At 72.0% G+C, this 57671-nt stretch carries 47 protein-coding genes, 1 tRNA gene and 1 pseudogene; 26 read left to right on the plus strand and 23 right to left on the minus strand.

Annotation, left to right across the window (positions count from 1 at the left end; all coding sequences use genetic code 11):
* Nucleotides 1–217, plus strand: a 217-nt coding sequence (locus MXD95_RS18125; protein WP_285223671.1) for a TCP-1/cpn60 chaperonin family protein, incomplete at its 5' end; no start/stop codon positions are given.
* An 865-nt stretch (nt 218–1082) separates the two neighbouring features.
* On the opposite strand, the gene MXD95_RS18130 is transcribed toward MXD95_RS18125, so the two are convergent.
* The 10 genes and pseudogenes from MXD95_RS18130 to MXD95_RS18170 all read right to left on the minus strand — a co-directional run bounded on the left by MXD95_RS18130 (nt 1083) and on the right by MXD95_RS18170 (nt 12135).
* Nucleotides 1083–2741: a DNA repair helicase XPB gene (locus tag MXD95_RS18130; protein ID WP_250641845.1), complete on the minus strand. Its 1659-nt coding sequence runs from the start codon at nt 2739–2741 to the stop codon at nt 1083–1085.
* A 27-nt stretch (nt 2742–2768) separates the two neighbouring features.
* Nucleotides 2769–3035, minus strand: a pseudogene (locus MXD95_RS29360) (hypothetical protein); the annotation flags it as partial.
* Nucleotides 2936–5548, minus strand: coding sequence for a helicase-associated domain-containing protein (locus MXD95_RS18135; protein ID WP_250641846.1), 2613 nt, complete (start codon nt 5546–5548; stop codon nt 2936–2938). The gene MXD95_RS18135 and the pseudogene MXD95_RS29360, both read right to left, overlap by 100 nt.
* Before the next feature lie 45 nt (nt 5549–5593).
* Nucleotides 5594–6106 carry a hypothetical protein gene (locus MXD95_RS18140; RefSeq protein WP_250641847.1) on the minus strand — a complete coding sequence of 171 codons (513 nt, stop codon included), beginning with the start codon at nt 6104–6106 and terminating at the stop codon, nt 5594–5596.
* Nucleotides 6107–6632: 526 nt separating this feature from the next.
* Nucleotides 6633–6800 (minus strand): hypothetical protein, encoded by a 168-nt coding sequence (locus MXD95_RS18145; protein ID WP_250641848.1) that lies wholly within the window; start codon nt 6798–6800, stop codon nt 6633–6635.
* Between the two features lie 1758 nt (nt 6801–8558).
* On the minus strand, nt 8559–8996 hold the full coding sequence (locus MXD95_RS18150) for a DUF3180 domain-containing protein (protein WP_250641849.1): 438 nt from the start codon (nt 8994–8996) through the stop codon (nt 8559–8561).
* Nucleotides 8993–9541 (minus strand): 2-amino-4-hydroxy-6-hydroxymethyldihydropteridine diphosphokinase, encoded by a 549-nt coding sequence (gene folK, locus MXD95_RS18155; protein ID WP_250641850.1) that lies wholly within the window; start codon nt 9539–9541, stop codon nt 8993–8995. Before folK ends, MXD95_RS18150 begins: the two co-directional genes overlap by 4 nt.
* A gap of 76 nt (nt 9542–9617) precedes the next feature.
* On the minus strand, nt 9618–10118 hold the full coding sequence (gene folB / locus MXD95_RS18160) for a dihydroneopterin aldolase (RefSeq protein WP_250641851.1): 501 nt from the start codon (nt 10116–10118) through the stop codon (nt 9618–9620).
* Nucleotides 10115–11248 carry a dihydropteroate synthase gene (folP, locus tag MXD95_RS18165; protein ID WP_250641852.1) on the minus strand — a complete coding sequence of 378 codons (1134 nt, stop codon included), beginning with the start codon at nt 11246–11248 and terminating at the stop codon, nt 10115–10117. The genes folB and folP overlap by 4 nt, the downstream gene beginning before the upstream one ends.
* Nucleotides 11245–12135 (minus strand): GNAT family N-acetyltransferase, encoded by an 891-nt coding sequence (locus MXD95_RS18170; RefSeq protein ID WP_250641853.1) that lies wholly within the window; start codon nt 12133–12135, stop codon nt 11245–11247. The genes folP and MXD95_RS18170 overlap by 4 nt, the downstream gene beginning before the upstream one ends.
* A 933-nt stretch (nt 12136–13068) precedes the next feature.
* Here MXD95_RS18170 and MXD95_RS18175 point away from each other — a divergent pair.
* On the plus strand, nt 13069–14493 hold the full coding sequence (locus MXD95_RS18175; RefSeq protein ID WP_250641854.1) for an NsdA family TPR-like regulatory protein: 1425 nt from the start codon (nt 13069–13071) through the stop codon (nt 14491–14493).
* 192 nt (nt 14494–14685) lie between these two features.
* Here MXD95_RS18175 and MXD95_RS18180 read toward each other — a convergent pair whose 3' ends face one another.
* Nucleotides 14686–15408: a phosphatase PAP2 family protein gene (locus MXD95_RS18180; protein WP_250641855.1), complete on the minus strand. Its 723-nt coding sequence runs from the start codon at nt 15406–15408 to the stop codon at nt 14686–14688.
* Nucleotides 15409–15815: 407 nt separating this feature from the next.
* Between MXD95_RS18180 and MXD95_RS28990 the strand changes: the two genes are divergently transcribed.
* Nucleotides 15816–19106, plus strand: coding sequence for a nucleotide-binding protein (locus MXD95_RS28990; protein ID WP_250641856.1), 3291 nt, complete (start codon nt 15816–15818; stop codon nt 19104–19106).
* A 129-nt stretch (nt 19107–19235) separates the two neighbouring features.
* Here MXD95_RS28990 and MXD95_RS18190 read toward each other — a convergent pair whose 3' ends face one another.
* Together MXD95_RS18190 and MXD95_RS18195 are read right to left on the minus strand one after the other, a co-directional pair.
* A complete protein-coding gene (locus MXD95_RS18190) occupies nt 19236–20426 on the minus strand; it encodes a geranylgeranyl reductase family protein (RefSeq protein WP_250641891.1) in 1191 nt (396 codons plus the stop codon).
* Between the two features lie 91 nt (nt 20427–20517).
* Nucleotides 20518–21639 (minus strand): DUF5926 family protein, encoded by a 1122-nt coding sequence (locus MXD95_RS18195; RefSeq protein ID WP_250641857.1) that lies wholly within the window; start codon nt 21637–21639, stop codon nt 20518–20520.
* Nucleotides 21640–22209: 570 nt separating this feature from the next.
* On the opposite strand from MXD95_RS18195, the gene MXD95_RS18200 reads away from it, so the two are divergent.
* Together MXD95_RS18200 and MXD95_RS18205 are read left to right on the plus strand one after the other, a co-directional pair.
* On the plus strand, nt 22210–23172 hold the full coding sequence (locus tag MXD95_RS18200) for an NAD(P)/FAD-dependent oxidoreductase (RefSeq protein WP_250641858.1): 963 nt from the start codon (nt 22210–22212) through the stop codon (nt 23170–23172).
* 49 nt (nt 23173–23221) lie between these two features.
* Nucleotides 23222–23929, plus strand: coding sequence for an ATP-binding protein (locus MXD95_RS18205; protein WP_250641859.1), 708 nt, complete (start codon nt 23222–23224; stop codon nt 23927–23929).
* Between the two features lie 51 nt (nt 23930–23980).
* Here MXD95_RS18205 and MXD95_RS29715 read toward each other — a convergent pair whose 3' ends face one another.
* Together MXD95_RS29715 and MXD95_RS29720 are read right to left on the minus strand one after the other, a co-directional pair.
* Entirely contained in the window at nt 23981–24703 is a 723-nt protein-coding gene (locus tag MXD95_RS29715) for an ATP-binding cassette domain-containing protein (protein ID WP_480024035.1), read from the minus strand.
* Nucleotides 24610–25188 carry an ATP-binding cassette domain-containing protein gene (locus MXD95_RS29720; protein WP_518455882.1) on the minus strand — a complete coding sequence of 193 codons (579 nt, stop codon included), beginning with the start codon at nt 25186–25188 and terminating at the stop codon, nt 24610–24612. The genes MXD95_RS29715 and MXD95_RS29720 overlap by 94 nt, the downstream gene beginning before the upstream one ends.
* Before the next feature lie 113 nt (nt 25189–25301).
* On the opposite strand from MXD95_RS29720, the gene MXD95_RS18215 reads away from it, so the two are divergent.
* The 3 genes from MXD95_RS18215 to MXD95_RS18225 all read left to right on the plus strand — a co-directional run bounded on the left by MXD95_RS18215 (nt 25302) and on the right by MXD95_RS18225 (nt 27953).
* Complete coding sequence (locus tag MXD95_RS18215; RefSeq protein WP_250641860.1) at nt 25302–26150, plus strand: ABC transporter permease; 849 nt, start codon at nt 25302–25304, stop codon at nt 26148–26150.
* A complete protein-coding gene (locus MXD95_RS18220) occupies nt 26147–26827 on the plus strand; it encodes an ABC transporter permease (RefSeq protein ID WP_250641861.1) in 681 nt (226 codons plus the stop codon). Before MXD95_RS18215 ends, MXD95_RS18220 begins: the two co-directional genes overlap by 4 nt.
* 121 nt (nt 26828–26948) lie before the next feature.
* Nucleotides 26949–27953, plus strand: coding sequence for an ABC transporter substrate-binding protein (locus tag MXD95_RS18225; protein ID WP_250641862.1), 1005 nt, complete (start codon nt 26949–26951; stop codon nt 27951–27953).
* A gap of 348 nt (nt 27954–28301) precedes the next feature.
* Here the strand turns inward: MXD95_RS18225 and MXD95_RS18230 are convergent, their stop codons facing one another.
* Complete coding sequence (locus MXD95_RS18230) at nt 28302–29381, minus strand: DUF3027 domain-containing protein (protein WP_250641863.1); 1080 nt, start codon at nt 29379–29381, stop codon at nt 28302–28304.
* A gap of 105 nt (nt 29382–29486) precedes the next feature.
* Here MXD95_RS18230 and MXD95_RS18235 point away from each other — a divergent pair, with 105 nt between their 5' ends.
* The 5 genes from MXD95_RS18235 to MXD95_RS18255 all read left to right on the plus strand — a co-directional run bounded on the left by MXD95_RS18235 (nt 29487) and on the right by MXD95_RS18255 (nt 35427).
* A complete protein-coding gene (locus tag MXD95_RS18235; RefSeq protein WP_250641864.1) occupies nt 29487–31178 on the plus strand; it encodes an MFS transporter in 1692 nt (563 codons plus the stop codon).
* A 729-nt stretch (nt 31179–31907) separates the two neighbouring features.
* Complete coding sequence (gene mqnB, locus MXD95_RS18240; protein ID WP_250641865.1) at nt 31908–32915, plus strand: futalosine hydrolase; 1008 nt, start codon at nt 31908–31910, stop codon at nt 32913–32915.
* Between the two features lie 84 nt (nt 32916–32999).
* Entirely contained in the window at nt 33000–33890 is an 891-nt protein-coding gene (locus MXD95_RS18245) for a 1,4-dihydroxy-6-naphtoate synthase (RefSeq protein WP_250641866.1), read from the plus strand.
* Between the two features lie 136 nt (nt 33891–34026).
* The gene (locus MXD95_RS18250) at nt 34027–34905 is read left to right on the plus strand and encodes an Fpg/Nei family DNA glycosylase (RefSeq protein WP_250641867.1); all 879 of its coding nucleotides are present in this window, start codon (nt 34027–34029) and stop codon (nt 34903–34905) included.
* A 171-nt stretch (nt 34906–35076) separates the two neighbouring features.
* On the plus strand, nt 35077–35427 hold the full coding sequence (locus MXD95_RS18255) for a rhodanese-like domain-containing protein (RefSeq protein WP_250641868.1): 351 nt from the start codon (nt 35077–35079) through the stop codon (nt 35425–35427).
* 347 nt (nt 35428–35774) lie between these two features.
* Here the strand turns inward: MXD95_RS18255 and MXD95_RS18260 are convergent, their stop codons facing one another.
* Entirely contained in the window at nt 35775–36080 is a 306-nt protein-coding gene (locus MXD95_RS18260) for a hypothetical protein (protein WP_250641869.1), read from the minus strand.
* A 251-nt stretch (nt 36081–36331) separates the two neighbouring features.
* Between MXD95_RS18260 and MXD95_RS18265 the strand changes: the two genes are divergently transcribed.
* Complete coding sequence (locus MXD95_RS18265) at nt 36332–36727, plus strand: cold-shock protein (protein ID WP_250641870.1); 396 nt, start codon at nt 36332–36334, stop codon at nt 36725–36727.
* 54 nt (nt 36728–36781) lie between these two features.
* On the opposite strand, the gene MXD95_RS18270 is transcribed toward MXD95_RS18265, so the two are convergent.
* Entirely contained in the window at nt 36782–36988 is a 207-nt protein-coding gene (locus MXD95_RS18270) for a hypothetical protein (protein WP_250641871.1), read from the minus strand.
* 268 nt (nt 36989–37256) lie between these two features.
* On the opposite strand from MXD95_RS18270, the gene MXD95_RS18275 reads away from it, so the two are divergent.
* Nucleotides 37257–39338, plus strand: a complete 2082-nt coding sequence (locus MXD95_RS18275; RefSeq protein WP_250641872.1) for a serine/threonine-protein kinase — start codon at nt 37257–37259, stop codon at nt 39336–39338.
* Between the two features lie 82 nt (nt 39339–39420).
* Here MXD95_RS18275 and MXD95_RS18280 read toward each other — a convergent pair whose 3' ends face one another.
* Nucleotides 39421–40242, minus strand: coding sequence for a TetR/AcrR family transcriptional regulator (locus MXD95_RS18280; protein ID WP_250641873.1), 822 nt, complete (start codon nt 40240–40242; stop codon nt 39421–39423).
* Between the two features lie 462 nt (nt 40243–40704).
* Between MXD95_RS18280 and MXD95_RS18285 the strand changes: the two genes are divergently transcribed.
* Nucleotides 40705–41454, plus strand: coding sequence for an HNH endonuclease family protein (locus tag MXD95_RS18285; protein ID WP_374122069.1), 750 nt, complete (start codon nt 40705–40707; stop codon nt 41452–41454).
* Between the two features lie 456 nt (nt 41455–41910).
* Here MXD95_RS18285 and MXD95_RS18290 read toward each other — a convergent pair.
* Nucleotides 41911–41993: transfer RNA gene (locus MXD95_RS18290), tRNA-Leu, on the minus strand.
* Nucleotides 41994–42164: 171 nt separating this feature from the next.
* Here MXD95_RS18290 and MXD95_RS18295 point away from each other — a divergent pair.
* From MXD95_RS18295 to MXD95_RS18330, 8 genes are all read left to right on the plus strand, one after another.
* Complete coding sequence (locus MXD95_RS18295) at nt 42165–43652, plus strand: FhaA domain-containing protein (RefSeq protein ID WP_250641874.1); 1488 nt, start codon at nt 42165–42167, stop codon at nt 43650–43652.
* A gap of 6 nt (nt 43653–43658) precedes the next feature.
* Nucleotides 43659–44156, plus strand: a complete 498-nt coding sequence (locus MXD95_RS18300) for an FHA domain-containing protein FhaB/FipA (RefSeq protein ID WP_250641875.1) — start codon at nt 43659–43661, stop codon at nt 44154–44156.
* Nucleotides 44153–45571, plus strand: a complete 1419-nt coding sequence (locus MXD95_RS18305; RefSeq protein ID WP_250641876.1) for a PP2C family protein-serine/threonine phosphatase — start codon at nt 44153–44155, stop codon at nt 45569–45571. Before MXD95_RS18300 ends, MXD95_RS18305 begins: the two co-directional genes overlap by 4 nt.
* A gap of 133 nt (nt 45572–45704) precedes the next feature.
* Nucleotides 45705–47201, plus strand: coding sequence for an FtsW/RodA/SpoVE family cell cycle protein (locus MXD95_RS18310; RefSeq protein WP_250641877.1), 1497 nt, complete (start codon nt 45705–45707; stop codon nt 47199–47201).
* Nucleotides 47198–48643, plus strand: a complete 1446-nt coding sequence (locus tag MXD95_RS18315; RefSeq protein WP_250641878.1) for a peptidoglycan D,D-transpeptidase FtsI family protein — start codon at nt 47198–47200, stop codon at nt 48641–48643. Before MXD95_RS18310 ends, MXD95_RS18315 begins: the two co-directional genes overlap by 4 nt.
* Complete coding sequence (locus MXD95_RS18320; RefSeq protein ID WP_250641879.1) at nt 48640–50448, plus strand: serine/threonine-protein kinase; 1809 nt, start codon at nt 48640–48642, stop codon at nt 50446–50448. Before MXD95_RS18315 ends, MXD95_RS18320 begins: the two co-directional genes overlap by 4 nt.
* Entirely contained in the window at nt 50445–52574 is a 2130-nt protein-coding gene (pknB, locus tag MXD95_RS18325; RefSeq protein ID WP_250641880.1) for a Stk1 family PASTA domain-containing Ser/Thr kinase, read from the plus strand. Before MXD95_RS18320 ends, pknB begins: the two co-directional genes overlap by 4 nt.
* 20 nt (nt 52575–52594) lie before the next feature.
* Nucleotides 52595–53272 carry an aminodeoxychorismate/anthranilate synthase component II gene (locus tag MXD95_RS18330; RefSeq protein WP_250641881.1) on the plus strand — a complete coding sequence of 226 codons (678 nt, stop codon included), beginning with the start codon at nt 52595–52597 and terminating at the stop codon, nt 53270–53272.
* Between the two features lie 30 nt (nt 53273–53302).
* Here MXD95_RS18330 and MXD95_RS18335 read toward each other — a convergent pair whose 3' ends face one another.
* Nucleotides 53303–54007: a DUF881 domain-containing protein gene (locus tag MXD95_RS18335; RefSeq protein ID WP_250641882.1), complete on the minus strand. Its 705-nt coding sequence runs from the start codon at nt 54005–54007 to the stop codon at nt 53303–53305.
* Between the two features lie 339 nt (nt 54008–54346).
* On the opposite strand from MXD95_RS18335, the gene MXD95_RS18340 reads away from it, so the two are divergent.
* Complete coding sequence (locus tag MXD95_RS18340; RefSeq protein WP_250641883.1) at nt 54347–54607, plus strand: cell division protein CrgA; 261 nt, start codon at nt 54347–54349, stop codon at nt 54605–54607.
* A 132-nt stretch (nt 54608–54739) separates the two neighbouring features.
* Nucleotides 54740–55153: a RidA family protein gene (locus MXD95_RS18345; protein WP_250641884.1), complete on the plus strand. Its 414-nt coding sequence runs from the start codon at nt 54740–54742 to the stop codon at nt 55151–55153.
* A gap of 25 nt (nt 55154–55178) precedes the next feature.
* Here MXD95_RS18345 and MXD95_RS18350 read toward each other — a convergent pair whose 3' ends face one another.
* Complete coding sequence (locus tag MXD95_RS18350; protein WP_250641885.1) at nt 55179–55538, minus strand: hypothetical protein; 360 nt, start codon at nt 55536–55538, stop codon at nt 55179–55181.
* A gap of 115 nt (nt 55539–55653) precedes the next feature.
* The gene (locus tag MXD95_RS18355; protein ID WP_250641886.1) at nt 55654–57558 is read right to left on the minus strand and encodes a glycoside hydrolase family 15 protein; all 1905 of its coding nucleotides are present in this window, start codon (nt 57556–57558) and stop codon (nt 55654–55656) included.
* Nucleotides 57559–57671 lie beyond the last annotated feature (113 nt).

The raw sequence follows: 57671 nt of genomic DNA on the forward strand, positions 1-57671 counted from the left end.
CCTCCCCACCGGCCACGGCCTCAACGCCGCCACCGGCGAGTACGTCGACCTCATCGCCACCGGCATCATCGACCCGGCCAAGGTCACCCGCTCGGCGCTGCAGAACGCCGCCTCCATCGCCGGGCTGTTCCTGACCACCGAGGCCGTCATCGCCGACAAGCCGGAGAAGAACCCGGCTCCCGCCGTTCCCGGCGGCGGCGGCGACATGGACTTCTGAGTCCGGGACGCCTCACTCACCGCTGAGGGGCAGGGCGGAACACCACCTGCCCCTCAGCGGTACAGCCCGAATCATGACGTCGAAAGGCGGCCCCGCACTTGGGCGGGGCCGCCTTTCGACGTTCCTGGCCGATCAGTCCGTGCTGCCCGGTCGCCAGGTTTAATTGCGCAGAAGCTACAGGTTTGCTACCTCCGCACTGAACTATGGACGAAAGACCCCCCAAGTGGGGTAAACAGTCCGTATCCAGCATGGATCACGCCGGACGCGATCAGGAAGTCCGAGAACACGCGGTGAACGGCCCCCAGCACCTCGATCAAGAACTCATGGTGGGGGCGGCCGACGCCGGTGCGCGGCTCCGGACGTCATCGACGCCATAGCGGCAGCGGTGGCCTGCCGCCGGATGTCGTCGGCCAGGTGCCAGACCGACATCGGGGCAGGTAAAGGGGCCTTCCACAGGCAATGGCCCGCCTCCGTGGACGGGAGGTTCCACGAAGGCGGGCCACCTCGGCCTGGGAGTGGACGAGCACTCGGGACGGAGCGCGCGCCAGGAGACACCCCCAAAGGCGACCTTGTGCCATGAATGCCCCGGCCGCCTGCGACGGAGGTCAAGTTACCATCGGGTAGTGCGGCCCACAAGAGTTTTATGTCACTTCTTTTCGACAATTTAGGGGTCGCTGATCGTTTAAAGTCGACGAATTACGCGACCCGGACAATTAGCGCGTCGGAGTTTCATCGAGGGGTGGCCCAACCGATAGTCGATGTGTCCCACGCAACTACACGGCCCGTGGATGCCGTCCGCCGGTGAGTGTTCCGGCCGGCCCCGCCCCGCCGACCGCCGACCCGGCCACCGGGCAGCACGGGCGCCCTACTCGGGGCTACCGGCCTCGTCGGGGATGTCATCGGCGTCGACGATCGTGTAGGCGTAGCCCTGCTCGGCGAGGAAACGCTGCCGGTGCGCGGCGTACTCCTGGTCGACGGTGTCGCGGGAGACGACGGTGTAGAAATGCGCGGAACGGCCGTCGGCCTTGGGACGCAGCACCCGGCCGAGGCGCTGCGCCTCCTCCTGACGGGAACCGAAGGTGCCCGAGACCTGCACGGCCACGCCGGCTTCGGGGAGGTCGATGGAGACGTTGGCAACCTTGGAGACCACCAGGGTCGTGATCTCCCCGGTGCGGAACGCCTCGAACAGGCGCTCCCGCTCCCGGGTGCGGGTGGAGCCCTGGATCACGGGCGCGTCCAGCATCTGGCCAAGCTCGTCGAGCTGGTCGAGGTACGCGCCGATCACCAGCACCCGGTCGCCGGCGTGCCGCTCGACCAGACGCCGCACCACGGCCCGTTTGCTGCGGGCCGTGGCGCACATCCGGTAGCGTTCCTCGGGCTCGGCGACGGCGTAGGCCATCCGCTCGTCGTCGGTGAGGGTGACCCGCACCTCGGTGCACTCGGCCGGGGCGATCCAGCCCTGCGACTCGATCTCCCGCCAGGGTGCGTCATAGCGTTTCGGGCCGATCAGGGAGAACACGTCGCCTTCCCGGCCGTCCTCCCGGACCAGAGTGGCGGTGAGGCCTAGCCGGCGCCGGGACTGGATGTCGGCGGTCATCCGGAAGACGGGCGCCGGCAGCAGGTGCACCTCGTCATAGATGATCAGCCCCCAGTCACGAGCCCCGAACAGGTCCAGGTGCAGGTACTCGCCCTTGCGACGAGCCGTCATCACCTGGTACGTGGCGATGGTGACCGGGCGGATCTCCTTGCGCTCGCCGGAGTACTCGCCGATTTCGTCCTCGGTCAGCGAGGTACGGCGCAGCAGCTCATGCCGCCACTGCCGGCCGGCCACCGTGTTCGTCACCAGGATGAGGGTCGTCGCTCCCGCCTGGGCCATCGCCGCGGCGCCGACGATGGTCTTGCCGGCGCCGGCGGGCAGCACGACCACTCCGGACCCGCCCTCCCAGAATCCGGCAACCGCGCCCTGCTGGTAGTCGCGCAGATTCCAGCCGTCCTCGACCAGGGCGATCGCGTGCCTCTCGCCGTCGACGTACCCGGCGAGGTCCTCGGCCGGCCAGCCGAGTTTGAGCAGCGCCTGCTTGAGCCGGCCGCGCTCGGAGGGATGCACGACGATGGTGTCCTCGTCGAGGCGCTCGCCGAGCATCGGCACGATCCGTTTGGCCCTGGCCACCTCGACCAGCACCGCCCGGTCGAACGCGCGCAGCACCAGGCCGTGCACCGGGTCGTTCTCCAGCCGCAGCCGGCCGTAGCGGTCCATCGTGTCGGCGACGTCGACCAGCAGGGCGTGCGGAACCGCATAGCGGGAGTGCCGGACGAGCGCGTCGACGACCTGCTCGGCGTCATGCCCGGCGGCGCGGGCGTTCCACAGCGCAAGCGGCGTGATCCGGTAGGTGTGCACGTGCTCCGGGGACCGCTCCAGCTCGGCGAACGGAGCGACCGCCGCACGCGCCTCCGCGGCACCTGGATGGTCGACCTCCAACAGGAGTGTCTTGTCCGACTGGACGATCAGAGGGCCGTCCGCCACTCGCCACCACCCTCTCGCACCGCTGCCTCACCCTGTCGCCTCGACGTACCGCCCCGAGCTGTGAGCTCGAACCGTGAGCTCGAGCTCACAGCGCGAAACTGTCAGCGCGAACTCACGGCGCGAACCCCGAGAGGCTCGAGGCGCATCAGCCATCACCGTGCTTCGACGGTACAGGCGACCTCCGACAAACCGCGTCAGCGCACCTCGTCCGCACCCGGTGGGTCGGTCGGAGCCGGGACCGCCCACTGCGCGGCAAGCGAGGACACCGCCGGTGAGGTCGCAGCCGGTGAGATCGCAGCCGGTGAGATCGCAGCCGGTGCGGTGGCCCCACCGTGGTCACCCAGTTCGGCGACGCCCGTGACACGGTGCAGCGCGAAGCGACGTGGCTGTTCCGTGAGCTCGTCCCAGGCCGTCAGCCAGCCGCCATCCAGCGTCGTCGGGCGCACGATCCGGTCCCGAGGCGTGCCCTGCTGATCGACGTACCCGAGCAGGATCCGCTGCCGGAGCCGGACAGCATCCTGCAACATCGTCAGAATGAGCGGGGCGGACCGGGTGAGCCCGAACCCGGCGATGTCCATGGTCCTGGCCGCCTGTACCGTACGCGCGCTCTCGTCCCCCCGGCGCACCAGACGCAGAACGTCGCGGGCCGCGGCGAGCCGACCGTCGACGACGTCACCGGAGGCGGGCCGGGCGCGGGCCGGGGTCCGGTGCGTGGGCGGGCGGCTGAGCAGCACCCTGCCGTCGGGGGCCTCGGCGACCGGCGCGTACCCAGCGCCCCGCAGCCCGGCCAGAAGCTCGTTCACCGGCAGCGACGAGATGACGATCGTCGGCGCGATCCGACGCAGCCCCAGAGCCTGCGTCGCCCGGCTGGCGACCACCTCGGTGAGCAGAGCGGAGTCGTCACAACGCAGGTAGCTCGCCGCCGGCCCGGACCTCATCCGGCCGTGCCGACGGGCGGTGTCGTCGATCAGATAGGTCAGCGCCTGCGGAATGCCGGTGCGCCCCCAGTGGGCGAGATCATCGTGAATGTCCTCAGCGGTCAGCCCCGAGTCGAACGCCCGGCGTAGTGAATCCTCAGTGAACCGATACACGGTGGCCGCCCCGACGGACTCGATGTCCGCCATCCGCGCGATCCGGGCGGCCGCCCGGGGCACCAGCGGTCCGGGCGCGACGGCGGTCAGGTCGGCCTGCAGGAGCAGCTCGTCCACCGGTTCGGGCAGCAGGGGGGCCAAGGCGTCCGCGAGCCGCTCACACAGGCCGGCGTCGCCGGCGGCAGGCCTGCCGGGCAGGTGTCCGGACCGCGCCGGATCCTGGTGTTCGATCTCGAGCTGGTCGATGATCACCCGGCCGACGGTGCTGGGCGCATGCCGTCCGGTGAGGCCGAGCAGCTCGGCCTCGGCCACCGTGCTGTCGACCATCCGGTCCAGGAACGTACCGGTGCGCCGGGGCGCCCGCCAGGCCAGCAGTGCGCGCAGCGACGCGCTACTTGGTGCCAACCCCGGCGGTGACGCCCCCAGCGCGCGCAGCACGTCGGCACGCAGTTCCCGGGCGATGCCTCGGCGCACGTCCGACGAGAGCGCGGCGATCTGGCGCCCCCGCTCATCCCGTTCACCGATCAGCCAGGCAGCGACCGGCGACCGCAGCCAGCTTTCGACGAGCAGCGCCCACCGGGCTTCCAGCGGCTCGGTGCACCAGCGGTCATACGCCGCCGTCGGCATGAACTGGACGTCGTTGCCGGTGGTGGCGTCGACGAGCCCGGCCGCCCAGGCAAGTTCGACGACGAAGGCGGCGACCCGCTCGTCGCTGTCGAGCAGGCGCGCGGTGGCCCGCAGGTCACGCACGCTCAACCCGCCGGTCCGCAGCGGGGTGAGCGGTGCCTCGCCCCAGGCCTCGACCAGGGTGCTGACCCAGCGGACCACCGTCCGCGCGGCGAGGGCAGCGGCCCCATCCGCGCTGGCGACGCCGATCTCGGTTCCCTCGGCCCTGGGCGGGAGGGGATGCAGCGGCCCGGCCGGTGTCTGCCCGCGCACCGCCAGGCCGACCTCGCGGGGAAGCTCGACGGTCTCGCCGTCGATCCCGATGATCAGGCCACGGGCCAGCAGCTCCTCGATCGGGGTCCGGGCCTTTTCCACGGGCAGAACGCGGTTCGCCGCGGTGGTGCTGCCCAGGGACGATTCGGCCGCCAACCGGTTCAGCAGTTCGCTGGCCCGGGGCGAGCAACGTTCGATCCAACCTCGGACTCGGGCCGGGTCGTCGAACAGCTCACCGATCGCATTGATCGGGTCCGTGCCCGCGGCGGCCGCAGTGCCCGCACGGTCCGCGGGGCCGCCGAGGGCTTCGAGCAGACGGGTGAGCTGCCCCTGCCGGTAGCTCGAGAGGCACTGCCGGATCGGCCGGCCCAGGCCCAGGGGTCGCCCACCGACCAGATCGACGGCCATGCCGACAACCCGCAGCGCGGTGTCATCCCCCCAGGCCAGGCCGAGTTCGCGCAGCCGGCGCACGGCGGGGGCGACCTGAGCGCCCCCGGCGAACGCGGTCAGCGCGGCGAGGGACACACCGGCGGGCAGGACGGTGAGCGCCTGGAGCACCTCGTGGACGAAGGTGTCGAGCCGGTCCACGACGCGGGTGACGCTGACCCGCACGTCCATGCGCGCCGCCAGGACGGCGAAGTCCGGCGGCGGCGGAGTGGCCAGATCTGGCCTGAGCAGGAAAAGCCGCATGACCATGTCATCCGGCTGCGCGCGAAGCCAGTCCGCCAGGGTCGCGGAACCGTTCTGCGCCTTGTCGACCGGCCTCGTCACTCTCAAGACGGTAGCTGGCGCCCGGCACACGCGGCGAAGCGCCGTCGCGACCTACCCCCGCCGCGCCGTTCTCCGGGCACGCCCGGCTGCGTCCCGGTGCGGCCGGGCCGCGGCCGGCGAGTGAACCGCCGACGAGGTGATCGTCAGCTCAGGTCGCCTCGCCGCCGAGCCCGCGCCCATTCCAAGGCTCAGGCGAGCGGATCCGATCTGGTCGAGAACCCAGCCGGAGCAGGTCTCCCACCGGAGCACGGCAATCGACGGATCGGGACCGCCGGGAACCCGCAGCACCGCGAAGGCCCAGTCCGGCGCGCCGGTGGAGGTGCGAATGCCCGTCACCCGCAGTTCGCCGGACGGGAGCAGCGGGCTGTCCAGCAGGGCAGCGGTGATCGCCTCCGCCTCCGCCACCGTGGCCGGACGGCCCGGCCCGTCGGCGAGCTCCACGCCGCCGGTCGTGGTGCGCGGTGTGCCCACCGGAGCTGGCCCCGCCCCGCCCCGGACGGGGACGCCGAGGGGCGCGTCGCCTGTCACCGCAAGCTCGGCGGCGGCCGCGGGTCTCGGACGCACGTGGCCTCCCTGGATGCCTCTGGCAGGTCGGGGCGCGCGTTCGGTCGGCCACTCGGACGCAGGGTGTGCACCGGAGGTGAGGAGCACGCGGGACGAGGCCGACGGAATGCGACAGACCTGCCAATACAGATTGGACACGCCGGAGCCGCCATCATGCAAGGGTTCCGCACCGCCCAAACGGACTATTTTCGGCCTGGCCCGCACAGCGGACGAGGACTCACCGGAAGCCCTCGGGTCGGACCAACCTGTGGGTTACCCCGATATTGCGTGGATGGCTCGCGCGATCGACCATAAGTCGACAATTGCCACAACAGGCGGCAACGGACGCAGCGGTGGCCTTCCCGCCTTATCCCGGGTTGCGCGGAACCGGTCCGGCCGCTGCCCGCGCGGTCATGCTGCCGTCCGGCCTCCGACGAGGCCGCCCGCGCGCGGAAACATGGCCACTCCTGGCCTTTGGCCGCGGATGCCATGGGGCTCTCCACCAGCCGGACGCCCGATCGGGCAGCCGGCTCGGGCGGACGGCTGCTCAGGGCCGGTCAACACGGTTCACGACAAAGGCGAGATGGTTCGCCCGTCCCCAGTCGGCGATCCGGGCCATCGCCCCGGCGTTACCGGGCAGCGCGAGCGTCCGTCCCAAAGAGACGCCGACGACGAGGACGACGGCCACCACCGCGGCCCGCATCACCAGAAGCATCGTGCGGCGCCTGGACTCCGCCGGCCCGACCCCACCCGCGCCGGTGCGACCGGGACCGGGACCGAGCAGAGGGAACCGCGCACCGCCGGACTCTGGACGGCCCGTCCGCGCGGCTTCGGCCCGCCTTTGTCCTGGCTGCCCCGGCTCACCATGACCGGATGCCGAGGTCTGTGGCCCAGGCCGTGCCGGCCGACCCGCATCGCCGATGTTCACCCCACGGCCCTCGGATCCGGAACGTCGGGTTTCGCGGCGCTCGGATCCGGGGCGTTCGACGCTGCCCGGACTTCCGCCCGGTCGGCCACGGCCCGGCGGTGCGGGGAACCGAGCATCGCGGGGGGATCGTGATCCCGCGCGTGGGGGGCCGGCGTGCGGCGGCGCGCTGGCGTCCCCACGGACGGCGGGAACAACTCCCGTGAAGCTGACCTGATCGAGCAACGGCTGCGCGGACGCGGCGGGTTCCCCGGACCCGGACCCGGACGCGTCCGGGCGCCGGGGCTGTGCGGCCGGTGGGATCGGCTGCTTGCTGGTAGCGCTGACCTTGTCCAGAAGTCCGGTAAGGCCAGGCCCCTCACCGGGCGTGCTCCGCCGAGAATCCCGGAGCCGCTTCGGAGCCACCGTGTGGTTTTCCACCCGAACAGGCGCGGGCAGCAGAGGAATGCCTCGTGCGCCCGCCGGGTTGGGCTGACTGGAAATCGTCAAGAAACGGGCGGCCCCGGAAATATCGGTCGGATCCTGTCCCTCTCGCCTGCCCACACTGGCGACGCCGATGGAGCCGACGGGGGCAGCCGGGGCGGCGGACCGGGACGGCGACTCGGGAGACCCGGCTGACGGGGCAGGTGCGGGCTCCTGCGACCGGTCGAACGGAATGACCTCTGCTCCGCCCGCGGTCGGGCTGCCGAATGCCACCGCGCGGAAGGCCTGCCGCCGCCCCTGCGCCTGCGAGCGCCCCGTCCCGCTGGACCGGCCCGTGCGCTCGGGCCGGGCCGGGCGGACGGGCCGGGCCGAGCGCGAGCGCACGGGGGGCACCTCCCGGCCAGGAGATGCCCGGGACGGCGCCGGCCCGGTCTCCATCTCCGCCGGATCCCATCCACCGGCCGCGTCGAACCGCCCATCCTGACCAGACCTGGCCGCTGGTCCCATCCGGCCAGCCTCCCCGGGAGCACGCCGGCCTGGATCGGAGCGCCCCCGGCCGGACCGCGCGGCGTCGCCCCGACGGGCGGGGCCGGCGTCGGAGTGCGGATCCAGGTCAGACGGGTAGTCGTGCGTCGCGAAGTGCGCGGGATCGCTGCCCCGGCGACCCATCGGACCACCTGAACGGGCAAGGGAACCGCCTGGGCGGGCTGCCGGGACTCCCGGCAGCACAGCGCGGTCGTCCGATCGCTCAGAGGGTATGCGCACCCGCCCGCCCGAGCCAGGCGGACGATCATCCGCCGCGCCGCGGTCCCGGTCCTCAGCGACCACCGCCCGCACCTTCCGCCTCCACGGCCCGACTCCGACCGATCTGTGCACGCCGCGCCGGCAACCATCGCGACGACGGGTTGACAGAGACCCTCATGACACCGATCGCCATCATCCGCCGTGATACACCTCAGACTAACTCCACTATCCACAAACTGGACAACCTGCGGCTTCTCCGAGCTGCCTGCAATCCGTGTCGCGACGCAATCGCGACGCGCGCAAACAGGCAGACCGGCCCGCCTCTAGATACCGATCGCAACCGCACGGACACGCCAACAGGCGGTTTCCGGCCGACTGGCCCTACTTCTTTCGGACCCGGCAGACCCGCTCGAGGACCAGTCCGCCAGCGAGGAGCACGACGGCGGCGGCCAGGCCCAGGCCAGCGGTGATCGCGTCACTCCCCGCGGAACCAAACTCGTCCGTACGCGGAATGGTGTAGCCGAGCGCCCCGGCCCAGCCGCCGGCAAGCGCGGCTCCGGTCATCGAGCTGGCCTTGGCGAAGGCGGCCAGTCGGGCGACGGTGAGGGGCAGGATCGGCCGGGTTCCCGGTCGTCTCTCCAGTCGATGACGGGTGTGCCCGGCGACCTGCAGCTCCAGCGCGCCGATGACGACCACCGACAGCGGCGCGGTCCGCGGTAGCGCGGGAATCGACCGGTACGCCCACCACAGCAGCAGGTAGGCGAGCGCCCCGAACCCGACGGCCACCAGAGCGAGGTCTCGACCCCGGGTCGGGTTCACGAGGATGTCCGCGCCGGGTCGGCGCCACGCAGTCCGTCGGGGAGCCGCCGCAGTCCGGCGAGCTCCCCCTCCCGGGTCATGCGGGCAACGAGTTCAGCCACCGGACCATGCCCCGGCAGGACGGCGTCCGGCTCGACGTCCAGCCAGGGCACACAGACGAAGGCCCGCAGATGCGCGCGTGGATGCGGGATGAGGATCTCTGGATCTTCGCTGCGCACCGCGCCGAGCGCGATGATGTCGACGTCAAGTGTGCGGGGACCCCAGCGCACCTCGCGGACCCGGCGGGCTTCCTGTTCCGTCGCCCTGGCGGCGCCGAGCAGGTCGTACGGTCCGACCGGGGCCACGAGCACGACCGCGTTGAGGTAGTCGTCCTGAGCCGGCCCGCCGACCGGAACGGTCTCGTACACCGGCGAGCAGGCGAGCACGCCCAGCAGCCGGTCGAGCCGATCGACCGCCTCGCGGAGCAACGCCCAGCGGTCACCGAGATTGGAACCGAGGGCCAGCACCGCATGGCTGGGCCCGGCCGGCAGACTGGGCCCAGCCATGCGGTGCTCGGGCGCCGCACCTTCACCGTCAGGCGTCATCGATCATTCACCGTCGCAAACGCAATCGGATGTTCCTTCACCCGGACCGCTCGGGAGTCCCGCGGCGGCCGAGGTCGCAGTGGCCCGCGGCCGAGACGACGGGCAGCCGGTCCCGGGCGACGGTCACGGCCACATCGCCAAAGACGAGCGGGATCGGCGCCGCCGGTTTGTGCACGGTGACCTCGGCGCGGATCACTCGCGGCGGTCGCAGGCAGGCGTCGACGAGCCGGAGCGCGAGCGTCTCGATCAGGTTCGCCGGTGGACCGGCGACGATGGCGGCGAGCTCCTCGGCCAGCTCGCCGTAGTGAACGGTCAGGGTGACGTCGTCGTCGCGCGCCGCGGCGGTCATGTCCAACCAGATCACCGCGTCCACGATGAACTCCTGCCCGAGCTCCCGCTCGGCGGGTAGGACGCCGTGCTGGCCGCGGACCCGCAGGCCACGCAGTGTGATCCGGTCTGGGTACGAACCGGCCGGATCCGAGGCTTTCGCCGTCGAAGATCCAGCCGCTGGGGACGCCGCTATCGGGGATGCGGTCATCGCGAGGACCACCGTACCTTCTGGCCGCCGAGCGACCGTCGCCGGGAGCGCACCGGATCCGTGGGCGCGTCGGCCGGCCTGGCGGGCGCGGCGACGGAATCGGCCGAACCGGCCACGCCGTTGGTGCCCGCCACGCCGTTGGTACCGGGGACGGCCGTGCTGCCGGAGCTGTTGGGCGCGCGGGCGCCGGAGGCAGCGCGGGTGCTGGATCCGGCGGTGTCCGCCGCGGCGCCTGCGGCCGACGCCGCGGTGTCGAAGGCGGCGGGTTCGGCTCGGGCGGGGTGCGGTGCGCCGCGCTTCCAGGCACGCACCACCCGGACGGCATCCGCAGCCGGGCGGACGGCGTGCACCCGCACGCCCCATACCCCGGCGGCGGCCAGCAGCGTGGTGGTGGCCTGCGTGGCGTCGTCGCGTGCGTCGCTCGGGCGCGGGCCGTCCTCGCCATCGGCGAGCACCGCACCGAGGAACGACTTGCGGGACGTGCCGACAAGCAGCGGACGGCCGAAAGCCGCGAACGCGTCGAGCCGCCCGAGCAGCGCCCAGCTGTGCGCGGAGGTCTTGGCGAACCCGATGCCGGGGTCGAGGATCACCCGTTCCCTGGCGATCCCGGCGGCGATGACGGCCTCGAGCCGGGCGTCGAGCTCCGCCACCACCTCGGTGACGACGTCGCCGTAGACAGCCCGTTCGGTCATGGTGGCGCTTGGTCCGCGGGCGTGCATGAGCACGTAGTACACGCCGCGATCGGCCACGAGGTCCAGCAGATCCGGGTCCTGGCCGCCGGAGACGTCGTTGACCAGCACGGCGCCGGCGTCGACCGCGGCGGCGGCCACCGACACCCGGGTCGTGTCGACGCTGACCCGCACTCCTGCCGAGGCAAGCTCGGCGACGACCGGTAGCACCCGACGCATCTCCTCGGACGCGAGCACCCGGGACGCACCGGGCCGGGTCGACTCACCGCCCACGTCGACGAGATCGGCGCCTTCGGCGACCATCCGCAGCCCGGCCCGCACCGCGTCGAGAGGGTCGCGGAAGGTGCCGCCGTCGGAGAACGAGTCAGGCGTCACGTTGACCACGCCCATGACCCGGGTGAGTTCACTCGGCCGGAAGAGTTCCTCCACGCCCGCGGTCATGCGGTCCGCTCCACGCCCGGGTCGGCCGCCGGGCCGCGCCGGTAGGAGTAGCGGTAAACCGGTCGGAAGCCGAGCTCGGCGTACAGCCGCCTGGCCACGGTGCTGACCTCCTCCACCTGCAGATAGGCCTGGGTGATGTCCCGGGCGGCCGCCCAGCTCGCGAGCGAGGCGACGATCCGGCGGGCCGCACCCTGTCCGCGCGCCGCGGGCAGGGTCGCCATGCTGTAGATGCCCAGCCAGCGGCCATCCGCGACACCTCGGCCGACGGCCACCGGCACGCCGTCGATGGACGCCGTCACGTAGGTCGTGGGCAGCGAGAGGTCCCTGAGGACCGCCAGGGTGCCATCCCGCTGGGCGCCGAAGGTGGCCAGCACCTGCCCGGCGACCCGCAGCCAGTCGTCATCGGGAACGCCGCAGGACGCCACGCCCAGCGCGGATCGCGACAGGGACCCGTCGGCCCAGATGAGGGCGTCCACCGACGCGGCGCAGACATCGGTCGGGCCCGTGTCGTCGTAGCCGGCGGCGTCGAGCGCGGCCGGCAGTCCGGCGGGGCGGCTGACCGGGGTCAGCTGGAACATGGGCGGCAGCCCGGCCTCGGCATAGAAGCCGGCGACTGCCGCGAGCGCGGCGGGCAGGTCCGACACGTCGCCGTGGGCCCAGACCGAGTTGCCGCGCCGGGACGCTCCCGCCGAGGCCCGCAGGGTCCAGCCGCCAAGCTCGGCGGCATGCAACGGCGGCCAGGCCCGATGGGCGATCAGCTCGAGCTCGCGGGCGAGCGCGGCCTCAGCGCCGATGAGGCCGTCGCGGGGAGCGACGAGCGGATCAGCGAGACCGGACTGCGCACCAGCACCGGAGCTCCGGTCGCCGGAGGCGCCCTTATCGGACATGCGCCACCCCGACCAGACGGGAGGCCCGGGACGGTCCGGGCGGACCGGCCGCCGCGAGCGGTCCGGGCACCGTGGACCGGCCGCCAGGCCGGCGCCCTCGGCGCGTCAGGCAGGTCAGGAGGAACCGCTGGGCCGGGTCAGCCACCATGCCGAGGCTACCGATCCGGGCGACGGGATGACCGGCGATCTCGCACCTGTGGACAACCGCCGCGCCCACCTCCGGGCAGCTATGACCCAATGACATAGTTTCAGGTTTATTGCTGGCTGGTTCCCGTTTTGTCCCAGAGCGTGGGCTGTATCGGGGCCGGGCCGGCGCGCCACCGACGGACACCGGTGGCACATTCCCGCGCCATCCGCACAAGCCTTCCGTCGCCTGGACCCCTCAGGCCGCGAGTTCGTTCGTCCGTGTGCCCCACGACCGGATCAACCACGGTGCGCCGACCGGCGATCCCTGACCCACCAGTCAAGATCAGCCCAGGAAACCCGCGAGAAACACCACGTAGAGCCACGATGGCGAGCGACTTTCGCCTGACACGTAATCACCCTTCGACGCAGGACGGCTTCTACTATCGAGCGAGGATCCGGTAGTGCGGGGACGGGCCGGAGAAGTCCGGCTCATCCGTGCGAACCACCGACGGCAGCGTCGCTGCCGGTGGTTCGCCATCCGGACGACGGTGATGCCCGTCACCGATCGGGTGATGATCGCTCTACCGGACATGCGGATGTTCTGCCGGCGACCGGGCCTCGGACGCCGGCACGGCATCCGAGCGGTCTGGGCCGTCGCCATCGTCGCCGACGGACCGGAGGGTCTGCCGCAATGCGTGGTCTTACCGTGCGCCAGTTTCGCGTCACCCCTCGCAGCAGGCCGGCCCTCCCGCTACGTTGTCGGCACGGTCACTGACCGTGGTTGTATCGGAAGGAAGGACGCGCGGCATGCCGCAGTCGAGCGGATCCTCGCCGGAGCCTGATCCCCGGGGCGAGGGCTCCGAGAACGGGATCCCGGGTCCGGCCGGCCGAGCCGGCGCTCCCGCGGCCCGACCGGCATTCGGCGAGTCGGTCCTCATCCCACCGGCACGCACGCCGCCGGACGATCGTCCGGAGGACTACCCCATGGAGCCACCGCCCCCACCTCCCCCGTCCTGCGCGGCGCCCGCCCGGCACCCGTACGCGGTCGCCTTCGCCGGATTCGCCTCCCGCTCCGCGCTCGCCGTTCCCGCGCTGCTCCCCGCGATCGGAGGGTCGGACGTCGGGGACGTAGCCAGCCCGCCGGTGCGCGGTGCCCCTGTGCCCCTGCTGACCGAGCGACGCCACGCCTACCGGTATGCCGGTGCGACGATGATGACCGCCATCCTGGCCGAGGGTCAGATCATGGAGGTCTCCGACGTCCTCGCCGCCAGCCCGATCCAACTGGCGCTGGAGCGCGCCGAGGAGATGCTCGGCGATCTGCTCGCCGCGCACGAGCGGACGCCGCCCGCGCACATCCTGGCCCAGACCGAACGCCTGCGCCGCGGGCTCGAGCGGCTGACCCGCCGTTCCATGCCCGGGGGCGACGCCCGCCGCCGCGACCTGTTCACCGGGCGGGTGGCGGTCCTCGGCGCCGACGCGGCGTTCAAGCTCGGCGACATCACCACCGCTCGATCCCTGGCCACGCTGGGTTTCCAGGCCGGTCAGGAGCTTGGCGAGGGCGCGCTGTGCGGCTCGGCTCGGGAAGTCGCCGCCGCGGGCGAGTTCCACGCCGGCCGCCCGGACGAGGCCTTGCGGCTGGCCCGCGACGGCCTGGGACGCGTCGCCGACGGCCCGGTGCGGGCCCGACTGGTCTGCCAGTCGGCGCGGGCCCTGGCCGGCATCGGCGACGTTCGCGGCGCGGCGCAGGCGCTGGACGAGGCCTACGACCTGGCTGATCTCATTCCGCCCGACCAGTGGGGACGACCGGGGCCGGCGTTCGAGACCTTCCATCCCGTGGAGGTGCCGTACAACGCGACGACGGCGCTGTGTCTGCTCGGACGGCCACGGGCAGCCGAGCAGCACGCGGAACTGGCGCTGCCGAAGCTCGACGCGATGGAGGCTCCGGGCTTCCGCTCGGTGATCCGACTCGACCTCGCCGTGGCCCTCGCCCGGCAGGGCCGGCTCGAGCTCGAGCGGGTGTGCGCGCTCGCCGCCGAGGCGATCCAGATCTCCTGGGGACGGACCGTCACGTCCGTCTCGCGTCGAGCGGATCAGCTGCTGGCGGCCACCCGACCGCACAGCGAGGTCCGCGAGGTCCGCGACCTGGCGCTGATGGTCCGGGAATGGCAGCGTTCCGCCGCCGACCAGCGGCCGGCACCGGGCGCGGTCACGGCGCCGAGCCTGATGCTCTGACCCAAATCCGCCAGTACCAAGGGTGCGATTGATCGTGTAGGTGCCGGGCGGGAACCCGGCCGGGGCGTAGCCGGACACCCGCAACCACACGCTGGCCCGGGTGATCTCGGACGCGGGCTGGCGGGACCCGCGGACCATGCTGGCTGGTGAAGCAGGAAACCCCCCGGCCAGGAGGAAGGGAACCCCCGCCGTTCACGACGGGGACGACGGGGACGACGGGGACGACGTCAAGGGAAGCCGGAAACAGGCGGCGAGACCAAGGGCCCACGCCGCGCCGAGCAGGTAGCCGGCCACGACATCCGACAGGTAGTGGACGCCCAGCCCCACCCGGGCGAATCCGGTGAGCGCGACCACCGCCGCGCACCCGCACCACAGGGCCGGACGCGCCGCCCGCCCGGTCAGCACGCGGATCGCGACCAGCAGCACGACTGCCGCGACCAGAACCCCGAACGCGTGGCCGGAGGGAAAGCTGAACCCGGCGGCACGGACGCCCGGATCACTGTCCGGTGGCCGTGGTCGGCGGACAATCTCCTTGCCCATCCGGACAAGGAGACCACCCCCCTCCACCGCCACCAGCACGAAGGTGACAAGCCGCCGGGCGGTATCCGGATCGCCGACTCCAGCCCCCCGCACTCCCCGCGCGCGCCACCACAGCCAGGTGGCCGCAACAACCGCGAGCACCCGCCACACGTTCGGCGCGCACACCGCGCTCACCACCACCAGGAAATGCTCCCAGCCGCTGTGCCGGGTGGTCATCCGAACCACAGTGGTGACGACGTCGGCGTCGCCGCGGGTCAGGGGAGACCACGACACCTGGACCGCGATCGCCAGCGGCAGCGGCGCGAGGGCGAACAGGCCGGCCACAAGGGCCGCCCGGACCCGCGCGGGGCCGCCGGTTCGCGCCGCTGTCACCATCGTGGCGTTCCTGCCTTCCCGGGTTCCTGTCCGTGTGCGGGTCTCCTGCCCACCTTCGGCGCTGCCCACCTCGGAGCACCCGGCCGGCCCAGCCCGCGGTAGGCCGCCGATTCCAGGCCATCCGGTCCGTGCGGCCCGGCCAAACGCGTGTCATTCTGGTCAAAATCGTTGGCCAGCCGGCGAACCACGGCCCAGTGCCGAGCGGTCCCGGTCCATCGTGTTCACTGCGAGGGATCGACCACTCGCGCCCGGTCGCCAGATCGCTCCGGCCGTACGGCTCACGCCGACCGATGGGAGGGCACCCCGTGAACAGCGTGGAGGGACCTGCCCCGTCGGACGGCCTGTCGCCGGATCGTCGACAGAGCTCCGCCCGAGTGCCGGACGTCGGCCTGGGACGGAGGCCGCAGGTGAACGGCGACGGCCGCGACCTCGGCGGCATTCGGGTGAGCGATGTCGGTGACGAGCGCCCGCAGCTGCCCGGTCGCCGGCCAGCCGACCATCCATCCGGCCCGACGCGGACCTCGGCAGACCCGCGTTTCGCCTGGTTCATCGACCCACCGCCGCACGAGGGCATGCAGGCCGGGCCGGCCGCCCCGCGCCACCAGCCCACTCACCACGCGGTCGGCCACAGCCAGGTCGGCGGCGGACCGGCCGGTAGCCAGGCGGGCCAGGGCGCGAGCGCTGCCGTTCTCGCCGGTCAGGGCTGGTCGGTAGGGGGCGCCATCCAACCAGGGGGCGCGAACACGGGCGCCCGAGCCAGCTGGCCATCGACCCCCACACCGCGGGAGGACGGCATGGAACTGCCCGCGGGCATGGCGCTGCCGGCGGGCATGAGACCACCGCCGGTCCTGGCATCTCCCCCGGCTATCGCGCCACCACCAGCCATGGCCTCACCGGTGACCGCGGCTCCGACCTCCGCGCCAGCCCCGCCGCCGGCATGGGAGGTCGGTGTCGGCCCGGACGCGAACGGCACGTATCCGGCCTGGGCCTCGCCGGATACGTTCCCGGCCGCGTCGGTCGACCCCCGGCTGCCACCCGCGCCGTCCGCGCCACCCCCGCCGTCCGCGCCCTCGCCCATCGCACGGGACTCCTGGTATCCGGACTCGGCTTCGCCGACAGGGACGGTCCCCGGAGCGCATCCCCTCGCGCCAGCGATCAACCGCTCCACTGGTCCGGGGGTCGTGCCACCGGCGTACAACAACTACCGCCCGTCCACCGTGTACCCCGCACCGCCGCCAGCGCCCACCGGGGAACCGGCCCCCGGCGATCCCGGTACCCGTCTGATCCGAGCACGCCCCGCCAGCGGCCGGGTGCCCTCGTGGTTGCGGGATCCCGAGCCGCGTACTCCCGAGCCGGGTGCTCCCGGCTCCCCCGGCCCGCCCCCGGCGGGCAGCTCAGCAGACTCTGCCGACTCACGCCCAGATCGCCGCCGCCGGATCGTGCCACGGGGCATGCTCAGCCCCGGTCCGACCCAGGTGCCCAGACCCGGTCACACGTCCCCGCCGCCCACACCACCCCAGCCACCACCGCATGACGTGCCGTACCCGCACGACCGGCCGTATCCGGACGGCAGGCCCCATCCGGACGACAAGGCGATTCACGTCAACGAACCGTTCCAGGTCAGAACCCTCCTGGACGGACCTTTCCAGGACAGATCGCTCCCGGCCAATGCTCCGTTCCAGGAGGACGCGCCGTTCCAGGACGAAGCGCCGTTCCAGGATGGCGGGCCGTTCGACGGTGGCCAGCGGGATGGATCGGTCGAGCAGTCGTTCTCGAGCAACGGATTGCCGTCACGCAGCGCGGTGCGCTCGGGCGACGGACCATACCCGGGAGATGGGGGGTACCCCGGCAGCCGGACGTACCCAGGCGCCCCGAGCGGTGGCGGTACGCAGCCGGGACCAGCCGGTCAGCTCTACCCCGGCTATCTGCCACAGCCGCCACCCGCGGCTCAGCCCGAGCCGCACCATCAGCAGTCCTATCCCGACTACCTGCCGGTCCCGAACGGCCACCGGCGCTCGCCCGGCGGGCAGCCGGACGGCCTCCAGTCCGTTGGCGGGGAGCCCGCCGACACACAGGGCATCCTCATGTCGGGCGCCGGCCGGTGGCGGTCCCGCGGTGCGCCGTCAGACCCACTCGCCGACCCGCCGGGACACCACCTGCCCGTCGCCCATCGGGACGCCCGCCACCCCCTGACCGGACCGGGCGGCGGCCGGCATCGGCATCGGGCCGCCGCAGCGCCCCGCCAGGACCATCCGGCGCCCCGCCAGGACCAAGAGGCGCCGCGGGACCGGTCTGGACCAGGCTCCAGCCACGCCGCGCCCGGCAGCCCCGCATCCGGCGCCTACCCGCCCTACCCGGACGACCGGCCTGCTCGGCGCGCCGACACCCACTCCCCGCGCGGAGCCTGGTCGGACGACCGAGACCACGCCTGGCAGCCAGGACCGCCGAACCCGGGCCACCAGTCCGCCGCGGCATCCCTGCCGGTCACGGCATATCACCCCGGTCTCGACCACCGTCCGGAACCGGCCTACACCGAGAGCACGGCCTACAGCGACCCTGACGCGGCCTATGGCGACCGGGTCGCGGACCACCGCGACGGGCTCCCCGACACTGGCGACGACGTCTCGGCCTACGGCGAGGCAGATCCGCTCCACAGCACGTCGTCCTCGGGCGGCGGCGCGGACCACGCGGAGCTCGCCGCATACCCGGAGCAGCAGGCTTTTCAGGACCAGCCGGGTCACCAGATCCCGACCGGCCCGCGGCCGGACGCCGACCAGCCGCGGCTGGCCAGTGCTCTGCTCCCCGCGCCGCCGCAGACGGCGTCGAGGGGCTGGCGCAAGCTGATTTACCAGGTGTCGGCCGGGGCGGTGAACCCCGGGCCGTCGGCGAACGAGGTCCGGGACCGTCGGCTCGAGGCCCGCATCCGCACGCCGTTGCGGGACTGCCACCGGATCGCGGTGCTGTCCCTCAAGGGCAGGGTCGGCAAGACCACGGTGACGGTCGCGGTCGGCTCGACACTTGCCAGCCTGCGCGGCGACCGGGTGGTGGCGATCGACGCGAACCCGGACCGGGGGACCCTGAGCTCGAAGGTGCAGCGCACATCCCCGCACACCGTGCGGGAACTGCTCGCCGACGCTCCACACCTGCACCGCTACATGGACGTCAGCAAATACCTGTCCCAGGCCGATTCCCGTCTGGAGGTACTCGCCTCGACGAACGACCCGGAGCTGTCCGACAGCTTCGGCGAGCCCGAGTACCGGGCCGTCGACGACCTGCTCCAGCGGCACTACTCGATCCTGCTCACCGACTGCGGGACCAGCATCCTGCACAGCGCCATGCACGGCGTGCTGGAGATGGCCGACACCCTGGTGATCGTCAGCAGTGCGACGACGGATGGCGGCTCCAGCGCGAGCGCCACGCTGGACTGGCTGGAGGCCCACGGGTACGCCGCCCAGGTCCGCGAGGCCGTCGCGGTGATCTCGATGTTTCCGGCGACAACCCATCGGGTCGATGTCAGCCGACTCACCCGCCACTTCGAGGGTCGGACCCGCCGGGTGATCCAGGTCCCCTTCGACCCGCACCTGGCCGCCGGTGGCCGGATCGTCCTCGCGGACCTGCGCAGGGAGACGCGGGATGCGTACCGGGAGATCGCCGGCGCCGTGGCGGAGCGGTTCGGTCAGGAAGCCGGCCGCGGCTGACCCGCCGGCCCGTCGCCCGGGGCGGCGCCGCAGGGCCTGATGGGTGGTGATGGGCCTGATGGGTGTGACGGCCTGGTGGGTGGTGATGGCCTGGTGGCATCGCCGTGCGTGGCATCGGACGTGACACGCTCAGCGGGCGAGTGCCACGACCGCGGCGCGCACGCCGGGGCGGCGCAGCTGACGGGCGATGGTCGTCCGCCCCTCGATCAGCCGGGTGAACAGGCCGAACGTGCCGGGGCTGGACAGCAGCGCGTGCATCACCACGGGACGGCGAGTGAAGGCGGCGAGCACCTCGGCGCCGGCGACCATCTCCGGGCCGAGGATCCGTTCGACCTTGGCGGGATAGCCATCCAGCGCCGTCAACCCAGCCGATCCAGCCGATCCGGCCCCTCGCTGCGCGGCGACGGCCGCGACGGCGGCCTCTCCGGCCAGCCGACCCGAACGCAGCGCGAACGAGATGCCCTCCCGGGTCCAGGGGTCGAGCAGACCTGCGGCGTCCCCGGCGACGAGCACCCGGCCCCGGCGTAGCGGCGATCCGGCCGCCCGGACCCGGGTCAGATGCCCCGAATCGTGCTCGCGGGGAGCGTCGGTGAGCCCCAGTCGCTCGACGAGCCGGCGGTAGTAGCCACGCAGCTCCCCGCCCCGCGACCGGTCACCTATCACTCCGACGGTCAGCACCCGGCCTTTCGGGAAAACCCAGCCGTACGAGCCGGGAACCGGCCCCCAGTCCAGCAGCATCCGCCCGGCCCACCGGTCGGCCACCGCCCGCTCGACGACGAACTCCCCCTCCAGGCCGACGTCCACCTGGTCGCAGTGCACCCCGACGTAGGTGCCACACCGCCCGGACGTCCCGTCCGCGCCGATGACGACCCGGGCCCGCAGATCCCGCCCGTCGCGCACCCGCACGGCCACGAAGCCGCCATCGGCTGCGGATTCCTCGAGGCCCAGCACCTGCACCCCGGTCCGGACCGACGCACCGGCCGTCTGTGCCGCGGCGAGCAGGGCGGCGTCCAGCTCGCTGCGCATCACCATCGACAGCCACGGGTGCGCGTCCCGGCGGTGGCGGCTGACCTCGTACCGGCCGTCCAGCGTGATGGTCAGCTCGCTGACCGTCGACCGGACGAGCCCGGACAGGTCGATGCCGACGTGGTCGGTCGACAGCCCCACCAGGCCGCCGCCACAGGTCTTGTAACGCGGCATCGCCGACCGTTCGAGCACACAGACCCGCGCGCCCCCCGCGGCAGCCGCCCGGGCCGCGCCGCTGCCCGCGGGGCCGGCGCCGACGACAAGCACGTCGTAGATCTCCGCGGCGCCGGCCAGCTGCGCGGCATCGGCGATCTCGGCAGAGCCGGCCACCTTGCCGGAGCCGGGCACCAAGGCGTCGGACACCGCACCGGGATCGGCCATCTCGTCAGCGCAGCGTGAGGCTGCGGCCCACGAGGCCGGCACGGATCCGCCGCTGCGACGCGTCGAGCGGGGTCGGGTCGGTGAGCGCCTCGCGGTAGGCGGACAGCAGCCGGGCGGCCGGCTCCTCGCAGGCCGCCGCCTCGGTGCCGGGAGCCAGATCCCAGACCGGGACGACCAGGCCGTCGGCCCGGAAGAAGCCGACGAACCGGGAACCGGGACCCATGGTCAGCCGGTCCGCGACCGCCAGCCGGGCGAGCGCGTCCAGCAGGGCCTCCTCCGAGGCGGCCACGTCGGCGGCGGTGAACTCCGCGCCGCCCGCCGCGCCGGCTGGGCCTGGCGCCCCTTCGCTCGCCACGTCGGCGAGCGAACCGGCATCGCCCGCCGGCGCGGCGAGCGGCAGGGACCAGCGCAGATGCCAGCGCTCACCGGGATGGCACCAGTAGGCGGCCGGGACGGTGGAGAGCCGAACGGTGGGCGCCACGGTGGCATTGGCCCGCTCGAGCATCGCCGCCGCCTCCTGGGTGGAGGTGTTCCCATCCTTCCCGTCCGACGAGGGCAGCCACCAGCCGAACCCGTCGTGAACCGTGATCTTCAGGGGCGCCGGGTCCAGGACGTCGACGAGCCCAGGCAGCGCCGCGAGGCCGCCGGCCTGCTGGTCGACGAGCAGGGGTGAGGACACGGCCGGGGCATCGATCACGCTGCCCGGTTTGGCGTCGAGCGCGGCGAGCAGCGCGCCGGCGATGTCCCGGGACGCGTCCAGGCCGGGCACGGCCGTCTGCATCGCGACCAGGATCTCGCCGTCGTCGCGGACCAGCGCCGGCGCCGCCTGGGGCAGCATCGTGCCGAGAACGATGCGATGGTCGGCGTGCTCGGGATGCGCGGCGAGGTGGGCCGCCGACAACCGCAACGGCGCCGTCGCGCTCGGCACCAGTTCCCGCAACGCCACGAGGTCCGGTTCGTCCCGGCGGCCGAGGAACGGCCGCAGCACGGGGGCCGGTCGGCCACGGCCGCCGTGGCAGGCCTTGTAACGACGCCCCGACCCGCACGGGCAGGGTTCCCGCGGACCGACCGCCGCGATCGCCCCGTCGGCGAGCGGCTGTGCCCTGGGCTGGCCGCGGTCGATCATGCCGACACCGGCGGCGGGACTGGCTGCGGAGGCGGAGGGCCGGGCGGAGCCGGCTCCCGGGCGCTGGGGGGCGGTTCGGCGTGCGATCGCGGTCTCCTGGGGTGGTTCGGGACGGGCGGCACCGGAAGGACACCGGCTCAGGTAAGGCTAGGCCATCGCCGCAGCCGGGCACGCGACGCGGGCCACGGTGATTCCCGCGCCGCGGCTGCGGCGCCCGGCAGCGAGCCCATATCGATCGCAAGGGAAAACCCCTTGCCGGGGCGCGAGTTGTCCCACGCTGATGTCACCTTACAAAGGCGGTCGCCGGGGCGGACAGGCACGATGATGGTCATGCTGATCGAGGCGGCCACCGATCAGGACGGACAATCGGGCGGGCCCAGCATGAGATCGAGTACGACGGCTGGCCGGGCAGAACGATCTGCCCGGGACAACCGACTGCCGGGCACAACGGCGTGCCGGGCAGGACAGCGGGACGGCGGGTGGGGCAAAACCGCTGGCAGAACAGGAAAGGCAGCCAATCCGGGCACGTGGTCGAGCGTGCGTAGTAGAGCGTGATAATGGGGGGGATAGGTGGCAAAGGTCCTCGTCGCCGGCGGGGGAATTGCGGGAATCGCCTGCGCCGGCGTGCTTCAGGCCGCCGGGGTCACGGTGCGGGTCCACGATCGCGGCCGGGTGATCGGCGGCCGGATGGCCTCCCGCTGGATCGATGGCCGGGTCCTCGACTCGGGCGCGTCCTATTTCACCGTGACCTCTCCCCAGTTCGCCGAGGTCGTCGCGGACTGGACCACGCGCGGGGCCGCGCGCCCCTGGACCAGCCGCATGGCGGTGCTGCGTGGCCGCGACCGCACCCTGGTGGCCGGGGCACCTGGCCCGATGCGCTACGCCGCGCCGGCGGGCCTGCGTTCCCTGGTCGCGGACCTCGCGTCCCGCAGCGGGATCCACGTGACCCAGGGGGCGCCGATCGCCCGGATCACGCCCGGACCGTGTGTCGACGGTGAACCCGTGGACGTCGCGGTGCTCGCCATGCCCGATCCGCAGGCCGTCCGGCATCTCGACGGGGCGTTGGTCACCGAGCGCGCGATGGTGGTCGACCGACCATGGTCGCCGGCGCTGACCCTGCTCGCCGGCTGGTCGCACCGGTGCTGGGCACCGCTCGACGGCGCGTTCGTGCAGGACGACGACACCCTGACCTGGATCGCCGACGACGGTCGCCGCCGGGGTGACCAGGCGCCGGTCCTCGTCGCCCATTCCACTGCCGACTACGCCCGGCCACGGCTCGCCGAACCCGCGGCGGCGGGGCCCGGCCTGCTCGCGGCCCTGCGGCGTCTGCTGGCAATCGGCGACGAGCCCCAATGGGTGTACGTGCAGCGCTGGCCGTTCGCCCAGGCGCAGCGGCTGCACGAGCGTCCGTTCTTTCTGTCGGACAACGGGATCGGCCTGGCCGGGGACGCCTGGGGCCGCCAGTCGAAGATCGAGAATGCCTGGCTTTCCGGCACCGCCCTGGGCCATGCGATCGTCGAACGGCTCGGCTGACCCGCGTCCCCGCCCGGCATCCCGCACCTGTGTGACCAAGACCCGACAAATGTCCGACGAGCTGGTTCGATTGATCTCGCCGCGGGGGGGTACACCTGCCGGCATGGAGATCAAACTTACTCTGTCGTTGCCGCGCGATGAGATCTCCATTCCGGTCGCTCGAAGAATCTGCACGCAATCACTGAAAGTTCTCGGCGTCATCGGTGAATGCATCGACGACGTTGAGCTTGCGTTGACAGAAGCCTGCGCGAATGTGCTCCTGCATGCCCAGATCGAAGACGAGTACGAGGTTTCGGTGGGTGTGGACAACGAGGTAGCGGTCATTGAGGTGAGCGACCGCGGTGAGGGTTTCGAGGCGGGCGTCGACCTCGAGCGTCTCGGCGCGGCCGGCGACGGACTGGCCCCGGAAAGCGTTCCCGAACAAGGCCGGGGGATCTTCCTGATGCGGGCGCTGATGGACCAGGTTCAGTTCGACCGGGTGGAGGGCCCGCACCGGGGCACCCGCGTGCATCTGGAAAAGGCGTTGGCGTGGGAGGACAGCGCCCCCGGTGCCCGGCTGAGTCGGCCGCGTTCTCCGCTGGGCCCATGGGGCACCACCGTTCCCGCCGCTGCCGGCAGCGGCACTCACAGCATCACGGGCACTCACAGCATCACGGCGAGTTCTCCGGGTCCAGCCCAGGCCCCCGCCTCCTCGCCCCTCTCGCCGCCGTCGTACCTGTCCTCGGCAGAGGAGGCCGCTGACGGACCCCCCGTCTGATCGCTCGCCGGAGGTGATGGGCCGTTCTTGGCGGTCTGGCTCGTGTCAGGGTCAGGGTGCGAGGGTCGAAGCCCCCGAGGTGGCGGTGTTGTCGGCGGCCACCGACCGGCGCAACGCCGCGTGCAGGCCGACCGGCGTCAACACACCGATCGGCACCTCGTCCGAATGGTCACGCTCCGAGTCAACGCGGCCAGAACGGCCACCAGCCGCGTCAGCGCCGACCGGAGCATAGATGTCCAGCGTGTCGCGGTCCTGCGCCAACAGGGCCGCGAGCGCCTGGCGCAGCGGCGAGCCCACCCGGACTCGGCCCGAGGGTGTTCCGATCACCTCGGATCCGATCGTCTCGGATCCGAGATGGCTCCCGGCGTCCGGTGTGCGCGGGGGTTCCAGGTCGTCGCGCGACAGAAGGGTGACGGCCAGCCGGCGCAACGCGCGGTCAGAGCCGACGAAATCGGCCACGAAGCCCGTCGCCGGGCGCCCGAGGATCCGGGCCGGCGGGTCGATCTGCTCCAGATGGCCACCCTGGCGGAACACCGCGACCCGGTCGCCAAGCCGGATGGCCTCGTCCAGATCGTGCGTGACAAACACGATCGTCTTGCGGATCTCCTGCTGCAGCCGTAGAAACTCGGCCTGCAGCCGACCCCGGGCAATCGGGTCGATGGCGGAGAAAGGCTCGTCCATCAGCAGCACCGGTGGATCGGCCGCCAGCGCCCGAGCAACCCCCACCCGCTGTTGCTGGCCACCCGAGAGCTCATGTGGATACCGTCGCCCGATGGTCGCCCGATGGTCGCCGGATCCAGCCCGACCAGTTCCAGCAACTCGTCGACCCTGGCGCGGGTCCGTGCCGAGCGCCAACCCAGCAGCCGCGGCACGGTGGCGATGTTCGCCCGCACGGTCAGGTGCCCGAACAGCCCGACCTGCTGGATGACGTAACCGATCCGCCGCCGCAGCCGCACCGGGTCGCTCAGGCGGACATCCCGCCCGTCCACCAGGATTCGGCCGCTCGTGGGCTCCACAAGCCGATTGATCATCTTCATCGTCGTGGTCTTGCCGCAGCCGGAGGGGCCCACCAGGCACAGCAGCTCGCCCGCCGCGACGTCGAAGCTCAGGTCATGCACGGCGACCGTGCCGTCCGGATACCGCCTGCCGACCCCGACCAGCGAGATCATCGGATCCACCGGGGATGCTGAGGCCACCGGGAATGCTGAGGCCGCGGGATCGGAGGGCACCCGCGGCGAGGTCGCGGCGGGCTCCGTCATCGGCTTCGGGTCGCCGTCGGCCCCGTCATCAGCGCCGTCCTGCGCATCGACTCGTCCATCGGCATCCGCTCATCCATCGGGATCGCGTCCTCCCGGCCGGTTACGGTACTTCGGTGGCCATTGTCGCGTCCGGGACCTGCCTCCGACGCAACGCGTGGATCTGCGGAGACTATGTCCGTACGCGCTCCGACGAGTTGTGGTCAGCGACACGCGAACACATCTCACTGACGGTGAGCGCGGTAGCGCTGGGTCTGGTGATCGCGATCCCGCTGGTCCTGTTCGCCCGGCGTTACCGGGTGACGGTCGCCTGGATCGGCGGGCTGGCAAACGTCCTGTACACGGTTCCGTCGCTGGCGTTCTTCGCGTTGCTGCTCCCGGCCACCGGCCTGTCCCGGACGACGGTCCTCATCGGGCTCGTGGCCTACACACTGGTCGTCCTGTTCCGCGGCCTGCTGGCCGGGCTCGACGCGGTTCCGGACGACGTGCGTGAGTCCGCCCGCGGGATGGGCTACGGCCCGGTGCGGCTGCTGCTCACCGTCGAGGTCCCGCTCGCCCTTCCCGCGATCATGGCGGCGGTACGGCTGGCGACTGTCTCAACCATCGCCCTGGTCACCGTGGGCGCGGTCATCGGTCACGGCGGGCTCGGCAACCTCATCTACGACGGCCTGAACGAGTCGTTCAAGTCCGAGGTCCTGACCGCCTCGGTGTTGTGCGTGGCCCTGGCCATCGTCGCGGATCTCCTGCTTGTGATCGTGCAGTGGCTGTTGACGCCGTGGCGGCACCATCGTCGTCGCCAGCCCTCCCGCACTTCCCAACCGTCCCGGGCTCCGCGTGGCGACGCCCGCGGCGACGGAACCGGCGGCCACGCAGGCGGCGGTCAGGCACACGGCCACGGGCGGCCGAGCCTCGCCGGATCACCTCCCGGCTCGCCGACGGGGCCGGCGACAGGGACGACGACATGAGCACGCTGACGGGCGCCTTCCACTGGCTCACCACCGGATCGAGCTGGCGGGGCGGCGAGGGGATCGCCACCCGGCTCGGCCAGCACCTCATGCTCACCGGTGCCTCGGTCGGCATCGCGTGCGCGGTGGCGCTGCCGGTCGGCATCGGGCTTGGACATCTCGGCCGCGGCGGCACACTCGCGATCAACGTCTCGAACATCGGCCGGGCGGTGCCGACGTTCGCGGTCCTCGTGCTGCTCGCCATCGGCCCGCTGGGTCTCGGCGACACGACGACGATCACCGCGCTCACGCTGTTCGCCATCGCCCCCCTGGTCACGAACAGCTATGTGGGGATGCGTGAGGTCGACCCCGGCGCGATCGAGGCCGCCCGGGGGATGGGCATGTCCGGCGCCCAGGTGCTGCGCCGGGTGGAGCTGCCCCTCGCCCTCCCGATGATCCTTCTGGGGCTGCGGCTGGCCGCGGTGCAGGTGGTCGCGACCGCGACCATCGCGGCCTTCATCAACGGTGGCGGGCTCGGGCGATTCGTCGTCGACGGACTGGCGAACAACCAGCGGGACAGGGTCGTCGGAGGCGCCATCCTGGTAGCAGTGCTCGCACTCCTGGTCGACGGCCTCCTGTTCGCCCTGAGCCGCCTGCTCTCTGGCGCCCCACGGACACGGTCCCGGGCGTCGGCCTGAGGGAGCAGGGCCGCCTCGGTATTGCTGAAGCGTTACCGGAATGCCGGTTGTGGGTTGCGGTGGTCCATCTGCTGCGGGAGGGTGACCCGACCCGTTCAGAGACCGCCGGAGGGCGATCCTCGTGAGTGAAGCAGCAGCACCAATCAGACGGCGGCGCCGGCCGCGTGCCCTGGTGGGGGGCCTTGCGGGAGTGGTCGCTCTGATCCTCGCGCTCGCCGCCTGTGGCTCCGACTCCAGCGGCGGCGGGTCCAGTACATCGACATCGACATCGGCGGCAGCGTCGGCGGCAGCGGGCGGCGGGAAGCTCACGGTCGCCGACGCGGGCTTCACCGAGAGCAAGATTCTTGCCGAGATCTACGCGGCTTTGTTGGAAAAGGCCGGCTACAAGGTCGACCGGACCTCCGTGCAGCAGACCGAACTTGCCCAGTCGTCGTTGGAGAAGGGCACCGTCGACGCGATGCCGCAGTACGTCGCGACATACGCGGACCTGCTCAACACCGAGATCAACGGCTCGCAGGCGGCGTCGGTCTCCTCCCCCGACCTGCAGAGGTCGCTTGCCGCCCTGCGCCCGCTGGCCCAGCGCCGCGGCCTGACGGTGCTCGACCCGGCCAGCGCCGTCGACCAGAACGCGTTCGCGGTCAGTAAGTCCTTCGCCACGCAGCACCGCCTGAAGAACCTGTCCGACCTGGGTGCGAGCGGGCTGACCGTCAAGATCGCCGCCGGTCCCGAGTGCGCCACCCGGCCGTTCTGCCAGCCAGGGCTGGAGAAGACGTACGGGATCAAGATCAGCGAAATCGTGCGAACCGGAGTCGACACCCCGCAGACCAAAGCCGCGGTGCGGAAGGGCACTGCCCAGCTCGGCCTGGTGCTGACCACCGACGCCACCATCGCCGACTATGACCTCGTCGCCCTGACCGACGACAAGAAGCTGCAGAACGCGGACAACCTCGTCCCGATCGTCAACACGAAGTCGCTGACCCCGAAGATCTCCGCCGCGCTGAACAGCCTCGCCCCGGTCCTCACCACCGCCGACCTGGCCGCGCTGAACGAGAAGGTCGACTCCGACCGCGAGAAGCCGGCCGACGTCGCCCGCTCCTACCTCAAGGACAAGGGCCTGCTCGGCTGATGCGCTGCCCGGCAAGGTCGCCATCGAGTCGCCCGACCTCGACGGCGACCTTGCCGCCCGATGGGCGATCGCGGACCACGCGAAGTCCCAACTCTCCGCCCCTATCCCGCCCCCCGTAGCCTCACCCTCCGCGACAGGCCACCGAGCAAGATCCAGCCAAACAGGTCCCCGTGGGGGGCAAATCGGACACGAATCCGCCCACAACGACCTGCTTGGATCTTCACCCCTCGCCGCTCCCGCATTGCCGCCACGGATCGTGACCTCAGGCGGGTGAAGGCGCCACCCGGGGTGGCCGGATGGTCAGACGGCCGGGTGGTGGGGTGGCTGGGTGGCCGGGTGGCTGGGTGGTCAGGAGTGGCCGTAGGGCTCCGGACCGGTGCCGTCGGCAGGCTCGTCGCCGGGTTCGGTGTCGGACACGGAACCCGGCGAATGGGCCGCGACACCGATCAGCTCGACATCCACCGGGGCTAGATCGGTTGGGTCGTCATCGAAGATGATCGGCTCCGGATGGGCCGAGGGGGCGACCAGGGCCTCCGAATGGGCACCGCACCCGTGGTCGATCGCCGTGACCCGACCGTCGTCGGGGGCGAGCTCGTTGGCGCACGCCCCGAACATCCGCCCCAGTGCCCCGGCCAGGCGGACATGGAAACCACAGGTCAGGCAGGACGCGGGGGCCACCTTTGCGATGGATGCCCCGGGTCCCGGCTCGCCCGCATACCAGCGTTCGACGGCCTCCTCCCGGCCGGCCACCGACAGCACGCGGGGACGGCCGAGACCAAGCTCGACGAAGTCGTCGGTATCGATGAGCTCCTCGACATCGGCGACCCGCAGGGCGAGGCGGGGGTCGTCGATCGCCGTCGGGAGCAGGTCACCGACGCCCACGTCTCCCGGACGCAGCCGCTGCGACCATGGCACCCAGGCCGGGGCGAGCAGGGCCTCGCTCCACGGCATCAGCACCACGTCGTCGACGGTCGCCTTCCGGACCCGAGCAGCACGGGCGACGACAACCGTCCATACCCAGCCCCGGTAGGCGGGCGATTCGCACGCAAACCGGTGCAGGACGATCCGGTCGCCCTCCGATTCGACGCCGAGATGGCGGCCCACCGCGTCCTCGCTGCCAGCCTCGGACACCGCGGCGGCGCGGGCAAGATCCACCGCAGCCGCGCAGGCGGCGTCGACGGCCGACTCCCGCGCCGTCCGCGCAGCGCGGGGCGCCTCGCCAGCCCGGACCGACTCGGCCGCATGAACCGACTCGGCCACATGGCCAGGCTCGGCCGTGGGAACCGGCTCGGTGGCCGGGCTCGGCTCCGCCGCCGGGCTCGGCTTGCCGGCCTCGGACGAATCGGTCAACAGGACCGGCTCGGCCGGCGGCGACGCAGGTGTGCGGGTTGACTCGGTCGTGGCGGAACGAGCCTCTGGAGCATCCACGCAACGTATTCTCACCCACGGACACGTGCGCCGCCCGACATGGTCCGCCCGACATCGCCGAAGAGATGGTCGTAGCGGCGCGGGCCAAGGACGAGGACACTCCGCATGGTGAACCTGGGCAGGGCGATCTCGCTCAACGCGCGGCGCCTGCGGTCGAGCGTGCGCGGTGCGGACTCCGGCCGCGCCGGGCTGTCCGCCCTCACCGAGCTGTCGTTCGTCAACGCCGCTGGCGACGCGTTGGTCACAGTGACGTTGGCCGGTTCGCTGTTCTTCTCGGTGTCCTCGGCCGAGGCCCGGTCCAAGGTCGCCCTGTACCTGCTGATCACCATGGTGCCCTTCGCCCTGCTGGCACCGGTGATCGGGCCCCTGCTCGACCGGGTTGCCCACGGCCGGCGCACAGCGCTTGCCGCGCTGTGCCTGGCCCGTGGCCTGCTGGCTTGGCAGTTGGCCGGCGCGCTCGACGGCCTGTCCGTCTATCCGCTGGCGCTCGGGCTGCTCGTGCTCTCCCGCGCCTTCGGTGTCGCGCGTAGCGCCGTCACCCCCCGGGTGGCACCGGCCGAGCTCAGCCTGGTCCGGGTCAACTCCCGGATCACCCTGGTCAACGTCGTCGCCGGGGCGATCATTGCGCCGATCGGGCTGGGTATCGCCAACGTCCCGTTCGTCGGCTACCCGTGGGTGCTGCGGCTGTGCGCGATCGTGTACATGGCCGGGGTGCTGCTCGCCTTCAACCTGCCGGGGCATGTCGACTCGGCCGCGGGCGAACTACCGCTGCGGGCGGTGGCCGCCCCCGGCCTGGGACACCACGGGCTGCGGGCCCGGCTGCGGGCGGCGCTCGGCGCGATGCCGGTGGCGCTGCGGGCCACGCTGGTACTGCGCGGACTGGTGGGCTTTCTCACCTTCTATCTCGCCTTCCTGCTGCGGACCAGCGGTGGCAACAACCTCTGGCTCGGCGGGCTCGCGATCGCTGCCGGCGCCGGCAGCGGCCTCGGAGTGGCGATCGGTGGCCGGCTCGGCCAGCGCCGCCCGGAGGGCATTCTCATGCTGGCCATGGTCATGGCAGCCGGTGGCTGTCTCGGCGCGGCCGTCACCTACACCCGGCTCACCTCGCTGCTGGCGGCGTTGCTGGCCAGCATGGCCGGGTCGATGGGCAAGCTCGCGCTGGACACGATCATCCAGCGCGACATCCCGGAGACGTCGCGCAACTCGGCGTTCGCCCAGGCGGAGACGGCGTTGCAGCTCACCTGGGTCGCCGGCGGCGCACTCGGCCTCATCAGGATGCCTGGGACGCTGGGATTCGCCCTGGCCGCGGCCGCGGTCATCGGCACCGGCGTCGTCCAGTCCCGCGCGCTGCGCCGGGCCCGCCTCGCGGCCCGCGCCCGGCTGGCCGTGCCACCAGGCAGTCCCGCTCCTCCTCCGGCACAGGTTCAGCCCGCCGCCTCACAGTCCATGTCCGCCTCACAGTCCATGACCGCCACACAGTCCATGGCAATGCCGGCGCCTCCTTCGGTCGCCTGGCCCGCCGAAGCGGCGCCAGCGCGGCCGGCCGAAGCCACCTGGCCCGCCCAGCCCGGCGAAGCCACCTACCCCGCCCAGCCCGCAGGGACAGAATGGCGAGCGCAGCCCGTCGAGGCAGACTGGCCGGCGGCGGAAGAACAGGCATGGCCCGCGCCGGCCGCGGAGGGAACCCGGATCGGGGTGGCAACACCCGCGCCCATCCCACCGACGCTTGACGACCCCACCCGGCCCGACGCGCCCCGACAGCGACGCCGCCTGGGCGGCCGCCGTCGGCGGAGCTGACCCCGTCCGCGGCGGGCGACGGGGTCCGGGCCGGCAGGCATACCCATGTCGACGCATCGATCCGCGGACGTACCCGGCGGCGTACCGGCGGGCATACCCGGCGCCGGCTCCGCCGGCATTGTTTCCACCGGCCGAAATTCCCCGGCAGTGGGCGCCCTGCGCACCGACCCAGGGTGGAGCGTCAACGTCATCGTCCCCGTCTGTGCCCACCCGGCCAACCAAGGCCACCCCGGACAACAACGTCAGCCTGTCCGACAACCCGCAGACGACCGACGCAATCCCAGGGCAGGTCCCGCAACCCGGATCAGGCTGTATACGGAGCATCTTCCGGCACCCGGTTCACGGCCCATGCCGTCGCCGGCCGTAACGCGGGCGAGCTGGCTGTTTACGCAGCCGATCCGTAGGGCGGCCAGGCACGAACACGGCCACGGCCACCGTGGGCCGGACGATCCCAGCGGCACTACGGTGACCGATCCGGTGGGCGTATCAACGCGGGTACCCCCTGTGCCCCGACGCAGCCCACGCAAAGCGCATGCCATACCGCACACGACCATCGGCACCACGCACCGTCGCCCGTGATGCTATGGTCCGGCAACAAGTCCGATTTGCACCACATCGAAAACCCCGCGCCGTTACCTTGCCGTCCGGCGCGGTGGCGTTCGGGCAAATCGGTCCGCACAATCTCCGACGGCGGACGAGGACATTCCTGACGATGACACGGACGCGGTCGTGAGCCGCACCCTGATCGTCACCGCGGTGACCGCCGAGGCGGACGCGGTGTGCGCGGGACTGATGGGCAGCTGGTCACGCGGTCGGACCCGGCTGCCTGTGGGTCCCGGCAACCTGGTCTCCCCTGACTGGGACCGTCAGCTGCTCACCACGTCCACCCTGGGCCCGTACGTGGGCCGGCGGCGCGGTCCGGTCACGGTCCTCGCGGCCGGCACCGGCGGTCCGGCGGCGGCGGCCGGGGCGGCGACGGCGCTGGCCGTCGCAAGCGCCGCCGGCACGCCGTTCGACCTTGTCCTGACGATGGGGGTTGCCGGCGGGTTCCGCGGCTGGGCGGACATCGGCGACCTCGTCGTCGCCGAACGTATGGTCGCGGCGGACCTCGGTGCCGAGTCCGGCCTGGACGAGGAGCCACCCGCTCCCCCCGGCCGGATCAGCGATCTGGACCGCAACCTCGGCTTCCATTCGGCCGGCGCGCCCATCCACCGGGGGCCCGACGGCCGGGGATCCGCCGACGGCACCTTCCTGACCCTGGACGAACTGGGTCTGGGCTCGTCCATCGCCCGGCCCGAGCCGGAGCTCGTGTCCCGGCTGGCCACGGTGCTCGACGCGACCGGCCGGCGCATCGTCACCGGGACCGTGGTCAGCGTGTCGACCGTCACCGGCACGGAACGCCGGGCCACTGCCCTGACCGAGCGCCTCGACCCGGTGGCCGAGGCGATGGAGGGCTACGCGGTGGCCCTCGCCGCCCGCGCCTACGGCATCCCCGCCGCGGAGATCCGTGCGGTGAGCAACCCGGTCGGCCGCCGCGACCGCGACGGCTGGAACCTGCCCGCCGCGCTCGCCAGCCTGCGCATGGCCGCCGCCGCGCTGGTCGCGCACCCCGAGGGCCTGGTGGCCACGGAGCCGATCGCCTCCTCCGGTGCCGGCCCAGGCCCGGTGGGCAATGGCAGTGGTGGCAACGGAAACGGCACCGGTCCACACGCGGGCAGCGCGCAACGCCGAGGGTAGCCGCGGAGTAGACAGGAGTCTGGAGACCGGGAAGCGGAGCCGAGCGCGGGCGGCCGGCTCCGGCCAGCACGGGAGGAGCGGCGGATGAGCGACGACCAGCCGGATGCGGTCCAGTCGGATGTGGCCCAGCCGGGTGCGGTCCGGCCAGAGGCGAATGGCTCGAGGCCGCCACTGTCCTTGGCGATCTCTCCGTGCCCGAATGACACGTTCGCCTTCCACGCCCTCGCCCACGGGCTGGTCACCGGGGCGCCGCCGGTGACGGTGACCTTCGCCGACATCGACGTTCTCAACCGCCGAGCCGAGCAGCGGCGCGACGATGTGGTGAAAGTGTCCTACGCCGCCCTGCCCTGGCTGCTCGCCGACTACCAGCTGCTCACCTCCGGCGGTGCGCTCGGGCGTGGCTGCGGCCCCCTGGTGCTCACCGCCGGCCGCGCCGACCTGCGCGGTGCCCGGGTCGTCATCCCGGGCACCCGCACCACCGCTTACCTGCTCTTCCGGTTGTGGGCAGCCGGGCAGGACGTGGCCACGATCGACGTCCTGCCGTTCGAGCAGATCATGCCGGCGGTGCGCGACGGCCGTTACGACGCGGGCCTGGTCATCCACGAGTCGCGGTTCACCTACCCGTCCTATGGACTGACGGCGCTGGTGGACCTCGGCGACTGGTGGGAGGAGCGGACATCGCTACCGATCCCGCTCGGGGGAATCATCGCCCGCCGCGAGCTGGACGGGCCCGCGCTGTCCGCCGCGGTGCGCGCGAGCGTGGCCGCCGCGTTCGCCGACCCCGCCGTCAGCCACGACTACGTCCTCGCGCACTCCCAGGAGCTGGCGCCCGATGTCGTCGAGGCCCACATCAAGCTCTACGTCAACGAGTTCAGCCTCGATCTGGGTGACGAGGGTTTCGCCGCCGCGCAGACGCTGCTCGCCCGCGCGGCCGACGCCGGCCTGGTCCCGCCCCTCACCCGCCCCCTGCGCTGAGATCCCGCGCGACGCTGGACATCCTGCGACGAACGGCAACCGAGGCGGACGGCCTTGCGGCGGCAGCGCCCGGGCACCCGGCGACCCGGGCCGTCGATGGAGGACGTCGCCGGTCGACGGATGCGACACTGCGCTCATGCCGGAGCTGCCGGAGGTCGACGCACTCGCCGCGTTCCTGCGCGAGACGGCGCTGGGACGGGTCGTCGAGCGGGTCGAACCCGTCGCCGTCAGCGCGCTGAAGACCTTTGATCCGCCGTTCACCCTGCTGTGCGGGGCTGCCCTGGCCGACGTCCTCCGGCAGGGCAAGTTCCTCGATCTGACCTTCGCCACCGCGGACGGCGAGCGCCTCGACCTTGTGATCCATCTGGCCCGGGCCGGCTGGCTGCGCTGGAAGGCGACCCAGCCGACAGCTCCGGCGCGGCCGGGCCGCGGGCCGCTCGCCCTGCGGGTGACCTTCGACGACCGGGCCGGTTTCGACCTCACCGAGGCCGGCACCCAGAAGCGGCTGGCGGTGTACCTGGTCCGTGACCCCGCGCAGGTCCCCGGCATCGCCCGGCTCGGCATCGACCCGTTCGACGAGCACTTCACCGAGACCGCCCTCGCCGAGATCCTCACCGCGGCCGGCCGGAGCCAGCTCAAGGGCGTGCTCACCGACCAGGCCCGCATCGCCGGGGTCGGGAACGCATATTCGGACGAGGCCCTGTGGACGGCCCGACTCTCGCCGTACCGGCCGGCGTCCGCGCTGAGCGAGTCCGAGGTCGCCGACCTGCACGCCGGGATCGTCGAGGTCCTCACCGCCGCGCGGACGGCCGCCGCGGGACTGGCCGCCGGCGATCTGAAGGCGGAGAAGAAGGCCAATCTGTCCGTGCATGGCCGCGCCGGCGAGGCCTGCCCCCGCTGCGGGGACACGATCCGGCAGGTGTCGTTCGCCGACCGCTCGCTGCAGTACTGCCCGACCTGCCAGACCGCCGGCCGCTTCCTGGCCGACCGCCGCCTGTCCCGCCTGCTGAAGTAGCTGACCAGCCACCGTGGTCCGGCCGGTGGGTCCTACCACCGGGTCGCGGACGCTGCGATGCCCGATTCGGCACCTCCGCAGCGCCCCGACTCCCGCACCCGGCACCCGGCACCCGGCACCCGGCACCCGGCACCCGGACTATGAGCCGGGTCCGGATGGCAGGATGGGACGGTGAGCTCAGACCAGATTCCGGCCGTCAGCGTCGACGACCTGCCCGCCGATCTGTCCGCGGACGGCGCGCCGCTTCTCGTGGACGTCCGCGAACCCGACGAGTGGTCCGCCGGGCACATCGCCGACGCCCTGCACATTCCCATGGGTGACCTGGTCGCCCGGCTCGACGAGGTGCCGCGCGGGCAGGACATCGTTGTCGTGTGCCGTTCCGGGCGCCGGTCCGCCGCCGTCACCAACTATCTGGTGCAGGGCGGCTGGCAGGCCCGCAACCTCACCGACGGCATGATCGCCTGGCAGGCCCACGGCCGCCCGATGGTCGCCGAGGGCGACACCAATCCCACCGTGCTGTAACAGCAGTGGCGGCCCTAGTCCCGTCCGCCCCAGCAGAAATCCCGAATCCCACCCTCCGCAACAGCCCACCGAGCAAGATCCGGCCAAATAGGTCGCCGTGGGGGGCAAATCGGACATGAACACCCCCACAACGACCTCTTTGGATCTTCACCTTTCGCCATCCCCGGACTGCCGTCACGGATCGTGAATTGGGGGGTGAAGGTCGGGGCGGTGGCCGGGAGCGAGGGCGAACGCCGGGGTGAGGGCGGTGCCGTGAGCTGGATGGCGGACTGTCCGGGAAACGACGGTCGCGGTGGACGGCGATCCGGTCGTCTCCCGGCTCGGGCCCCGAGTGGCGCCCCCGGTGGTCAGACGACCGGAGCGCCCTCGCCCTGCTGGTGGGCACCCCGCTCGACGTGCTCGCGGTAGCTGGCGGCCTCGTCCTCGGACACGGTCAGTCCATCGGCCGCGCGGCGCGCCGCGGGGTCATCCGGGCCGGAGTCGGCAGCGCGCACCGCCTCATCCCGAGCCCGGCCTCCCTCGGCCGCCTCGAAGTCATCTCGAGTGCGGAAGTCCTCCGGAACCCGGGGGTCGTCATGCTCGAGCGTGGACCGTGTTTCGCCGGACGCCGCCTGAGTGGACGGGGTCTGCGCGGAAAGGGTCTCCTTGGACATCGGGTCGCCTCCTTGCGTCGCGAGCCGGCCGTCCGTCTCCGGATCGCCGACTCGGGTGTCGCGACCTTGCATGCCCGCTGTTCGCTCCGGATAACACGCATCCGCGGTTCGTCACCGGTCAGGACGATCCGAGCGCCGATCGCTACCGAAGGGCCGCGTGTGGTGCTGTCGACCGATAGCCTGAGAGTCCCGCAGCCTTCGTCGCGTTGTCCTGTCGTTACACAGAACCGCTACACAGAACGAGGTCGCCCGTGCCCACCGGCAAAGTGAAGTGGTTCGACGTCGACAAGGGCTTCGGCTTCCTCAGCCGGGACGACGGAGGCGACGTCTTCGTCCACAAAGCGGCTCTGCCGGCCGGCGTCGACCGGCTCAAACCGGGCGATCGGGTGGAGTTCGGCGTCGCGGCCGGCCGGCGCGGCGACCAGGCGCTGTCGGTGCGGCTGCTCTCGGCACCGCCGTCGGTCGCGAAAGCTGCCGCGCACGCCGCGCGGCACAGCCCGGACGAACTCCACAGCATGGTGGAGGATATGATCAAGGTGCTCGACGACGTGCAGCGCGACCTGCGCCGCGGGCGCTACCCAGACCGGCGCATCGCCCAGCGCGTCGCCAAGGTCGTCCATGCCGTCGCCAATGAGCTGGAGGCGTAACCGATCAGGCCGATCCGGGCTCCGACCGCGGGTGGATCACGCCATCGCGGCCGTTCAGGGTTCCGGTGGCGGCAGGAAGCTCACCCGCCGACCACACCCGGTGCACACGGCCACCTGCGCGCCGGGGTCCTCGTCGGAGGCGACCAGATGGCTCAGCGGCACCGGACCATCGCACCAGGGGCACAGCAGCCACGGGCCGTCGACCCGCCGCCGGCCACCCTCCGACTCGGCGCTCACCGAGATGCCGCCCCGCGCGCCCATCCACCGGTGTGCATCCCTCCACCATGCCCCACTCCCGGCCGGGAACGTCTCACGATCGCAACACATTGTCGTACTGGCGACCCGAACAGCCGACGGGCTGCCGGTGTGTGCCGGTGAGCCCGCGCCGTGCGGCAGACTGCGAACGTAGAGCGCGCGAGGCGCCGGCCGTCGCGACGGCGGTCAGGACGTGGGTCGGATCGGGAGTTGAGAGGCATTCGTGTGATGATCAGTGGGCGGCGATCGTGACCACCCTCGTGCGGTGCTGACCATGGTGGACGACGCTGCGGGCCACGGCCGGCGCCGGAACGACCCCGGCGACCCGCTCAATCCGCACGAGCCACGCGCGGTCGGCCCCTACGTTCTGATCAGTCGGCTCGGTGTGGGCGGCATGGGCACGGTCTATCTCGCCCACAACTCCTCCGGGCGGCGGGTCGCCGTCAAGGTCATCCGGCCGGACCTGGCCGCCGACGAGGAGTTCCGCCGCCGCTTCCGGGCCGAGGTCGAGGCCGCCCGCCGGGTCGCGCCGTTCTGCACCGCCGAGGTGCTCGACGCCGATCCCTACGCACCCGCGCCCTATCTGGTCACCGAGTTCATCGACGGCGTCCGGCTCGACCAGCAGGTCGACCGTGGCCCGTTGGCATCCTCCACCCTGACCGGTCTCGCCGTCGGCGTGGCCACCGCGCTGACCGCGATCCACAGCGCCGGTCTCGTGCACCGCGACCTCAAGCCGAGCAACGTGATGCTCTCGCTGTCCGGGCCACGGGTCATCGACTTCGGGATCGCACAGGCACTGGAGGGCGCCAAGGCCAAGCCGACCGCCTGGGGCTTCGGGTCGGCCGGATGGATGGCACCCGAGCAGGTCCACGGCCATCCGATCGGTCCCGAGGCGGACGTGTTCGCCTGGGGCATTCTCATCGCCTACGCCGGGACCGGACGTCATCCCTTCGGCGACGGATCGGACATCGACCTCGGCATGCGGATCGTCGGTGCGCCGCCCGACCTGCGCGGCCTGCCCGAGCCGCTGGTCGGGCTGGTGTCCGCCGCGCTGGCCAAGCATCCCGACGACCGGCCCAGCGCTCGCGAGCTGCTGCTGCGCCTTGTCGCCGGCCCGCCCGCGCGCGGCGCGGACGGACTTGGTCCGGCGTTCGGGCAGGTCGAGGAGCTGTTGAACCGCACCGGCGAGGTGCCCCTCTTCGCACCACCCCGAGTCGGCCCAGCCAGCTCCCTGCCCTCCCGCCAACCCCCGCGCGACGCCCCGCCCTCACGTGATCTCCCCCCCTCGCGGGACGCGCCCCCCCGGGACGCCCTGCCGTCGCGGGAAGGCATGCCGTCGCGGGAACCACTGCCGTCGCGGGAACCACTGCCGTCTCGCCTCGGCGGCCCGCCACGCGATGCCAAGCAGGCCCGGGACGCCAAGCAGGCCCGTCCGGTCATGCCGCCACGCGAGCCGCCCATCCCGCGCGAGGCCGCGATGCCGCCACGCGAAGCCATGCCCCCCAGGGACGCCATGCCGACCAGGGGAGCCATGCCATCCCGCGCGGCCATGCCGCCACGTGACCCAGGCCTGACCCGGGAGGCTGGGCCATCCCGCGCGGCCGGCGGGCCACCGCGCGGAGTACGACCGCCTCCCCACACCGCGGGCCCGATGCCGGTCCCTGCCCAAGCTCCTCGGATGGCTACCGGCAGTCCGCCCGGGCTGACCACGCCCGGCACCGGGCCGGTGCCAATACCTGGCGCGGCTCCAGGTCGCGGTGGACCCAGTCAGCCCTACGGGCCCTTCCCCGCACCGCCGACGCGCCGCGGGCCGGACCGGCGCCAGCTCGCCCTGATCGTGGGCATCATCCTCGCCGCGCTGATCGCCATCGGCGTAGTGGCATACCTGCCGAGCCGGGATGCCAGTCCGAGCGGGTCGCGCGCGGCCGGGGCGGCGCCGGACGGTGCCACCCTCAGCCCAAGTCCCACGCTGGGGCTGAACGTCCCGGTGTCCGATCAGCAGCTCGCCTTTACCGTCACCGGCCTGGACTGCTCGGCGCACCAACTGGGCGAGGGCCTGCTCGCCCTGCGCGCCAGCGGCCGATACTGCCTGGCCAAGGTGACCGTACGCAACACCGGAAGCACCTCGGCCTCGCTCGACAACAGCGCCCAGAAGCTCTGGGACGACCGCGGTGACCCGCACGAGGCGGACTTCCTCGCCCGTTTCAAGCTGAACGAGGACCTCTGGGACACCATCGATCCTGGCGACGCCAAACACGGCACGCTGGTGTTCGACCTCGACCGTGACGCCACGCCGCGTGCACTCGAGCTGCACGCGTCCACCCAGAGCCCCGGCGTACGCATCCCCATCCGCTGACGTCACACCGCGCGTGACGTCACACCGCGCGCCGCGGCCCACCCCGGCCTCCCGACACGGCACCCCGGCCTGCGGGCGCCGCTTACTTCCGTTCCGGCTCCTTCGGCCGGTGCCGCGTCTGCGCCACCGTGGTCTCGGCAGCCATCGGTCCTTTCGCCGACGACGCCGCGTCGACGCCGACTATCCCCGGCCCATTCTCGTGACCCGCCGGCGTTCTCCGCGCGAGCACGATCTGGGCCAGTTCGACGAATTCCGGCGGTGCGGCAGGCAGCCCGTCGTGACGTTCGTCCGGCCGCAGACCGGCCAGAGCGACCTCCAGGAACCGCCGCCACGAACCCGGTGCGATCCGTTCGGTCAGGTCCGCCACCGTCCACAGCGACCACATCATGACCAGCAGGTCCGTGAGGACGACGTCTCGGCGCACGACACCGGTCTGCTGCGCCGCGGCCAGCATCGTCGCGACCGGCGCAAGGACCTCGTCCACCAGTACCCGGCCGGCGGCACCCTGCCACATTCCCGGCGCCAGGAACAGTCGGTGGGAAGGATCGCCCAGCATCGCACGCGTCACGAAGGTGCGCAGCGCGCTTCGGGCCGGCTCCACCTCGGCGATCTGGATGGCCAGGTCCCGCAGATGTCCGGCCGCGTCCACAAGAATGGTCTCGACCAGGGCATCCTTGGTCGGGAAGCGCCGGTAGAGCGTTCCCATTCCCACCCCGGCACGCCTGGCGATCTCCTCGACTCCGACATCGACCCCCCGCTCGACGAACAGCTCGCGCGCGGCGGTGACGATGCGGGCCCGGTTGTACTCGGCGTCGCGACGCAGTACCCGACGGGACGCCGCCGGCGCATCACTCTCGCCGGTCTCGCCGGTCTCGCCAGCAGCTTCGGCTGTGGTCGGTGCCACGGCACCGGACGACGCCGGCGCTGTGGTTGGTGTTCCTGTGCGGGTGATGGCTGTTGTTTCGGACAACGAGCGGTCGGTGGACGGAGACCGCATTCCGGCATCGGCACTGTTGTCGGTCTCGGGTCGTAACGGGGGGACGTCGGCCATCACAGTTCGGCTTACCCGCGGGTGCGTAACTGGTTGGTGGCAAAAAACCTCTGGAAGCTGACCATGGGAGCACACTGTACGGGATTAGCCGGCTACACAACGATTTTTCCGCCAGATCGTGCCGCGGACGCACCACGCCTGTCGCCCAGGCCGCCCGACACCCGGCTAACGTGACTGTCTGCTTGAACAGGAGCAAGACGGATGGGCAGTGTGGTGGCCCACTGACCACAGTTCGCCGAGACAAGGAGTCAGGTGCCGGGCAGCGGTGTCGTCAGCCAGAACGGACGGGTCCACCGTCACAGGTACTCAGGCCGAATGGGCCGCGTCGGAATCCTGACGCTGGTCGCCCTGTCGATGGCGCTCACAGCCTCCTGCAGGAGCAGCACCGCTGACCGGGTCGGTTCGGCGGCCGGTCTGTCCGCGGGGCCGACCGATGCCGCGACCGCCGGCGAATCAGCCGGTGATGGAGCCGGTGGTGGATCGGGATCGGCGCTTGCGCTGCTCGGGACCGTCCCCATCCGCGCGGAGGACAACTCACCAAAGTACGTTCGCTCCGAGTTCGGCACAGCCTGGTCGGACGTGGACCACAACCACTGCGACACCCGCAACGACATCCTGCGACGCGACCTGCACAGCACGACCATCCGAAAGTCCGACAGCTGCACGGTCCTCACCGGCGAACTCACCGATCCGTACACGACGCGCATCATCCGGTTCGACCGATCCCGCAACGCGTCCGCCGTTCAGATCGACCACGTCGTCCCGCTCGCCGACGCCTGGCGCACCGGCGCCCTGAACTGGACTGACGCGCAGCGCCTGCAGTTCGCGAACGACCCGCAGAACCTACTCGCCGTGGACGGCCCGACCAATACCCGCAAGAGCGACAAGGACGCCTCCGAGTGGCTCCCGCCCAGCCCCGGCGCCCAGTGCCCCTACGTCGCCCGCCAGGTCGGCCTGAAATCCCGCTACCACCTGTGGGTCACGTCCGCCGAGGCCGCCGCCATGCGCACCATCCTGCAGAAGTGCCCGACCCAGGCCTCCCTTGGCCTGACCGCCACCCACTGACCTGACCTGTGACCTGACCGCCTCCGCCGGACGCTCAGAATCACGTTCCGCAACAGAATTCCCGAGCCAGACCACCTCAAGATCCAATTAGGGTCCTTGTGGGGGTATCCGTGTCCGATTCATCCCCCCACAGCGACCTACATAGCCGGATCTTGCTCCGCCGCCCAGCGCGGAAGGTGACGATCCTGGGATCCGGGCGATGGGGCCGGGCGGGGCTGCGGTGGGATCCGGGCGGGGACGGCGATGGAGGCCGGGCGGTCGCGGCGATCGGATCCGGGCGGTCGCGGCGGTGGGGGCCGGGCGGGGGGTGGCTTCACCGCCGACCGGCCCTCAGTCATCGAACGCAGATCTCGAACGTCGACCCACCACGCCCTCGGGGGGCCTCGGGGGGCTTGACCCCCCGGCCAGCATGACGAAAGCCCCCACCGGCGCGGCGTGCGCCAACAGGGGCTTGCGTGGGCGAGGGGGGAGTTGAACCCCCACGTCCGTCAGGACACACGGACCTGAACCGTGCGCGTCTGCCATTCCGCCACTCGCCCGAGTGGGACCATCTCTTCGTACGGGGGACACGCTATCACGCCGGAGATGTCCACTGCGCCGAGGGGGTCGTGCGGTCGTGCGGTCGTCGCGTACCTGTCAGGCTGCGCAGCCGTGGGACGTTGGCGTCCGGGGGCATACGATCTCAAAGACCGGGAGAAGGGAGGTCGAGCATGGGCGTGCTGCAACGCTTCGAACGGCGCCTGGGCGGCCTCGTCGAGGGCGCGTTCGCCAAGGTGTTCAAAGGCGGGGTCGAACCCGTCGAGATCGCGAGCGCCCTGGCCCGGGAGACCGACGATCGGCGGGCGGTGAGTGCGAACCGGGTCCTGGTGCCCAACGAGTTCGCCGTGGAGCTGGCCAGCGGCGACTTCGCCCGGCTCTCCCCGTATGACCGTGCGCTGTGTGACGAGCTGGCGGAGATGGTCCGTGAGCATGCGACCGAGCAGCGGTACACGTTCGTTGGCCCGGTCTCGGTGCGTCTGGCGGAGGCTGCCGACCTGGATGTCGGTGTGTTCCGGATCCGAAGCAGCGTGGCGGCGGCGGATCAGGGGGTTGTCTCGGGCCGCCGATCCAGGCCCCCCCGACCGAGCGTTCCGGGCACGCCTCATCTTCTGATCACAACGAAGGCGCCGAGTGGCGCCGGGGAGCGGGAGTATCCGCTGGACGCGGAGACCACGGTGATCGGCCGCAGCGTCGAGTGCGACATCCGTCTGAACGACACGGGTGTGTCGCGGCGGCATGGTGAGATCCGCCGGCTGCCGGATGGGCAGTTCCTGTATGTCGACGCCGGTTCGACCAACGGCAGCCTGGTGAACGGCCGTGCGGCCAAGCAGGTGAAGCTCGTCAACGGTGACCGGATCGAGCTGGGTACGGCCAGGTTCGTGTTCCGCGGGGTGGAGGGGGGGAGCGGGTCGGCGCGCGGGGGCAGCCGGGCCACGCCCGCGCCGGCGCGGGCCGGTTCGCATCCGGACCAGGGCGTCCCTGCCGACCGGACGCCTCCGCCAGGGCGGGCGGCGCGCCGGGCGACGCCAGCTCCGGGCCGGGCGACCACGCCGGCTCCGGCCAGGGTTGCCGCGACGCCGGCTCCGGGCCGGGTGGGGCAGCGTCCGACGCCGCAGCCGGAGCGGCATTCCACACCGGTCCCGCAGGACCCGTACCGGCCGGCCTCGACGCCGCGCGGCGGCCGGGTGGAGGGCGCCGACCGGGCCGACCGAGGGGACCCGCACGCGTCGGACCGCCGCGGTGGCTCCGGCTATCCGGCGGATTCCCTCGACGGTCCCGACTACCGCGAACAGGACCCTCGTGATCGGGACCTCCGCGGCGCGGGTCAGCGGGGTGGCTATGAGCAGGCGGACGACTACCGATCCCGGGAGCGTGGCCGTGGCCCCGGCCCAGCGGCGCCGGTACGGGACGAGCGGGACGCCTACGCGCCCGGCTCGCGTGGCCGCCGGGATGACCCGCGTGGCGCTGGGCCCTATCGCGAGCCGCGGCGTTCGGCTCGGCCTTCCGGGGACCAGCCGGACGGCAACGGGCTCGAGCCGGTCGGCCTGGAGCCGCTCGAGGACGTGTACGACGCGCAGACAGTCCTGCCCGGGCGGATGGAGAGCCCTCGGCGGGACGCGGACGGGCGCAATCGATCCCGGCCGGATCGGGGCTGGTAGCTGCCGATGGACCCGACCGAGCCCAGCGAGCTGGTGCTGCTGATCGTCAAGATTGGCTTTCTTGCCCTGTTGTGGGGATTCGTCCTGGTGGCGGTGCGCGCCGTTCGACTGGACATGTTCGGCCCGACCAAGCGCCAGCAGCGCCGCGAGCCACCCCCGATGGTGCGCCCCGCAGCCCCACGAAACGCCCCGCAACCAGCACACAGGCCACGCACACCTAGCAAACTGGTGGTAACGAAGGGGCCCTTGGTAGGCACAACGATTCCACTAGGATCGGCACCTGTCACCATCGGACGGGCACAGGACTCGACTCTGCTCCTCGAGGATGACTTCGCGTCAGGCCGGCATGCGAGACTCGTGCCCCACGACGGACAGTGGTTCGTCGAGGACCTGGGCTCGACCAATGGCACATTCCTCAACCGTACGAAGGTGACCAGTCCCATGCCGGTACCTCTCGGCGCGCCGGTCAGGATCGGGAAGACCGTCCTGGAGCTCCACCGGTGAGCCTCAGGCTGCACTTCGCCGTCCGCTCCGATGTCGGGCACGTACGGGAAGGAAACGAAGACTCCGCGTTCGCCGGGCAACGCCTGTTGGCGGTGGCCGACGGGATGGGCGGTCATGCCGCGGGCGAGGTCGCGAGCTCCACGGTGATCTCGCGCCTGGCCGACCTCGACGACGGGGTGCACAGCGACGATCTCGTCACCGAGCTGAACGACGCGGTGCGGGACGCGAACCGCCAGCTACGCGAGATGTCGCTGGAGAACAGCGCGCTCGACGGGATGGGCACGACGGTGACGGCGGTGCTCTCCGCCGGGGACATGCTCGGCGTCCTGCACGTCGGCGACTCCCGTGCCTACCTGCTGCGCGACGGCATCCTCAGCCAGGTCACCCATGACCACACGCTGGTGCAGGACCTCGTCGACCAGGGTCGGATCACACCGGAGCAGGCCAACACGCATCCTCAGCGCTCCCTGCTGATGCGTGCGTTGGACGGCCGGGAGGTCGAACCGGACCTGTCGGTGCGCCAGGCCGTCGCCGGCGACCGGTATCTGCTGTGCACCGACGGTCTGTCCGGGGTGGTCAGCGAGGAGACGATCCTCGAGACGCTGCTGCTGCCGACCCCGCAGGACGCCGTGGACCAGCTCGTCGACCTCGCGCTCAAGGGCGGAGGGCCGGACAACATCACCGTTGTCGTCGCCGACGTCGAGGAGGACCACGGCGAGGAACTGGCCCATCCGCTGGTGGCGGGTGCGGCGGCGGAAAAGCGGGTCGTGCCGGGTGCGCTCTCGGCGCGCAGCGGGCCTGACCCGCGCCACGGCGACGCCGAGTCGGCCGCGGCGAAGGCCGCCCGCATCGGCCGCTCAGGCTTCCACCGCCGGGACCGGCAGCAGTCGCCCGGCAGCCGTTCCGACGGTGACGACGACGCCGACGGGGAGGGTGATCCGGAACCGCAGGGCCGCCGGTCCGGCCGGCGGGTGCTGTTCGTCTCCACCGTGGTGTTCGTGATCGTCGTGGCCGGCGCCGCGGCGGGCTGGACCTATATGCGCAGCCAGTACTACGTCGGTGTGGACGACGACAAGGTCGCCCTGTTCCAGGGGGTGAAGGGGAGCTTCGCCGGTATTCACCTGTCCACCGTGGTGACCCACAAACAGCCGCTGACCGAGGTCGGCCAGCAGGACCTGGACGATGTGCACAAGGGCATCCCGGCGAAGAACCGGACCGATGGCGAGCGCATCATCGCCGACCTGGCGAAGCCCACCCCGAAACCGTCCGCGACCGTGGTGCGGCCGACGCCCACGCCGAGCCCGGGGCTCAAGTCAGCGGTGATGCCCACCAGTCTGCCGCCCGAGGCCTGCCGGTCTATCCCCCTTCCCGTCGGATGTCCGACGTCCGCGACGCCCTCACCTCCGGTTCCGTGATCTCCGGCTCTGCGGCCCCCGCCTCCGTGGCCCGCGGCCCTGTGCCTCCCGGTTCCGTGGCCCCCGACTCCGTGCCTCCCGACTCCGTGGCCCCTGACCCAGGGAGCTCCGCCTCCGTGATCACGGACCAGCGATGAGCCGCCCGCCGCTCCCCCTGCCCCCGATGCGCAGGCCGCGTCCGGCGGACCTCACCGCCACCTTCGCCGGCCTGCCCCTGCCGCAGGGCAACGACCTCCCGCCCTACCGCCGCCGCGAGCTCACTCTGCTGATCTACGCGGGCGTGCTGGCCACGTGCGCGCTGGCAGCGCTGACGCTGGCCGACGTCGGCCAGCTCTCCCTCGGGATCCTGACGATCGGGCTGGGCTTCTTCTGCCTGTGGGCGATCGCGCATCTCGCCGTCCGGCGGTTCGCGCCGGCCGCGGACCCCGTGCTGCTGCCGGTCGTCGTCGCCCTCAACGGCCTCGGCCTGGTTATGATCTACCGGCTGGACCTGGCCAAGAGCGAGGCGGCCAAACAGGCCGGGAAACACATTCCGCCGAGCGCCGCGCAGGTGCAGCTGGTCTGGACCCTGCTGGCGATGATCGTCTTCGTGCTGGTGCTGGCCCTGGTGCGCGACCATCGCAAACTGGCGAAATACGCGTACACGGCGGGCCTGGCCGGCATCGTCGGGCTGATGTTGCCGATCGTGCCCGGCATCGGGACCAGCATCAACGGTGCCCGGCTGTGGCTGCGGGTCGGGCCGTTCTCGTTCCAGCCGAGCGAGGTCTCGAAGATCCTTATCCTGATCTTCTTCTCCGCCTACCTGGTGAACAAGCGCGACGTCCTCACCTACGGCTCGCCGACCATCCTCGGGCTGAAGATCCCGCACGCCCGTACCCTCGGTCCGCTGCTGGTGGCGTGGCTGGCCAGCCTCGGCATTCTGGTCGTGCAGAACGACCTCGGATCGTCCCTGCTGTTCTTCGGCATGTTCCTGGTGGTGCTCTACGTCGCCACCGAACGGGTGTCGTGGATCCTGATCGGCGTCGGCCTGTTCATGGGCGGCGCGGCGCTCGCCTACCCGCTGTTCGGCCATGTCCAGGTCCGGGTCGACGGCTGGCTGCACGCCTTCGACGGCAACAACCCGTCGAGCACCTCCTACCAGCTCGTCCAGGGGCTGTACGGCTTCGCCGCGGGTGGGATCAGCGGCACCGGGCTCGGTCAGGGCCATCCGCAGAAGGTGCCGTTCGCCAACACCGACTTCGTCATGGCCAGCCTCGGCGAGGAACTGGGCCTCACCGGAGTGATGGCGATCCTGACGATGTACGCGCTGCTGGTGCTGCGCGGCATGCGCGCGGCCCTCGGCGCGAAGGACGCGTTCGGCAAGCTGCTGGCCACCGGTCTGTCGTTCACCCTCGGGCTGCAGGTGTTCGTCCAGGTCGGCGGGGTGATGCGACTCATCCCCCTGACCGGTCTGACCTTGCCGTTCGTCTCCTATGGCGGGTCCTCCATCGTCGCCAACGCGGCGATCATCGCGCTTCTGCTGCGGGTCAGCGACGGTGCGCGCCGCGCCCCCGAGCCGCCGTCGGACGCGCCCCTGTTCGACCCGAGCGCGGTGTCAGAGAGTCCCACCCAGGTGGTGAGGACGACATGAACCGCCCGGCGCGCAGGGTCGCCGTCGTCTGCATGGTGCTGTTCGCCGCGCTGCTGGTGAACGCCAACTGGCTGCAGGTCGGCGAGGCCCACAACCTCAAGACCCAGCCGACCAACGGCCGTCAGATCACCGAACGCCTGGAGCGGGAACGCGGCGCGATCGTCGCCGGCGACGTGGAGGTCGCCCGCTCGGTTCCCTCCGACGACCAGTACAAGTACCTGCGGCAGTATCCGAGCGGCTCGCTGTACTCGGACGTCACCGGCTACTACACGCTGTTCACGGCCGCCGGCCTGGAACGCTCCCAGAACGAGTTCCTCTCCGGTGACGACGACCGGCTACTCGCCAGCCGGGTGACCGGCCTGTTCACCAATCAGACGCGCCGCGGCGGCACGGTCGTCACCTCCCTGGTGCCGGCGGTGCAGCAGGCCGCCGCCGAGGCCCTGGGCGACCGCAGGGGTGCCGTCATCGCCCTCGACCCGAAGACCGGCGCGGTGCTGGCCATGGTCACCAGCCCGACCTACGACGCGAATCCGCTGGCCAGCCATACCGAGCAGACCGCGACCGACGCGTACACCGTGCTGTCGGGGGACAAGTCGCAGCCGCTGCTCAACCGGGCCACCCAGCAGACGTATCCGCCGGGATCGACGTTCAAGCTCATCACCGCCGCCGCGGCACTCGCCCGAGGCCGCACACCGCAGACTCGGATCGCCGCCCCGAACGAGCTGAAGCTGCCGCTGAGCACCGTCACGCTGCCGAACTTCGACGGCGAGACGTGCGGCGACGGGCAGACCGACACCCTCATCCACGCCCTGACGATCTCCTGCAACACCGCGTTCGGCCAGCTCGGGATCGACCTGGGCGACGATGCGCTGCGTCAGCAGGCCGAGGCGTTCGGCTTCAATACGACGTTCCCCGACTTCCCACTGGCACAGGCACGTAGCGTCTTCCCCAGCGGCCTGGACGGAGCGCAGACCGCACAGTCAGCGATCGGCCAGTACAACGTGCGGGTCACGCCCCTACAGATGGCGGAGGTGGTCGCCGCGATCGCCAACGGCGGCACCGAGATGAAGCCCTATCTGGTATCCGAACTGCGCGGCCCGGACAAGCGGACGATCAGCAAGACCAGCCCCAAGGAACTCGGCAAACCGATCAACGGCGACGTCGCGGGCGAGCTGACGACGATGATGGAGAGCGTGGTGAGCTCCGGGACCGGCACCAAGGCGCAGATCGACGGGGTCACCGTCGCCGGCAAGACCGGTACCGCGGAGCACGGCGACGATGTGCCGCCGCACGCCTGGTTCGTCGGGTTCGCGCCAGCGGATAGCCCCAGGGTCGCGGTGGCCGTCATCGTCGAGGACGGCGGAGGTGAGGTTGGCACCGGCGGTGCCATCGCCGCCCCCGTCGCGAAACAGGTCATGCAGGCCGCATTGGACAGATCATGAACAACTCCCCCGGTAACCCCGCCACGCCGTCCCAGCCGTTCGCCGGCGCCGCCTCACCGAACACCGTTCTGGACAACCGCTACCGCCTGGATGGGCGGATCGCCGCCGGAGGCATGGGCGAGGTATGGCGGGGGCTCGACCAGACCCTCGGCCGGCCCGTCGCCGTCAAGCTGCTGCGGCCGGAGTACGCCAGCGACGAGTCGTTCCTGGTCCGCTTCCGCGGCGAGGCGCGGCACGCCGCGCAGCTGTCACACCCGGGCGTCGCGTCCGTCTACGACTACGGCGAGGTCGCGACCGCCGACGACTACCCCACCGCCTACCTGGTGATGGAGCTGGTCGAGGGGGAGCCGCTGTCGGCGGTGCTGCACCGGGAGAAACGCCTGTCGCCGGAACGGATGCTCGACATCCTCGGCCAGGCCGCCGACGCGCTGCAGGCCGCGCACGCCCTCGGCGTGGTCCACCGGGACGTCAAGCCCGGCAACCTGCTGCTGCGCCCGGACGGCGCGGTGAAGGTCACCGACTTCGGCATCGCCCGCGCGGTCGACGCCGCCCCGCTGACCGCGACCGGCATCATGATGGGCACGGCCTACTACGTCTCGCCGGAGCAGGCCTCCGGGCGGCCGGTGACGCCGGCCAGTGACGTCTACTCGCTGGGCGTCGTCGCCTACGAGTGCCTCGCCGGGCGCCGCCCGTTCGACGACCGCAACCCCATCGTCGTCGTCATGGCCCACCAGCAGGACACCCCCGCCCCTCTGCCCTCGGACATCCCGTACCAGGTACGGGCGCTGGTCGACTCGGCCATGGCCAAGGACCCGGGGCGCCGGCCGAGTTCCGCCGGGGCGTTCGCGCGCTCCGCGGCGGGCATCCGGCGCAACCTGTGGCCGCCGGAGGGTGGCCGCTGGGCGAGCGGCTCCGGCGCGTCGGACCTGACCGCTCGTCACCCAGGCCCCAATGCCGGTCTGCCGCCGTCCGGAGCTGGGCGCGCACACCGGCAGACCTCGCGCGGCCGCTCGCCATCCTGGCTCACGCAGGAGCCGAACTCGTCCGCCACCCGCGGCGGGCCAGGCGGATCCGGCCCTGGCAGGGCCGGCAGCGCCGGTGAAACCGCCGGACCCGCGGGGCCCGGCGGCCCGGCGGGAGGCGCGGGGCAGGCGGGCCGGGGCAGCGGGCCGGGTCGGGGCAGCGGGCCGGGTCGGGGCGGCGCGGTGCCGGACCGCACCCAGGCCGCGCTGGACCGCACCCAGTTTCAGCCCGGTGCCGATCTACCCGAGACGGCCATGCACAACCCGCCGCTACGCGGACCGGACACCGGGTATGGCGCGAACTCCGGATACGGCGCCCCGACGCGACGCGGCGCCGGCGATCCCACCGGATACCGCTCGTCGGCCGGCTATGGGCCGGGCGCCGGTTACGGGCCGGGCGCGGGCGCTCCCGGCTACGGCGACTCCGGATACAGCGATGCCCACGATCCCGGCACCGTCTACCAGCCGGGTCCGGCCGGGTGGCCGCGCTCGGCGGGTGAGCGAGAGCCTGACGAGACCTGGTCCGGTGGCCGCGCCGGTCGGCGGCGGGGCGCCAGTGCCGGCGCCCGGTGGGCACTGCCCCTGCCGGTCCTGATCATCCTGCTCGTGCTGGCGGTTGCGATCAGCGCGTTCGTGGCCAACCAGCTGTTCTCCACCAGCGGTTCCGAGTCGAACTCCGCCACCACCCCACCAGGGGTGGTGTCAATGTCGCCGGTCGGTGATGAAATCGTCAGCGGAACGACCGGGTCGGCGGGAGTGGCGACGGCAGGGGAGTTTTCGTGACCGACGCAACTCAGACCTACACGCCCGACGCGGCGCCGCAGCTCATCGGCGGCCGTTACGAGCTGGGCGCGGGCATCGGCTACGGTGGGATGGCGGAGGTCTACCGCGGCCGCGACATCCGGCTCGGCCGAGAGGTCGCGATCAAGACGCTGCGCTCCGACCTGGCCCGGGACCCGACGTTCCTCGCCCGGTTCCGGCGTGAGGCGCAGTCGTCCGCGGCGCTGAACCATCCGGCGATCGTCTCGGTGTACGACACCGGTGAGGACGACATCAACGGGACGCACATCCCGTACATCGTGATGGAGTTCATCGAGGGCCGTACCCTGCGGGACGCGCTACAGGCCGAGGGGCGGTTCACCGAACGGCGCGCCATGGAGATCACCTCTGACGTCTGCGCCGCACTGGACTACAGCCACCGGATGGGCATCATCCACCGGGACATCAAGCCCGCGAACGTGATGGTCAGCCCGGATGGCGCGGTCAAGGTGATGGACTTCGGCATCGCCCGGGCCACCACGGCCACCTCGTCCACGATGACCGCGACCTCGGCCGTCATCGGCACCGCCCAGTACCTCTCCCCCGAGCAGGCCCGGGGCGCCCGCGTCGACGCCCGCAGCGACGTCTACACCACCGGTGTGCTGCTGTACGAGCTGCTCACCGGCGGCCCGCCGTTCCGCGGGGACAACCCGGTCGCAGTCGCCTACCAGCATGTCCGGGAGGACCCGGACCCGCCGTCGGCGCACGACCGGGACATCTCGCCCGAGGCGGACGCGATCGTCCTCAAGGCGATGGAGAAGGACGCTGACGACCGCTATCTCACCGCCGGTGAGATGCGCGACGATCTGGAGCGGGCCCTGGCGGGGCGCCGGGTGCAGGCCATGATGGGAGATGGTGGCGTCAGCGGTGCCGCCACCACCCTCGGCCCCGCGGCCACCGCCAGCGGCACGGCGCTGCTCGGCCGCGGCGACCGCGCCGGCTACCCCACGCGCGACCGCTACCCCGACGACCGTTACGGCGACGACCGTTACGGCGACGACGCGACGTCCTATGCCCCCGCCGGCTCGTACCAGGCAGAGCCACCGTACGACGACGGTCGCTTCGGTACCGGCCCGTTCGACCGGTACGACCTCACCGGCGCGATGGACCGGCGCGCCGTGCCCGGCAGCCCGCAGCGGTCCCAGGCCTGGAAGTACATCCTCGCCGGGCTCGGCGTCGTCGTCGTGTTCGTCGCCGTGGTGCTGCTGGCGACCACCCTGTTCACCAACAACGACAACCACTCGTCCGCCAAGCAGATCCCCGTTCCGAAGGACCTCGTCGGCCAGACCGAGCAGATTGCCAGGGCCCGGCTGCAGAGCGCCGGCTTCGGCGGCCACGTGAAGATCGTCTCGGTGGACGACCCGGACCATGCCGGTCAGGTCACCAGGACCGATCCGGCCGGGGGCAGCAACGTCGCCGTCAATGGGACGATCACCCTGTCCATCGGCAAGGCCGCGGGCGACGTCACCATCCCCGCGGACATCGTCGGCAAGACGCAGGCCGAGGCCGAATCCGAGCTACGCGGCCTCGGCCTGACGCCAAACTCGACGCAGTTCTTCAACGCCACCTCGCACAAGATCGGCACGGTCGACAGCACCGACCCGACGGCCGGCGGAGCGGTCAAACCCGGCGCGACGGTGACCCTCTATGTGGTCAGCTCCACCGTCAACGTGCCGGACGTGACCAACCGCTCCTTCGACAGCGCGGTCGCCACCCTCGGCCAGTACGGGCTCAAGGCGACCAGGCAGGACGTGGCGAACAACAACGTCGCCCCGGGCACCGTCGTGGACCAGCAGCCCTCCGGGGGTGCCCTCCCCCGCGGGTCGACCGTCAGCCTCTCGGTCGCCGCCCAGGTCCAGACCACGGCACCGCCGAGCGCCACCCCCACCACACCCGCCGACCAGCAGCCGAGCCAGCCGCCCGAGGGCGGACAGAGCCCCAGTCCCAGTGCCAGCCAGACGCCGTCCCCGAGCCCCACGACCGGTGCGATCGGGCTGGGGGGCAATGGTGCCGGCCGCGGCAACGGCGGTGCTGGTGGCGGCACTGGCAGCGGCGGCGGCACCGGCGCTGGCGGCGGGACCGGGAACTGAGACGGGCAGGGAGTCACCAGATGCGGATCCTGGTCGTCGACAACTACGACTCGTTCGTGTTCAACCTGGTCCAGTACCTCGGCCAGCTGGAGACGGACTGCGTCGTGCGACGCAACGACGAGCTCACGCCGGCCGAGCTCGCCGAGCTGGTCGCGAACGCCCGGCTGGACGGGCAGCCGGTCGACGGCGTGCTGCTGTCCCCCGGCCCCGGCACGCCCGAGGCCGCCGGGGTGAGCATCCCCGTCGTGCGGGCCTGCGCCGAGCGGCGGCTGCCCCTGCTCGGCGTCTGCCTCGGGCACCAGGCGATCGGGGTCGCGTTCGGCGCGACCGTCGACCGTGCGCCCGAGCTGCTGCACGGCAAGACCTCGCTGGTGCACCATGATCGTGCCGGCGTGCTCGCCGACCTGCCCTCGCCGTTCGTCGCGACCCGCTACCACTCGCTCGCCGTCGAGGAGCGCACCCTGCCCCCCGAGATCGAGGTGACGGCGCGGACCGAGAGCGGCGTGGTGATGGCGCTTCGGCACAGCACGCTGCCGCTGGAGGGCGTCCAGTTCCATCCGGAATCGGTGCTGACCCAGGGCGGCCATCTGATTCTCGCCCGCTGGCTGGACCAGTGCGGCGACGGCGGTGCCGCCCGCCGCCTCGCCCCCGAGCTCTCCGCCGAGGTCGAGACCCTGCGGGCCGCCGCCTTCACCTGACCCGGGTCCAGCCGCGGACGCGGATCGGCGTCAAGGCCTCGACGCGGGCAGGGTCGCCTCCGGCGCCTCGCTGACCCGGTAGCCCAGATGGTAGGCGTCCACGTACTGCCGGTAGATCGTGACCTGGGGATCGTCGCGCAGACGGGTCCGCATCTCGGCGACGTCGCCGATGGCGGTGATCCGGAAGGGCGGCGAGAACACCTGGCCCTGCAGCAGCAGCGTGTTGCCGACGCAGCGCACCGCGGTCCGTGCGGTGACCCGGCGATCCATGATGGACATCGCCTCGGCGCCACCGGACCACAGGGCGTTCACGACGGCCTGGACGTCCTGCTGGTGAACGACAAGATCATCCGGGCCGGGCGTCCGCACACCCGTGGGATAGCCACCGCCCCGGCTCGACGGCGGCGCGTCGTCGAGCTCGACGCTCACCGCCGGACCGCGCACCGCAGCGAGTCTGACCGCCCCTGCCAGGCCCGCCGCGCCCGGTCCGGCGACGGTGGCTGTGGCTGTGGCTGTGGTGCCGTTCTGTGGCTGCGTGGGCCGGGCATCCGACGGGTTGAGCTGGCCGCGCAGCGCGTACTGCCGGGCGGCGACGCGGCGCGATTCCGCGGCGACGACCTGCGCCACTCCGCCGGGGCCGAGGCGCGCATCGGCGAGCCGGCGAGGTCCGGCCACCGATCCGGCCTGACGCGCCACAGCTCCGGCGAGCGCGCCGAGGCACAACAATCCGACCACGACGACGGGCCATCGGACGCGACGCACGGCCGCCGCCATCGCCGTTCGCGCCCCGCGTCTCACCGCGCCGTCCGCTCCCCTCTCCCTCCGTGCGCGCCTGCGGGCCATGCGCAGGCGGACACCGACGATGCCACACTGGCGGCGCGATCGATACCTCGTCGGCAGACGCGCGGCCGTGCGTCTCGGCCACACGTGGGCGGAGTCCGGCAGGCCATCAGCACGTGCACAGATCCACTGTCTACGCTGGTGCCCACGTGTGGGATAGCCCACCCGCCGCACCGGGAGAAGCGCAGGACGGTCACCGCCCCGTCCACGCCTGGCCAGCCAAGGAGTACCGCCGTGCCCGAGTCACGACGCCGCAAGCCGAAGAAGCAGACCCCCAACGTCGGCGCGACTCAGGCACGGCGCAGCAAGCCCCCGTCTCCGCCGTGGTTCGGCGGCCTGATCCTTGCCTTCTTCCTCGTCGGAATCGCCTACCTGCTCGTCTACTACTTCTCCAACGGCGGGGTGCTGGGGATGGAGAGCCTGGGGGGCTGGAACATCCTCATCGGGTTCGGATTCGTCGTCGTTGGTCTGGCCGTGTCGACCCAGTGGCGCTGAGCGCGCGGGCCTCGTCCTGACCCGCGCCGATCGTCCGGTGCCGTCCGGGTGGGCGGCGGATGACTTGCACGGCTGTCATCTATCCACAACCGTTGTCCACAAGTGTGGATATCACCCTTGAGGGTGAGATCAATGGACAGTGAGGACATGGCGGCAGAACGTGAGAACGTCCCGGGAGTCTCCCCATACGAGGAGATCATCGGGTTCTCCCGAGCCGTGCGGATCGGCGAACGGATCGTCGTGAGCGGCACCGGCCCGGTCTGGCCGGACGGGCGTGTTTCCGCTGATGCCGCAGCCCAGGCCCGGCGTTGCTTCGAACTGATCGAGGTGGCCTTGGCACAGGCCGGCGCGCGGCTGTCCGACGTGGTGCGTACCCGGATGTACATCACCACACGTGCACACGCGGACGCGGTTGGCCAGGTCCACCGGGACCTGTTCGCGGACACCCGTCCGGCGGCCACGATGGTCATCGTTGCCGGATTACTCGACGATCGTTGGGCGGTCGAGGTGGAGGCCGAGGCCGTTCGTGGAGGTGTCAGCGCGTAGGGAACCCCCTACGTACCGTCGTCGCTCAGCGAGCCAGGACGGCGGTGCGCAGACGGGAGACGGTCTGTTCGGCGTCCTCGTCCGCCACGAGCAGGCGGCGGAACTCGCCACCCGGGCGAACCTCCACCACCACCGCGGGTCGTCCTCGGTAGACGGCGGCGAAGTCCTTTCCGTCCCGGGACCGCCAGGTGCCGAGCGCGATCACTCCGGGCAACCCCGTGCCGGGCAGCCGCCATCCGCGCAGTTCACCGAACGGTTCCGCCGACGTCCGCACATCGAGCACCTCGTCGAGCCCGACGGAGACATCGCCCCGCAGGGCACCGAGCCGCTCGATGCCGCGCAGCACGACCTCGACCCGCTGCTCCCTTACCTCCAGGCTGGCCATCCGCCCACGTTAGCCGTCAGCACCCGGCTGACGCGGCCAAAGCGAGGACCTCCGCTGGGGGAGGACCTCCGCTGGGGGAGGACCTCCGCTGGGGGAGGACCTCCGCTGGGGGAGGTCAGGTCGACGGGGACGGCCGGGCATAGGCCTCGGCGTCCTCGGCCCGGATCACGTACATCACGGCGTTGATGAGCGCGAGGTGGGTGAACGCCTGCGGGAAGTTGCCCAGATGCCGCCCGCTGTGCGGGTCGATCTCCTCGGCGTAGAGGTCCAACGGGCTCGCGAGGCTCAACAGCCGCTCGCACAACTGCCGGGCCCGGGCCAGCTCGCCGATCTCCACCAGCGCCGAGACCAGCCAGAACGAGCAGATCAGGAACGCCCCCTCCTCGCCCGACACCCCGTCGTCGGTCTCCCCGGTGCGATAGCGCAGCACCAGGCCGTCCTCGGTGAGCTCGTCGGCGATCGCGAGGACGGTGGCCTTGACCCGCTCGTCCGAGGCGGGAAGGAAACCCAGCAGCGGGATGAGCAGCAGGGACGCGTCCAGAGCGGTCGAACCGTAATACTGGGTGAACACGCCACGGTGATCGACACCGTGCGCGCAGACGTCGGTGTGGATCTCCTCGGCGATGGTCTTCCACCGCGCGGCCGCCGTGTGGTCGCCCCGCATCTGGGCGAGCCGCCGGCCGCGGTCCAGGGCAACCCAGCACATCACCTTCGACACGGTGAAGTGCCGCAACGCGCCGCGGACCTCCCACATCCCACAGTCCGGTTCGCGCCAGTGCGCGGCAGCGGCTTCGACCAGGCGGACCAGCACCGGCCAGAGCCGCTCCGACAGGTAGTCCCGCGACCGGGTGTGCAGATACACCGAGTCCAGGACCACTCCCCACACATCGTGCTGGCGCTGCAGCGCGGCGGCGTTGCCGACCCGCACCGGGGACGCCCCCTCGTAGCCGGACAGATGACCGAGGATCTCCTCGTCGATCCGTGGCTCACCGCCGACCCGGTACATCACCTGGATCTCGTCGTCATGCTCGGCGACGTCTGCGATGAACGAGAAGAAGTCGTTGGCCTCGTAGTCGAGGCCCAGGGTGTACAGGCCCCACAAGGCGAAGGTCGAGTCGCGCAGCCAGCTGTACCGGTAGTCCCAGTTGCGCTCACCCTGCGGGGTCTCCGGCAGCGACGTGGTGGCCGCCGCGAGCAGCGCGCCGGTCGGCGCGTAGGTCAGGCCCTTCAACGCGAGCGCGCTGCGCTGCAGGTGCCGCCGCCACGGATGGTCGGGGAACACGCCGCGGGAAAGCCACTGCCGCCAGAACTGCGTCGTCGAGTCCACCGCCTCGCAGGCCTGCGCGTAGGTGTCCGGCAGCAGCGGATCCTGCGCCCGCCAGGTCAGCGCGACGAACGCGGTGTCCCCCTCCCGCAGGGTGGTGCGGGCCAGCGCGCGGCGGCCGTCGAAGCCGAGCCGCAGGTCGGTGCGCAGCCGCAGCGTGACCCCGCTGCCGGCATGTGCGATGACGCCGCAGGAATAGTCCGCCGCCTCGTACTGCCACGACTCGGCCTGCCGGCCGTAGTCGAAGTTGGGCTCGCAGACGACGCTCAGATCAACGGTCCCGTGCTCGCACCGGGCCAGGCGCAGCAGCACATGCTCGGCGTCCCAGTCGCTGGGAGTGCGCCGATGGGTGTTGGAGCGGCGATGCGTACGGTGCCAGCGACCGACGACCAGACAGTCAGTGACGATCAGCCAACCGTTCGGGGTCTGCCACGTCGTCTCGAGAATGTTCGTTCCGGGCAGATAACGGCGCCCGGCCGGGATCTGGGTGCGGTCCGGGCCGAACCGGAAGCCGCCCGCGGACCGGTCCAGCACCGCACCGAACACGCTCGGTGCGTCCGGGCGCGGCACACACATCCATTCCACGTTGCCGCCCGGCGCGACCAGGCAGGATGTCTCACAGTCGGACAGGAACCCGTACTCGGCGATCGGCGGGTACGGGCTGCCCCCGCTGCGCCGCACCGGAGACTGCGCCACCTGATCCCCCTGACCATCACCTGCCACGGCACCCACCCCGCCCCCGTCGCCCATGCCGGACATCACGCATGCCGGACACAATGAGTAGTGACGAGATAGCGAATCGTAGCCGC

The sequence above is a fragment of the Frankia sp. AiPa1 genome, from assembly GCF_023243075.1.
In the GTDB taxonomy this organism is placed as follows: Bacteria; Actinomycetota; Actinomycetes; order Frankiales; family Frankiaceae; genus Frankia.

Excerpts from the sequence above, each read along its gene's own strand:
- MXD95_RS18145 (WP_250641848.1), bottom strand. The coding sequence starts at position 6,800 with ATGCTTCTGGTGATGCGGGCCGCGGTGGTGGCCGTCGTCCTCGTCGTC.
- folK (WP_250641850.1), bottom strand. The coding sequence starts at position 9,541 with ATGGCTGGGCCCAGTCTGCCGGCCGGGCCCAGCCATGCGGTGCTGGCC.
- folB (WP_250641851.1), bottom strand. The coding sequence starts at position 10,118 with ATGACCGCATCCCCGATAGCGGCGTCCCCAGCGGCTGGATCTTCGACG.
- folP (WP_250641852.1), bottom strand. The coding sequence starts at position 11,248 with ATGACCGCGGGCGTGGAGGAACTCTTCCGGCCGAGTGAACTCACCCGG.
- MXD95_RS18170 (WP_250641853.1), bottom strand. The coding sequence starts at position 12,135 with ATGTCCGATAAGGGCGCCTCCGGCGACCGGAGCTCCGGTGCTGGTGCG.
- MXD95_RS18175 (WP_250641854.1), top strand. The coding sequence starts at position 13,069 with ATGCCGCAGTCGAGCGGATCCTCGCCGGAGCCTGATCCCCGGGGCGAG.
- MXD95_RS18180 (WP_250641855.1), bottom strand. The coding sequence starts at position 15,408 with ATGGTGACAGCGGCGCGAACCGGCGGCCCCGCGCGGGTCCGGGCGGCC.
- MXD95_RS18195 (WP_250641857.1), bottom strand. The coding sequence starts at position 21,639 with ATGATCGACCGCGGCCAGCCCAGGGCACAGCCGCTCGCCGACGGGGCG.
- MXD95_RS18205 (WP_250641859.1), top strand. The coding sequence starts at position 23,222 with ATGTCCGACGAGCTGGTTCGATTGATCTCGCCGCGGGGGGGTACACCT.
- MXD95_RS29720 (WP_518455882.1), bottom strand. The coding sequence starts at position 25,188 with ATGACGGAGCCCGCCGCGACCTCGCCGCGGGTGCCCTCCGATCCCGCG.
- MXD95_RS18220 (WP_250641861.1), top strand. The coding sequence starts at position 26,147 with ATGAGCACGCTGACGGGCGCCTTCCACTGGCTCACCACCGGATCGAGC.
- MXD95_RS18235 (WP_250641864.1), top strand. The coding sequence starts at position 29,487 with ATGGTGAACCTGGGCAGGGCGATCTCGCTCAACGCGCGGCGCCTGCGG.
- MXD95_RS18245 (WP_250641866.1), top strand. The coding sequence starts at position 33,000 with ATGAGCGACGACCAGCCGGATGCGGTCCAGTCGGATGTGGCCCAGCCG.
- MXD95_RS18250 (WP_250641867.1), top strand. The coding sequence starts at position 34,027 with ATGCCGGAGCTGCCGGAGGTCGACGCACTCGCCGCGTTCCTGCGCGAG.
- MXD95_RS18260 (WP_250641869.1), bottom strand. The coding sequence starts at position 36,080 with ATGTCCAAGGAGACCCTTTCCGCGCAGACCCCGTCCACTCAGGCGGCG.
- MXD95_RS18270 (WP_250641871.1), bottom strand. The coding sequence starts at position 36,988 with ATGGGCGCGCGGGGCGGCATCTCGGTGAGCGCCGAGTCGGAGGGTGGC.
- MXD95_RS18275 (WP_250641872.1), top strand. The coding sequence starts at position 37,257 with ATGGTGGACGACGCTGCGGGCCACGGCCGGCGCCGGAACGACCCCGGC.
- MXD95_RS18285 (WP_374122069.1), top strand. The coding sequence starts at position 40,705 with ATGGGCCGCGTCGGAATCCTGACGCTGGTCGCCCTGTCGATGGCGCTC.
- MXD95_RS18295 (WP_250641874.1), top strand. The coding sequence starts at position 42,165 with ATGGGCGTGCTGCAACGCTTCGAACGGCGCCTGGGCGGCCTCGTCGAG.
- MXD95_RS18300 (WP_250641875.1), top strand. The coding sequence starts at position 43,659 with ATGGACCCGACCGAGCCCAGCGAGCTGGTGCTGCTGATCGTCAAGATT.
- MXD95_RS18310 (WP_250641877.1), top strand. The coding sequence starts at position 45,705 with ATGAGCCGCCCGCCGCTCCCCCTGCCCCCGATGCGCAGGCCGCGTCCG.
- MXD95_RS18315 (WP_250641878.1), top strand. The coding sequence starts at position 47,198 with ATGAACCGCCCGGCGCGCAGGGTCGCCGTCGTCTGCATGGTGCTGTTC.
- MXD95_RS18320 (WP_250641879.1), top strand. The coding sequence starts at position 48,640 with ATGAACAACTCCCCCGGTAACCCCGCCACGCCGTCCCAGCCGTTCGCC.
- MXD95_RS18330 (WP_250641881.1), top strand. The coding sequence starts at position 52,595 with ATGCGGATCCTGGTCGTCGACAACTACGACTCGTTCGTGTTCAACCTG.
- MXD95_RS18345 (WP_250641884.1), top strand. The coding sequence starts at position 54,740 with ATGGACAGTGAGGACATGGCGGCAGAACGTGAGAACGTCCCGGGAGTC.
- MXD95_RS18350 (WP_250641885.1), bottom strand. The coding sequence starts at position 55,538 with ATGGCCAGCCTGGAGGTAAGGGAGCAGCGGGTCGAGGTCGTGCTGCGC.